The organism is Sphingomonas sp. SKA58 (assembly GCF_000153545.1).
GTDB classification, from domain to species: domain Bacteria; phylum Pseudomonadota; class Alphaproteobacteria; order Sphingomonadales; family Sphingomonadaceae; genus Sphingobium; species Sphingobium soli.
In genome coordinates this window covers 994935-1041273 of the sequence record NZ_CH959306.1, presented here as the reverse complement: position 1 = coordinate 1041273, position 46339 = coordinate 994935, and the positions used below count along the sequence as shown (strand labels likewise).

Genomic DNA, 46339 nt, shown 5'->3' with positions numbered 1-46339 from the left:
GACGCCGGCGGCGACCAGATTTTCATAGGTGTCGGTCGACGCGTTGAAGCCGAACGACGTGTCGGTCTGGTCGAGCAGCTTGCCCGAAACGACCGCGCCGTCATGGCCGGCGTTTGCCGCGATCTGGCGAACCAGGGCGGTCAGCGACTTGCGAACGATGTCGATGCCGCGGGTCTGGTCATCATTGACACCGGTCAGGCCTTCAATCGCCTTGGTCGCGTAGAGCAGCGCGGTGCCGCCACCGGGGACGATGCCTTCTTCAACGGCCGCACGGGTGGCGTGCAGCGCGTCGTCGACGCGGTCCTTGCGCTCCTTGACTTCCACTTCGGTCGCGCCGCCAACCTTGATGACGGCCACGCCGCCGGCCAGCTTGGCAAGACGCTCCTGCAGCTTTTCACGGTCATAGTCCGAGGTGGTGTTCTCGATCTGCGAACGGATTTGCTCGGTGCGGCCCTTGATCGATTCGGCATCGCCAGCACCGTCGACGATGGTGGTGTTGTCCTTGTCGATGGTGACGCGCTTGGCGGTGCCCAGCATGCCCAGCGTGACGTTTTCGAGCTTGATGCCGAGGTCCTCGCTGACGACTTCGCCCTTGGTGAGAACGGCGATGTCTTCCAGCATGGCCTTGCGGCGATCGCCGAAGCCCGGCGCCTTGACGGCCGCGACCTTCAGGCCACCGCGCAGCTTGTTGACGACCAGGGTCGCCAGCGCTTCGCCTTCAATGTCTTCCGCGATGATGAGGAGCGGACGACCCGACTGCACGACCGATTCCAGGATCGGCAGGATCGACTGAAGGTTGCTGAGCTTCTTTTCGTGGATCAGGATGTAGGGGTCAGCCAGTTCGACCTGCATCTTTTCCGGGTTGGTGATGAAATAGGGCGACAGGTAGCCGCGGTCGAACTGCATGCCTTCGACGACGTCCAGCTCGAATTCCAGGCCCTTGGCTTCCTCGACGGTGATGACGCCTTCCTTGCCGACCTTTTCCATCGCTTCGGCGATCTTCTGGCCGACTTCGACGTCGCCATTGGCCGAGATGATGCCGACCTGCGCCACTTCCGACGAACCCGAAACGGGCTTGGAACGGGCGCTGATGTCCTCCACGACCTTGCCGACGGCGAGGTCGATGCCGCGCTTGAGGTCCATCGGGTTCATGCCGGCGGCAACCGACTTCATGCCTTCGCGGACGATGGCCTGGGCCAGAACCGTAGCGGTGGTTGTGCCGTCACCGGCGATGTCGTTGGTCTTCGAAGCGACTTCGCGGACCATCTGGGCGCCCATATTCTCGAACTTGTCCTTCAGTTCGATTTCCTTGGCGACCGAAACACCGTCCTTGGTGATGCGGGGTGCGCCGAAGCTCTTGTCGATGACGACGTTGCGGCCCTTGGGGCCCAGGGTCACCTTGACCGCGTCGGCCAGGATGTCGACGCCACGCAGGATGCGCTCACGCGCGTCACGCGAAAACTTTACGTCCTTCGCTGCCATGATCTTCTACCTTTCGAATGAGTGGGAATATTAGGAAAAGCGGGATGCGATCAGGCGATGACGCCCAGAATGTCGCTTTCCTTCATGATGAGCAGGTCTTCGCCATCGACCTTGACTTCGGTGCCCGACCATTTGCCGAACAAGATGCGGTCGCCGGTCTTGACGTCCAGCGGCGTGACCTTGCCGTCTTCGGCCTTGGAACCGGTGCCGACGGACACGATTTCGCCTTCCTGCGGCTTTTCCTTGGCGGTGTCGGGGATGATGATGCCACCAGCAGTCTTCTCTTCCGCTTCTACGCGGCGAACGAGAACACGGTCGTGCAACGGACGAAATGCCATGTTAAGTGCCTTTCCCTTGGCGATGGGAGGGGATAGCGGCGGTGGCAAAGCCAAGAGGCCCGCTGATCCGTCGCGCCGGTCCTTCTCCCGATGAACTTTCCTGTGTTAGCACTCTTCGATGTCGAGTGCTAGCGACGCGAATATGGCCTGCGCGGGCCGAGCGTCAAGGGGCATTGCACAGCTTTTTTATGGCGCGCGGAACAAAATTTATCGACCGTCCTGCGCCAAGGCGACCATGGCGGCGGATGGACGCCTTGCCGCCTCCCCCGCCGCCTCTTACCTGTCGCCCATCTTTCGGCGTCAGAAGGAATTTTCGATGAGCGATACCCCCTATACCCCGCCCAAGGTCTGGACCTGGGACAAGGCCAGCGGCGGTCAATTTGCTAGTATCAACCGCCCGATCGCCGGTCCCACTCATGACAAGGACCTGCCGGTAGGTAAGCACAAGCTGCAACTCTATTCGCTCGCAACGCCCAATGGCCAGAAGGCCGCGATCATGCTGGAGGAGTTGCTGGAGGCCGGCGTCAGCGCGGCGGACTATGACGCCTGGCTTATCAAGATCGGCGATGGCGACCAGTTTTCCAGCGGCTTCGTCGCCGTCAATCCCAACAGCAAGATCCCGGCGCTCATGGACCATAGTGTCTCTCCGCCACGGCGGGTGTTCGAATCCGGCGCGATCCTGCTCTATCTCGCTGAAAAGTTCGGCAAGTTCCTGCCGACAGACCCCGCCGCGCGCACTGCCGCGCTCAGCTGGCTGTTCTGGCAGATGGGCGCCGGTCCGCTGCTGGGCGGCGGCTTTGGCCATTTTTACGCCTATGCGCCGGAAAAATACGAATATCCGATCAATCGCTACACGATGGAGGTGAAGCGCCAGCTGGACGTGCTTGACCGGCATCTGGCGGACAATGACTATATGGCGGGCGACGATTACAGCATTGCCGATATCGCCATCTGGCCGTGGTATGGCGGACTGGTGCTGGGCCGCGCCTATGACGCCGGGGAGTTTCTGGATGTCGCGAGCTACAAGAATGTGGTGCGCTGGGCCAAGCAGATTGACGCCCGCCCCGCCGTCAAGCGCGGCCGCATGGTGAATAAAGCCAACGGCCCGCTGGAAGAGCAATTGCACGAACGCCATGACGCCAGCGATTTCGACACGAAAACGCAGGATAAGGTTCAGGGCGCGGCCTGATCCCATTGAAATATAACGGACTGGACGGCGGGCCGTGCCATGGCGATAACACAGCCCTATCGACATTAGGGAGTCGCCCCATCATGGACCGCCGTCTTTTCCTTTCCACCGCCGGAGCCACCGCCCTCGCCGCTACCGCGCCGCGCGCCTTTGCGCAGGCGGCCATGCCGGGCAATGGCGACGATGCCCGCCTGTCCGCCGCCTTCGCCGCGATTTTCGAAGGCGTGCTCGATCGCTCGCCCATGTTCGTCACCAGCCTCGGCCTCGACAAAGGCGCGCGCGCCGACGCCAAGAGCCAGCTCGATGACAACAGCAAGTCGGGCATGATGAAGGACCTTGCCGCGACACAGGCGGCGATCAAGGAACTGGAGGGGTTCAAGGGCGCAAACCTGTCCGACGCGCAGCGCCTCAACCTCGACGTCATTCTCTATTCGCTGGGGCAGCAGACGGTCGCGCCGGGCACGTTCAGCCTCAACAGTGTGCAGCGGCCGTATCGCATCTTTCAGCAGGGCGGCAGCTATTTCCGGGTGCCCGATTTCCTCAACACCGCGCATACCATCAACGACAGCGCCGATTGCGATGCCTATGCCGCCCGGCTGGACGCCTTCGCGCGCAACCTGCGGACCGACACCGCGCTTCAGCGGGACGAAGCCGCGCGCGGCTATCTCGCTCCGGCATGGTCGCTGGACCTGACGCTCGGCCAGTTGAAGAAACTGCGCGGCCAGCCCGCTGCGCAAAGCTCGATGGTGCAGTCGCTGGTCAAGCGCGCGTCCGCCAAGGGCATCAGCGGCGACTGGCAGGCGCAGGCCACCGGAGTCGTGGAAAAAGCGATCTATCCCGCGCTCGATGAGCAGATCGCCGCGATCGAGGCGCTCAAGGGCAAGACCGCGGCGGGCGATGGCGTCTGGCGCACGCCGCGCGGCGATGAAATCTATGCCGCCGCGCTCAAGCAGGCCACGACGACCGATCTTAGCGCCGACCAGATTCACGCCATGGGTCTGGAGCAGGTCGCCGATATCAGCGCGCAACTGGACGGCATTCTGAAAGACGCTGGCTATAGCAGCGGCACCGTGGGCGAGCGGCTGGCGAAGCTCAACGTCGAACCGTCACAGCTTTATGCCGACAGCACGGATGGGCGCGCCGCCCTGCTGGCGCAGCTCAACCGCGACCTCGACGCGATGAAGGCGAAACTGCCGCAAGCCTTCACGACCATTCCCGACACGAAGCTGGAAATCCGCGCGGTGCCGGTGGAAATTCAGGATGGCGCCTCCAACGGCTATTATAACCGCGCGGCGCTCGACGGGTCGCGCCCGGCCATCTATTTCATCAACCTCAAGGATCTGGGCGACTGGCCCAAATATGGCCTGCCCGCGCTCACCTATCATGAAGGGGTGCCGGGGCATCATCTTCAGATTTCCACCGCGCAAACCGCCGGCGACATTCCGATGCTGCGCAAGACCGCCTTCATGAGCGCCTATACCGAAGGCTGGGCGCTCTATGCCGAACAGCTGGCCGATGAACTAGGCGGCTATGCTACGCCGCTCGATCGCGCCGGCTATCTTCAGTCCTTCCTGTTCCGCGCGGCGCGGCTGGTGGTCGACACCGGCATCCACGCCAAACGGTGGAGCCGGGAAAAGGCGACGGACTATATGGTGGAAAAGACCGGCTTTGCCCGCCCCCGCTGCCAGCGCGAAGTCGAACGTTATTGCACCCAGCCGGGCCAGGCGACCAGTTACAAGGTCGGCCATGGCGTGTGGACCAAGGCGCGCGCGGCCGCGCAGGCCGAACTGGGCGATGCCTTCGATATCAAGCAGTTCCACGCCATTCTTGAGGAAGGCGCGATGCCATTGTCGATGCTGGAACAGCGCGTGGCGGCACGGGCAAAGGCGGCGAAGGGGGCATAAGCCCGCTCCATTTGCTTGGAGCGAAGTCGAGAAGCGGCCATGCGTGTGCTTCAGGTTTCTCGACTTCGCTCGAAACGAACGGATCTACGGCAAGCCGGCGTCACTCATAGCTCATATCCTGATAGCCATCGTCGGCGACATCGGAAAAGCGGGTGATCTTCGCGTCGAACTTCATGCGGATACGGCCGGTGGAACCGTGGCGCTGCTTGGCGACGATCACCTCGGCAAGGCCATAGATGCGCTCCATATTCTCTTTCCACGCGGCATAGGCGGCCTCGTCGTCGGGCTTGGGCTCCTTGGCGGCCTCGTAATAATCCTCGCGGAACACGAACCACACCATGTCCGCATCCTGCTCGATCGATCCGGATTCGCGCAGGTCGGACAGCTGCGGCCGCTTGTCCTCGCGCTGTTCGACCGCGCGGCTGAGCTGGGAAAGCGCCAGCACCGGCACATGCAATTCCTTCGCCAATGTCTTCAATCCGCGCGAGATTTCCGAAATCTCGTTGACGCGGTTGCCGTCGCCCCGGCCCGTGCCCTGTAGCAGCTGAAGATAATCGACCACGATAAACCCGATGTCGTGCCGCCGCTTCAACCGCCGCGCGCGCGTGCGCAGCGCCGCGATGGTCAGGCCCGGCGTATCGTCGATGAACAACGGCAATTCCTGCAACTCGCGCGCCGCGCGGGACAGGTTCTGGAAATCCGCGCGGCTGATCTTGCCCATGCGCAGCGCTTCGCCCGAAATGCCCGACTGTTCGGCCAGAACGCGCGTCGCCAGCTGGTCGGCGGACATTTCAAGGCTGAAGAACGCGGTCTTGGCCCCCATATTCTTCTCGGGCGGAATGCCGTCGGCATTGTCGCGCACCCATCGCGACGCGGCATTATAGGCGATGTTGGTTGCCAGCGACGTCTTGCCCATGCCCGGTCGCCCGGCCAGGATCATGAGGTCGGAATTGTGCAGACCACCGATCTTGGCGTTGAGGCTGTTGATCCCGGTCGTGATCCCCGACACATGGCCGCCGCTGTTGAGCGCGCGCTCTGCCACCTGAACTGCCATGGTCGACGCCATCAGGAAGCTCTTGACCGATCCGGTCTCGCCCTCGCCTTCCGAAACCTTGTACAAAGCGACCTCGGCCGCTTCGATCTGCTCGCGCGGGTTGACGTCCTCGCTGGTATCCAGCGCGTTTTCAACCAGTTCGCGCCCGACGCTCACCAATTCCCGCAACAGCGCCAGGTCGTAAATCTGGCTGGCGAAGTCGCGCGCGCCGATCAGCGCCGCGCCATTGCCGGTCAGCTGCGCCAGATAGGCCGCGCCGCCCAGTTCCTTCAATGCCGGATCCTGTTCCAGCATGGGTTTGAGCGTTACCGGATTGGCGACCATATCCTTGTCCAGCAGGCGCATGATCGCGTCATAAATGCGCCCGTGCAGCGGCTCGAAAAAATGCTCGGCCTTGAGCTTGAGCTGCACATCCTCGGCAATGCGATTGTCGATCATGATGGCGCCCAGCAAGGCAGCCTCAGCCTCCACATTGCGCGGCAGTTCGGCGCCGCCATTGTCGGCGGGATTGATTTTCAGCAGTTCGACCATAGCCCCTCTTTCCTCCCACCGCGCGACGGGCGCAAGGGGCCATGGGGACGCAGTTGTGGATAAGTCCCGCTTGCATTTGAGCGCGCGCCGCCGCACTGACTATGCGCTCGCATATGGCCGATCCGCGCATCATAGACATCAAGCTCGACGAGCGCACGATCCTGTGGCGCAATGCCGATGTGGAGCAGGAACGGCGCATCGCGATCTTCGACCTGCTGGAGGATAATCATTTCGCGCCCCAGCGTGCCCATCCTGACGGCTATGCCGGTCCCTACAAGGTCGTGCTGCGGGTCGAGGAGGGGCGGCTGGTCATCGAAATCAACCGGCAGGACGACAGCCCGCTTGAGGCCATCATCCTGAGCCTCGGTCGGTTTCGCCGCCCGATCCGCGATTATTTCGCCATTTGCGACAGCTATTATCAGGCGATCAGCAACGCATCGCCCCAGCAGATCGAAACGGTCGACATGGCGCGCCGCGCCATCCACAATGATGCCGCCGACATGCTGATCGAGCGGCTGGAGGGCAAGATCAAGGTCGATTTCGACACAGCGCGGCGGCTGTTTACGCTGATTTGCGTGCTGCATATCAAGGGGTAGTGGGATCAGGGGTTTGACGTTCGGGGGCATGCTGGTCCGCATCGGGGCGGGACTGGCGCTGATCGCGATGCTGGCGCTGGCATTGTGGCTCTATGCCCGCGCCTGGGCGCCGGGTCGGGACGAATATCCGGTGCAGGGGGTGACGATCGGGTCGACCGATGGCCCGGTCGATTGGGGCACGCTCGCCGCGCAAGGGGCGGACTTCGCCTATATCCGCGCGGTGCGGGCACAGGACGGGCGTGATCCGGCCTTCGCCACCAACTGGCGCGGCGCGCGCGCGGCGGGCATGCGCTATGGCGCGGTGATCGAATATAGCGCCTGCCGCAGCCCGATCGACCAGGCGACCGGCTTCATGACTACAGTGCCGCGCGACAATGCCGCCCTGCCCCCGGTCATCCGCCTTGCCTTTGCGCCGGGATGCGCCGAGCGGCCGGGTCGCGACCTGCTGCTCTCCAACCTCAACACGCTCATCAACCTGGTGGAGGGGCAGGCGGGCAAGCCGGCGCTGCTCAACGTGACCGAAGATTTCGACGACGCCTATGATATTGGTTCGGGCATCAATCGCACCTTGTGGCTGGACGGCAATTTCTTCCCGCCCGATTATGCCAGCCGGCCTTGGGTGATGTGGACAGCCACCGACTTGCGGCATATCGACGGCGTCGATGGTCCGGTGCGATGGAATGTGGTGGCGCGATAATGGGTGATGATTCCGAAACGCAGGCTTTGATCGCCGCCGCACGCGGAGCGATGGCCCATGCCCATGCGCCCTATAGCCGCTTTGCCGTCGGAGCGGCAGTGCGCCTGACCGATGGCAGCATCGTCACCGGCTGCAATTTCGAAAATGCGAGCTACGGCCTGTCGCTCTGCGCCGAAACGGTCGCGCTCGCAACCGTCAACGCGCAGGGACGCTTTGCCGATGTCGCCGCCATCGCGGTGGTGGGCGGCGCGATGGACAGTGAACAGGAAGCGCTGGTCACCCCCTGCGGCCGCTGCCGGCAGGTGATGAACGAAGCCGAACAAATGGCCGGCCGCCCGCTCGTCATCCATTGCGCGACGCCCAGTGGCGACCGCGTGCTCGCGCTCTCCCTGCCCGACCTCCTTCCCCATGCCTTTGGTCCCATGGACCTGGGCATCGCCCCTGCCAAAAAGAGCTGACAGACATGGCCATTCTTTCCGACAAATGGATACGCGAACGGGCGCTTTCGACCGGCATGATCGAACCGTTCGTCGAAAGCCAGAAGCGCGAGGGCAGCATCAGCTACGGCCTGTCCTCCTACGGCTATGACGCGCGTGTGGCCGACGAATTCAAGATTTTCACCAATGTCGACAGCACGATCGTCGATCCCAAGGATTTCGACCCCAAGAATTTCGTCGATCGCAAGACCGACTGCTGCATCATCCCGCCCAACAGCTTCGCGCTCGCCCGCACGGTCGAATATTTCCGCGTGCCGCGCGACGTGCTGGTGATCTGCCTTGGCAAATCCACTTATGCGCGGTGCGGCATCATTGTGAACGTGACCCCGCTGGAACCCGGCTGGGAAGGGCATGTGACGCTGGAATTTTCCAATACGACGCCGCTGCCGGCCAAAATCTACGCCAATGAAGGCGCGTGCCAGTTCCTGTTCCTCCAGGGAAACGAACCGTGCGAAGTCAGCTATGCCGACCGCGCGGGCAAATATATGGGACAACAGGGCGTCACCCTGCCCCGCCTGTAAATATCGCACGGTGGTCTGCTCCGCCGTCATGGCGGGTCGGTCGGCGCAGTCCGTTTCTCCTTGATGACCGCGCGACGGGGCGGGCGACAAGGGGGATTGGCCATGCGCCTCGTTCAAGCCCTGGCCGGGCTTATGCTGCTATGCTGTTCGACGCTGCCGACACGGGCCAATCCGCCGCCGGACAGAATATTGGATCAGCGGCACCGCTTCGACATTCATGTCCAGCCGCTCAGCGGCGCGCTGCGTCAACTATCCTCGCAAACCGGCGTGCGCATCCTCTTCCCTTATGAGGAAGTATCGGCCATCCGCAGCCGCCGGATAGAAGGATGGATGACGACGGGGCAGGCGCTGCAAAAACTGCTCGCCGGCACGCAGTTGCGCATGATGCAGACGAGCGCAGGGGTGATCGCGCTTGCCGCGCCGTCTCGCGCCACCGCGCGGCAAAGCCCGCTATCCTTTCAGCTCGCCCAGGCCGCTTCTGCGCCAGCGTCCGGTCCGGTCACGGACGTCACACCGATCATCGTCACCGGCACGCGCCTTGTCACCCGAACCGTCGCCGACAGCATGGTGCCCATCGACATCCTTTCGGCGCGCGCCATGGAGGCGAATGGCCGGCAGTCGGTCCGCGACCTGCTCGGCGCGCTGGTCCCCGCCATATCCGTATCCAACAGCGGCGCGGGCGCGAGTTTCGCGATCAAGACATTGTCGCTGCGCGGGCTTGCCGGTGACCAGTTGCTCGTGCTGGTCAACGGCAAGCGGCGGCACAACAGCGCGACCCTGTTCATCAACGGCACGACCCAGAATGGCCAGTCGCCCCCCGACCTCGACCTCATCCCGTCCAACATGATCGAACGGATAGAGGTGCTGCGCGACGGCGCGTCGGCGCATTATGGATCGGACGCAATCGCCGGCGTCGTCAATATCCTGCTCAAGGACGACAGGCGGGGCGGCGCGTCGATCGTGGGCGGCGGAACTTGGAACGGCGGCGGCGAACAGGGCCGCTTTCAGGTCGACAAGGGCTTTGCGATCGGCCGCGGCACGATCCACCTCGCCGCCGACGGGGTTCTTCAGGGCCGCACCGTCCGGGGCGGCCCGATTACCTCCAGCCTCTATTTCCCCGGCGACCCCCGTGAAGCCACCGCCGACCGGATGCGCAACAAGCCGGGCCAGCCACAGGTGTCCGGCGTCAATCTGGCCTATCATGCCGTCATGCCGCTGGGCGCATCGGAACTGTACAGCCACGGCACCTGGTCGCGCCGCCGTGCCGACGCCTATCTGACCTACCGTCCACCCAACTCCATCCTCACCATCCCGGACATCTATCCAGAAGGCTATATCCCCCATCTTTCCATCCAGGATCGCGACAGCCAGGTGACCGGCGGCCTGCGCGGTGATGGCCCCGCCGGCTTCCGCTATGATCTCAGCACCAGCTATGCCCGCAATGAAGGACGCTATTCCGAACAGTCGCTCAACGTTTCATTCGGGCCGACCAGCCCGACCCGCTTCTTCCTTGGGGCCGTGACAGCCACCGAATGGACCAGCAATATCGACGTGCAACGCGACGTGCCGCTGGGCCTTGCCGAACCGCTGCTGCTCGCGATCGGTGCGGAATATCGCGAAAATCGCTATCGCATCGCGGCTGGCGACCCAGCTTCCCATGCCGATGGCGGCTATCGTTCGTCCCCCGGCGCGCCCTTCGCCGGCGCGACGCGCACGCCGGGCGCGCAGGGCGTCACCGGCTTCACCCCCGACAGCGCCGGCCGGTATCGCCGCCACAACTGGTCGGCCTATCTCAACCTGGAACAGAAGGTCGCGCAGGGTGTGGAGGTCGCGCTGGCCGCCCGGCATGAGGATTATTCCGACTTCGGCACCACCAACACATGGAAAATCTCGACCCGGATCGAACCCCTGCGCGGCATCGCCCTGCGCGGCACGGTCAGCACAGGCTTCCGCGCGCCAACGCTCCAGCAACGCTATTACGCCTCGTCCAGTACGATCGGCGTGCTGTTCCCCGGGGAAACCACCACCCGCCTCGCCCCGGTCCGTGCGCTTCAGGTCGATGATCCGGTCGCCATCGCCTGGGGCGCGCAACCGCTGCGGCCCGAGCGATCGACCAACCTCTCCGCCGGGCTGGTGCTTGCGCCCCTGCCCCGGCTCAGCATGACGATCGACGCCTATCAGATCCGCATTCGGGATCGTATCCTGCTGGGCGGCATCCTGTCGGGCCTTCCCGATGCGACGCGCGCCAGCGGCTATAATGTCCTTGGCGAGTTGTTGCTCACCCGGGGCCTCGATCCGGTGCAGAGCGGATTCTACTTTTCGAACGCAGCCAGCACACGCACGCGCGGAATCGATGTCGTCGCCAACTGGCGCGCGGACCTGGGCGCACTGGGCAGCGCGCTCGTGACCCTGTCTGGCAATATCAACAGGACGATCTTCACCCGTCTGGACGTGCCGCAGGTGCTGGCCGACTTGGGGGTAAATCTGATCGACCGCGCGCGTCAGGGCGATGTCACCAGGGGCACGCCGCGCAGCAAGATCATCGCCAACCTGAACTGGACGCAGGGAAACGCGACGCTCAACCTGCGCGCGACCCGCTATGGCGATGTGACGCAGGTCGCCACGCGGACCGTTACCGTGGACGGCGCGACCTTCTATCCCGATGAGCATATCGCGCCCAAGATATTATTCGACCTGGAATATAGCCAACAGCTGGCCGCTGGCGTCCGCCTCGCGGCCGGCGCCAACAACCTCTTCAACATCTATCCGACAAAGCTCAGCGCCGTGAACCAGGGCGCGTCAGGCTTTGCGCTGTACAACAGCTATGCCCCTTATGGCATCAGCGGCGGCTTTTATTATGGCAAGCTCTCGCTGGCCTTCTGACGCTTCTATCGCGCGGCCGTAACCATCGCCCGCGCCCGATCGGTAGCGCTGCGCGTGTCGCCGGCCAATTTCTTGACCTCAGCCGCAACGACGGCAAAGCCCTTGCCCGCCTCACCCGCCCGCGCAGCCTCGATGCTGGCGTTGAGCGCCAGCATGTTGGTCTGGTTGGCGATCAACCCGATGCTGTTGACGATATCGGACAGGCCATCGACGGTATTGCGCAATTCCGTCCGCAACTGGTGCGCCGCCGAATTGTCGGTTGCGATCTTGAGGATGCGGTCGATCGATCCGTCAGCGTGGAATACCGGATTATAGGTCGCCTGCAACCAGACGAGGCGCCCCCCCTTGCCCACGCGCCGATATTCGCCCGCGTCATATTCTCCCCGCCCCAGCTTGCGCCAGAATTCGGCATAGGCCGGCGTATCGCCATGGCCGGGCTCGCAGAAGATGCGATGATGCTGGCCCTGTATCTCCGCTAGCGCATAGCCCATGGTCGCCAGGAATCGGTCATTGGCCCATAGCACGATGCCGGACGGGTCGAACTCGATCACCGCTTGGGACCGGCAAATGGCATCCCATGCTGCTTCGGGACTATGCGTTGCCTGACCCATCAAACGGAAACTCCTTCACCGCCGCGCTACACGGCATAAGGTGACCAAGCCGTTAAGATTGCTGGCCCCCGCGCCCCAGACACGGAAAAGGCCGGCCTCCTGCTGGAGCCCGGCCTTTCCAACCCGTATTTAATGTTTGAACGTCAGGCGACCTTGGCCTGCGTTTCCTCGACCTCGTCCGGATCGCGCAGCACATAGCCGCGACCCCAGACGGTCTCGATATAATTGTCGCCGCCGCAGGCCAGCGCCAGCTTCTTGCGCAGCTTGCAGATGAAGACGTCGATGATCTTGAGTTCCGGCTCGTCCATCCCGCCATAGAGGTGATTGAGGAACATTTCCTTGGTCAGCGTCGTGCCCTTGCGCAGCGACAGCAGCTCCAGCATCGCATATTCCTTGCCGGTCAGGTGAACGCGATTGCCGTCCACTTCCACCGTCTTGGCGTCCAGATTGACCGACAGCTTGCCGGTGCGGATGACCGACTGGCTATGCCCCTTGGACCGACGGACGACCGCATGGATGCGCGCGATCAGTTCCTCGCGGTGGAAGGGCTTGGTCACATAATCGTCCGCGCCAAAGCCGAACGACCGCACCTTGCTGTCCATCTCGCTGATGCCCGACAGGATCAGCACCGGAGTCTGCACTTTCGCCGCGCGCAATTTCTTGAGCACGTCATAGCCATGCATATCCGGCAGGTTCAGGTCCAGGCAGATGATGTCGTAATCATAGAGCTTGCCGAGGTCCAAACCCTCTTCGCCCAGATCCGTGGTATAGACGTTGAAGCCTTCGGTCGTGAGCATCAGCTCGATCGCCTTGGCGGTGGTCGGTTCGTCCTCAATCAGCAGCACGCGCATATGAATGCCCCTTTGCGTCGCAGTCCCGTTCACCCCACCAGAACGGCTTCCGCTTCAAATCATTAACCAAAAAACTTCTGAAGGACAAAGGTTAATTTTTGACTAACCGGCGGAATCCGGCGAGTCGCATGGAAACGAATCTATTTACAAAGGGTTGAGCGCCGCTCCACCCACGCAAAGTCAAGGTAGATTCACATGCGAAACGACAGCATCGGGCCGCTGCGAGGCTAAGACATGCCATTTGCAGCAGAAAAAATTTACGAAGGTTGACGGTGATCCTTAACAGCCATGGTTGCTGGCAATGAAGTCGATGAGCGCGTCCACCCTGGCCGGACGAAGCCTTGAAGGCGGCGTCACCAGATGCAGCCCGACTGGCGGCGAACGCCAGTCGATCAATATCTCCTCCAATTCGCCCTTCGCCAGCGCCTCGCCCACGATGAAGTCGGGCAACCGCGCAATGCCGATCCCGTCGCGCAGCGCCGGCAACATCGCCTCCCCGCTGTTGATCGTCAGCCGCCCGCGCACCTGCACCGCCACGACCTGCTGGCCCGGCCCCGAAAATCGCCAGACGTCAGACGGCATCACATTGGAATAGCAGATGCAATCATGCACGCCCAGGTCGCTTGGATGCGCCGGTCGCCCCCGCGCATCAAGATAGGCGGGCGACGCGATCACATGCAGGTTGACGTCCGCCAGCCGCCGCGCCCGCAACGAACTGTCGGGCATGTCGGCAATGCGGATCGTCGCATCCAACCCCATCTCCACGATGTCGATCTTCGCGTCCGACAGATGTAGGTCTATATCGACCAGGGGATGCATTTTCGTGAACTGCGCCACCAGCGGAGCGATGCGCAGCAGGCCGAACGTCATCGGCGCGCCCAGCCGCACAACGCCCGACAATTCCGCCGTCTCGTCCCGCGCCGCCTCTTCGGCCGCCCGCCCCTCCGCCAGGATGCGCTGGGCATGATCGGCCAGCCGCTTGCCGCTTTCGGTCAACGCCAGGCGGCGGCTGGTGCGGTTGAACAGGCTGGTGTCGAGATGCTCCTCCAGCCGCGTCACAGCCTTGGACACCGTCGCCTTGGACACGCTCAGCGCCTTGGCCGCGTCGGTGAAGCTGCGATGCTCGACCACGGCGGCGAACATCGCCCAGGCTTCAAAATCGGGAAGGCGCATTGGAAACAATCCGTTTCAAAGCTGTTCGTTCAGGAAACGATCCTGATGGCTATATTGGCGGAAAGCAAGCCGGAAGCCCCGGCTTTTGAAATGAAAGGCATCTGCCATGACCACGACCACTGCGAGCCGTATCGAACGCCGCCCCTTCGCGTCGCTGGGCCATGCCGACCATGGCTGGCTCAATGCGCGCCATCATTTTTCCTTCGCCGATTATTATGACGACGAACGGATGCACTGGGGTGCGATCCGCGTCTGGAATGATGACGAGATCGGACCGCGCTCCGGCTTTCCGCCTCATCCGCACAACGACATGGAAATCATCACCTATGTCCGCACCGGCGCGATCACGCACCAGGACAGCCTGGGCAACAAGGGCCGCACGGCGGCCGGCGATGTTCAGGTGATGTCGGCCGGCACCGGCATCCGTCACGCCGAATATAATCTGGAGGATGAAACCACTACCCTGTTCCAGATCTGGATCATGCCGCGCAGCCGCGGCGGCCAGCCCAGCTGGGGCGCCAAGCCCTTCCCCAAGGGCGACCGTGCCGGCAAGCTGGTCGTGCTGGCGAGCGGCGATGATGCTGACACAGAAGCATTGCGCATCCGCGCCGACGCCCGCCTGCTGGGCGGCACGATCAAGGCGGGGACCAGCATCACCTATGACAGCGCGCCCGGTCGTCACCTCTATCTCGTGCCCGCCACCGGGCGGATCGAAATAGATGGCGAACCTTTCGAGGCGCGCGACGGCGCGGCAATCACCAGTGGCGGTCCGATCACCATCACCGCACTGGAAGATGCCGAAATCGTGCTGGTCGACAGCATCTAGAAACCCTTTGGCCCGTTCTTTCCCCTCTCCCTCATGAACGGGCCGGGCCGCCTGCGCCTTCCTCCCTCCCGCGCAGGCGGCCACCCTTCACGCAAACCATTTCAGCTAAGGAGACATGACGATGGCAAAGGTTCTGGTCCTTTATTATTCATCCTACGGCCATATCGAAACCATGGCGAAGGCCGTGGCCGAAGGCGCAGCATCCGCCGGCGCGCACGTCGATATCAAGCGCGTGCCCGAAACCGCGCCGCTCGACGTCGCGAAGAACGCCCATTTCAAACTGGATCAGGACGCGCCGGTCGCTACCGTCAACGAACTGGCTGACTATGACGCGATCATCGTGGGCACCGGTACACGCTTTGGCCGCATGTCGAGCCAGATGGCGGCCTTCCTCGACCAGGCCGGCGGCCTGTGGGCGCGCGGCGCGCTCAATGGCAAGGTCGGCGGCGCGTTCACTTCGACGGCCAGCCAGCATGGCGGACAGGAAGTCACACTCTTCTCGATCATCACCAACCTCATGCATTTCGGCATGACCATCGTCGGCCTCGACTATGGTTTCCAGGGCCAGATGGGCGTCGACAAGGTGCGCGGCGGATCGCCCTATGGCGCGACCACGCTGGCCGACAGCGACGGCAGCCGCCAGCCCAGCGAAGAAGAACTGGACGGCGCGCGCTATCAGGGCCGCCGCATCGCCGAAACCGCGATGAAGCTGCACGGCTGATCGCCCGGCGCGGTTTGTCGCGACCGCATCGCCTTCGGATCTCGCGAAGGAAAAACCACAGGGGCTGGCGCACCGGACATGCGCCAGCCCGTTTTTTGGTGCGCAAAGCGGGCCAGCTTTGCCCGCTCACATATCTCTTCCAAAATAGGATTTCGTCTGATCTACACTGGTTGATGACGCCGCTCTTCACCACCCGCACATGCCTGCCTGCGCGGCCCGGGGCGGGCAAAGCCCCCCGTCGCTCAGGTGTCGCCTTGTGGTCGCTTCGCGGTCGCTTCGTGGTCGCTTCCGGCCCAAAACAGGCGAAACCGTGTGAACTTCGCCTTGCTGTCCACATGGCCCATCGGGTGCAAAAAACACAGCAGCATGTCACATCCCTCGCCGCCGTCTCGTCATGATTGCACACCCCAAGCGAAAGGACTGCATCATGACTGCCAAGCTCGATCCCTTCACCGCCGCGCCCCAGCAAATGAAGGCCTGGTACGCCGCCAGCACCGCTATTGCCGAAGCGCTGGAACCCGCGCTTGTCGAACTGGTCAAGATCCGCGCGTCGCAGATTAACCAGTGCGCCAACTGCCTCAACATGCATAGCGCCGACGCCCGCGCGCAGGGGGAAAGCGAACAGCGGCTCTTTCTCCTCTCCGCCTGGCGCGACGCCCCTTGCTATACCGATCGGGAACGCGCCGCGCTGGGCTGGACTGAAGCGATGACGCGCCTGTCCGAAGCACCCGAGGTGCAGGCCGCCCATGAAGCGCTAAAATGGGAGTTCAGCGAGGAGGAACAGGTGCAATTGACACTGGCGATCAACGTCATCAACGGCTGGAACCGGCTCGCGGTCGGCTTTGGCATGTGGATCGAAACCCCCGCGACCAAGGCACGCGAAGCGGCGCACGTCAAGGCGGCGGCCTGATGGCGCAGGGGACGCAGACGGACGCGGCGGCGCGCTTCGCCCCGCTGCGTCCCCGCCTCACCCGCATCGCCTATCGCATGCTCGGTTCCGTGGCGGACGCCGAGGATGTGGTGCAGGACGCCTTCCTGCGTTGGATGGGCGCGGACCATGACGCGGTGCGCGAACCCGAAGCCTTTCTCCGCCGCATCGTCACCCGCCTGTGCCTCGATCATCTCAAATCCGCGCGGGTGCGGCGCGAAACCTATGTCGGCCCCTGGCTCCCCGAACCGCTGGTGGAGGACGGGGATGAGGACCCCGATGACATCACCCTGCCGCTGATGCTGGCGCTCGAGCGACTGTCTCCGCTGGAGCGCGCCGCCTTCCTGCTGCACGACGTTTTCGGCCAGGGCTTTGAGGAGGTCGCCGCCACGATTGGCCGGGATACCGCCGCCTGCCGGCAACTCGCTGCGCGGGCGCGAGGCCATGTCCGCGCCGCCCGCTCCCGCTATCGCATGGATGCGGCGCGTGGGCTGGAGATCGCCAACGCCTTCTTTACTGCTTCGCGCAGCGGCGACATGGGAGCGCTCGGCGCAATGCTGGCGCAGGACGTCAGCCTGCACAGCGACGGCGGCGGCAAGCGCCCGGCGACCGTCCGCCCCGCGCTGGGCTTCGCGCAGGTCATGCAGGTACACAAGGCGCTGGGCGTACTGTTCGGCAAATATGGGTCGACGCTTTTGCGCACCTGCCGGATCAACGGCCTGCCCGGCTTCGTCACGCGAGAGGCCGATGGCGAAATCCAGACCACCGCGCTCGCGATCGAGGATGGGCGGATCAGCGCCATCTATGTGATGCGCAACCCCGACAAGCTGCGCCATCTTCACTGAAGCGCTAGAGGAAAACGCGCCGCAGCGGCGTCAGCCGCACCAGGTGCCAGGCAAGAAGGGGCAGGACGAGAGCGAGAAGGAAAAGCCAGGCCTTGGACAGGGAAGGACCGCAATAATGGATCAGCGCGCCATGCAGATACATGATTACCAGCGAGGCGCGGCCGAACTGCCTCAGCGGCCAGGCAAGGCGCGCGATCCGCGCCGACAGGCGGAACAGCAGCAGGGATGTCGCCACCGCCGCGCCGATCGACAGCAGCGGCCAACCATAATCGGCGACCTTCATGTTGAGCGTCGGGAACAGGCCCGACAGCCCCGCCGTCGCCAGCAGCCCCAGGGGCAGGATCAGGCCATTGCGCCAGCGGACATGCGGCCATGCCGCGCCGGCCCAGAGCAACAATATGGCCATTGGCACGGTCAGCAGGCCCAACGGAGACACATCGAACAGCCAGCCCAGCCCATAGGCCAGCAGCGCCAGCGGCACGAGCAACAACCCCCATCGTCGGTCGAGCGGATCGGGCCAGCGGTTGAAGGCGACGTTGAATGCGATCCGCGCCGTCATCAGGCAGGGCACGAACCAGAAGATGATGAACGGCCCGCCCAGCCATGTTCCGCCCAGCAATATGGGACCCATATCCTGCGGCCAGTCGCGATAGATGGGCACATTGCCCTTCATCGGCTCGATGATCTGGTCGGCGAACAGCAGCACTGTCAGGAAGGCGGCATAGGGCCGCATCTGGCTGACGATCTGCCGCCGGGTGAAGGCACCGATGGGGCGTGGCCGCGACAACAGGCCCGACAGCAGGAAGAAAAGCGGCATGTGGAAGCTGTAGAGCGCATCGCGCACCGGGCCGCGCGTCCATATATGCCCCGCCACCACCGCGATGATGCCGATGCCGCGCGCCACATCGACCCAGTCCAGCCGAAATTGCGCGGTCGCCGCGTCATGCCCCCTGTTTTCCATCGCCGCCCCGCCCTATAGGATGGTGCGCGCGCGTCAATCGCCCCCTGTTCCCGTTAGGATGATACCCCTTGCCCCTGTTGACCGACCATGTCCTGTTTCTAGATGGCGAGGCGCTGATCCTCGACAAGCCGGCCGGCCTGCCGGTCGATGCGCCGCGCGACGGGTCGATGAGCCTGGAAAATCATCTGGCGTCCCTGACCTTCGGTTTCCAGCGCTGGCCGCTGGCCGTCCACCGGCTGGACCGGGATACCAGCGGCTGCCTGCTGCTCGCCCGCAATCCCAAGGCGCACAAGCGCTTCGCCGCCGCGTTCGAAGCAGGCACCGTGACGAAACGCTATATCGCCGTGCTCGATGGCGTCCCGGCGGAGACCGAAGGGACGATCGCCCTTTCGCTGAAGAAGGTCAGCACGCCGACGCAGGGCTGGCGCATGATCGCGGCCAAGGCGGGCAAGGCCGCCGTCACCCATTGGCGCAAGCTTGCCGAGCGCGACGGACGCGCGCTGGTTGCCTTCACCCCGGAAACCGGCCGCACCCACCAAATACGCGTCCATGCCCAGCACGGGCTTGGCTTTGGCATCATGGGCGATCCGGTCTATGGCAATGGCGAAGGGCCTATGCTGCTCCACAGCCGATTCCTCAGCGTCCCGCGCGGCGACAAGCCTGCTGCCGAGGCGACCGCGCCACTGCCGCAAACCTTTGCCGCCGCTGGCTTTGGCCCGGAACATCTGGACGATGCCGGACTTTGACGTGCCCGAAGAGGCGCTGGAGGAGCGCTTCGTCACCGGCGGGGGACCGGGCGGCCAGAATGTGAACAAGGTCGCGACGGCGGTGCAACTGCGCGTCAACCTCTTCCGCCTTGGCCTTCCCCCCCATGCCTATCGCAAAATCAAGGAACTGGCTGGATCGCGCCTCACCGCTGCCAACGAAATCCTGATCCAGGCCAACCGCTTCCGCACCCAGGAAGCCAACCGGCAGGACGCCCGCGACCGGCTCGCCGACCTGATCGCCAAAGCCCATCAACGCGACGCCCGCCGCATCGCCACCAAACCCGGCAAGGCCGCCAAGGCCCGCCGCGTTGACGCAAAGAAAGCGCGTAGTTCCGTCAAGCAAGGGCGCGGTAAGATACAAATGGACTGACGCGCTGTTATCCATATTAGGCCATCATCTGCGAAAGGGGGATCGCAATGACCGTGCGGGCCGGCATCGTGAAAGGCCACCAATCGGGCGAGCAATATGCTGCGCAAGCAATGCTACGGTGGTTCGCCATCGGTGCGTCGGTCTGGCTCCTTGCCGGCATGGCGACGATGATCTTCGCCAATGGTCTGCGGTTTGAGCAGTATGTCTTCCTGACTCAGGATGCTCCGGTCGCGGCGTTTCTGATCGGCTTCCTATCCTTACTGAAGGGGCAGGCTGGCAATCCCGGATCGCCGCCCGAGATAAGGAACTGGCAAATCGGCGTCGCCATCGTCGCCGTCATGGCCATCGCCTGGGCGGGCCATCACTGGCTGATGTCCGGCTATTCCCTGTCGCGTGACGAAGCCTTGGCGCGCATGAGCGCAGCAGCCCTGGCCCATGGTCAGCTTGCCATGCCGATCCCGCCGGAATGGCGCGCTTATGCTGACGCCATGTCACCCGACTTCCTCAACCCCATGGGCGGCGACCGATACTGGATTTCCCTATATCTACCCGGTTCAGCAGCGATTGAGGCGCTGGTATCACAATTTGCGGACCCCGCCGTGACCCAGCCGCTATTGTTGGGGCTTGGGCTGCTGATGCTGTGGGACGTGTCGCGCAATCTTTTTCCCGATCGGCCTGACATTCGCACTGTCGTCATGCTGCTCGCTTTCTCGTCCTGCCAGTTGTTGTTCACGGCGATGACCGCGTACGCAATGACCGCGCATTTTGCGCTGAACATGGTCTGGCTCGCGCTGTTCATTCGTGAAAGGACCTGCACGCATGGCGCTGCGCTTTTGGTTGGGTTCTTTGCCCTGTCCCTCCATAAGGTGCAGTTTCACGTCCTGTTCGCTGGCCCCATATTGGCGACACTGCTTTGGCGCAGACGGTGGGCGCTTTCTGCCCTCTATGCGGTGAGCTACGCCATTTTCCTGATTGTCTGGATGAAGCTATACCCCCTGCTGCTGGTCGATCGGCTAGACCTTTCCATCACCGCTGGCGCCGCCAAAGGCGTCTCCTTGTCCCCACGATTGGCCAGCCTTCAGCCGCTCCTCTATCTCACGCGGTTTTTCGCCTGGAATAATGCGCTGCTCGTCCCGCTCGCGCTCATCGGAATGAAAGGTGCGTGGCGAAGCCTCCGTCAGGACGCAAAAGGCCGACGGGCGCTGCTATTTATCGGACTGACTGGCGGGTGCGCCATTGGGATGCTGCTGACCGTGCATCAGGGACTGGGCTGGGGCTATCGCTATCTGCATGGCTATATCGGCCCCTTTTGCCTGCTCGCCGGATTGGGTTGGAACAAACTTTACCCGTCGCCAGCCAGCCTGCGCCCGATCTGGTTGGCGGTCATGGTGTCGATGGCCACAGTCGCGGCGCAAGGCGTGATGGTCGCGCGCTTCGTCACCCCCTACGCGCGCCTCCATGCCCATGCTGCTGCACTGCCTGTGGACATCCTGTTGCTGGACCCGCGGGGCGGCGTCTTTGCGCAGGACATTGTTCGCGTCCCCCCCAACATGGTGCACCGCCCCATATTCATGGATCTGTCCAAGCTGGACAAACAGCGCGTGGATACCCTTTGTCGGAAATATCGGATCGGCATTATCGATCGAACCGATTATCGCGCTGCGGGCATATTGGCCGACGATAGCAGGCCGGACGCGCGCCATATCGCGCGAATAAGGGCATATCTTGATTTGACCGGCTGCGCCAGACGGGCCCTCCCCTCTGGAACCGGCAGCCAGGCGTCCCTATAGAAGCGGCATGTTTGATTTTGCCCCAACCGCCCAGGCTGACAAAGCCACGCTCTACGCCGATCTCGTCTCCGCCGCGGACGCGCTCACGCGCGACGAGCCGGACGCTATGGCCAATATGGCCAATATATCCGCGCTCTTATGGCAGTTCCTGCCCGACCTCAACTGGGCGGGCTTCTATCGGCTGATCGGGGATGAGCTGGTGCTTGGTCCTTTTCAGGGCAAGCCGGCCTGCATCCGCATCCTGGTTGGTCGCGGGGTGTGCGGCGCGGCGGCAGCCACGCGCGAAACCCAGCTGGTCGAGGATGTTCACGCCTTTCCCGGACATATCGCCTGCGATGCGGCCAGCGAGTCGGAGGTCGTCGTGCCGGTCATCCATGATGGCGCGCTCGTGGGGGTGATTGATCTCGATAGCCCGCGCGCTGCCCGCTTCGACGCCGAGGACGCCGCAGGACTTGAAGGATTGGCGACGATGATTGCCGCGCGCATCGCCTGACCCTCTACATCTGCCCCGTTTCAGGACAGCGTATAACGCCATGATCCGTGGATTGCGGCGGATCATCATGCTAAACAGCGCGTTAGCATTTTCGCGGCGCGCCTCGTGCCCGCTCAAGACCATCGGGAGACTGATCCATGCGGATGTTGAACCTTGCCCTGATCGGCACGGCCCTGGCGATGACCGGGGTAGCGGCGCCTGCATCGGCGAACGGTCGTGGCGGGGCGCATGGCGTGCGTCCCGGCGTTGCGCATAGTAACATGCACCGCTGGGGTCCGCGCCAGCAAGGCCGGTGGTACGCTGGATGGGGCGCACCGGGCGGCTGGAACGGCTATCGGCGCCCCGTGCGCGGCTACATCCTGCCGCGCTACTGGGTCAGCCCCAACTATTATATCGCCAATTACCCCGCCTATGGGCTGCCTGCCCCCGCGCCCGGCTATGGTTGGTCGCGCTATTATGATGATGCGGTCATGACCGACCGGTACGGGCGGGTCCATGACTATCGGTCAGATATTGACTGGGACCGTTACGAGGGCGGTTATGGCGACTATGCCGATGATCGTCGCGACAATGGCCTGGGCGGCGCTGCGATCGGCGCGGTCGTGGGCGGCGTCGCGGGCAACCGCATCGCGGGACGCGGCAATCGCACGGCCGGCACGGTGATCGGCGCTGGCGTCGGGGCGGTGGCTGGTATGGCGATCGACAAGGCCGAAGACGATCGGCGGGATGCGCCCTCGCCTCGGCCCGGCGTCAGCTATGACGACGGCTATGGCTATGCCGATGATGCCGTGACCAGTTCCAACGAATATGAAGGCCGCTGGACCGGTACCTGGACAACTGACGACGGACGGACGGTTTCAGGAACCTATGATGGCCGGTTCGAAGGCGATGTACGGGGCGCAGGTGTCGATTATCCGCCGCCGCCTTATGAAGGCGCGCCGCATTGGGGTGGCGCACCGATGGCGGGTGGCTATGTGTCGGGCGGCTATTATTATCCTGCTCCCATCGTGACGACCGTCACGGTCCAGCCGGCAACGACAACCACGACGACCACCACCTATGTGACCGAAACGGTAGCGCCGCGCAAAAGCGTTCGCCGCAGTCGGCGTGCATGCCGCTGCAAATAGCTGCGGCATCTTGCGCACTCTGGCGGCTTCGTGGCACAGCGGCGCACACAATAAGCAGCGGAATGATCGTGCTCCGGCCGCCCTTGGGTGGCCAGAGCATGGATCCTATCGCGGGAGAGGATGACGAGGGCTTTTTTCCAATGAATGGACCCCTTGCATGCCGCCCGCCCTGCCTGCTCTTCACCCGCCGGCCCGTCCCCATAATCTTGCGGAAGATGGCTATGCCATAGCGATTGGCTGCGCTTTCATCGCCATGGGGCTCATGCTGCTGAAGCAAGCAGGTCTGGTGACGGGGGGCATGGCAGGCGTCGCATTGCTCATTTCCTATCTGATCCCCTGGTCGCCCGCGACATTGTTCATCCTGGTCAATATTCCTTTCTTCCTGTTTGGCGGCAGAGCGATGGGGCTTGCGTTCGGGCTCAAGACGTTGTTCGCCAACATCGCTATCATGGCGCTGGGCCTGACGATGCCCGCCGCGTTGCAGGTGGCGAAGATCAGCCCGGTCTTTGCAGCCCTGTTCGGCGGATCAATCATCGGTTTTGGCATATTGGCGATCGCCCGGCACGGCGCCGGCGTCGGCGGTATCGGAGTGGTGGCGCTGATCCTGCAAAAGTCGCGCGGCTGGAACGCCGGCCGCACGCAAATGGGGTGCGATGTGCTGATCCTGCTCGCATCCCTGCCGATCCTGAGCGCCGACCGGTTCGCCCTGTCCATATTATCCGCCGGAGCGATCAACGCCGTGCTGGTCGTCAATCATCGCCCTGGACGCTATATCGGCCACTAGGCGGTACAGAGCGGATCGCCAGACCGCTCGCGCGCACGGAGCGCGCTGGCCGCATCGCTGGCGATGCGCGGAAAGCTCACCCCTTCCAGCGAACCGCGCCCTTCGCACAAATCAGCACAAGCCAGATCGACAACGCCGGGGAGCGCCACCTGGTCGCCATCATATTGCGCGACGATGATACAGCGATCGCCACCCTTGAAACTGAGGATCAGCTTGTCGCCAGCCCGCCGCGCCGTCCCCTGCCCTCGACAGGCAGGTTCCTCACCGAAAATCGCTTCCAGGCCAAAATGCAGCTCGCCATTGCGTGCAGGTATGACGCACAATGCGTCTCGGCCAGCCTCGTGAGTGCGCTGGAAGAGGCCGACAGGCGATATCTTGGCGGGGTCGGCAATCGTCCCGCTGGCTATCGCCGCCTGTTCCAGCCGGGATGCCGCTCCGCCCGACACGACGGGCGGAGTATCCTGATTGGCAGGACTGCGCTGGCAACCGAGCAACAGGAGAAAGAGCGTCAGGCTAATCCGCCGCATCGACCGGGCTTAGGCCTTCGGACCCGACGCGACGGAAAAAACAGGAGCGTGCGCCTGTGTGGCATGTCGGCCCGGCTGGAATGGCCTTCACCCAGACAGCGTCCTGATCGCAATCGATTCGGATATCGCATACCTCCAGCATGTGACCGGATGTCTCGCCCTTCTTCCAGAGCGACTGCCGGCTGCGCGACCAGAAATGGGCGAGGCGCGTCTCCACGGTCAGCGCCAAAGCCTGCCCATTCATGTGCGCGACCATCAGCACCTCGCCGCTCCTTGCATCCGTCACGACGGCGGTGATCAGTCCATCGCGGTCATATTTGGGATCAAGGGTCAGGCCCGTGTCGCGCGCATCAGTCATCGCCGCCCTATAGGCGGGAACAGCGCGAAAGCGAAGCCCAAAGGCTGTAGAAATGAAGCCAAATGGGGCGATCGACGGGATCCGAACCCGCGACCTCCGGTACCACAAACCGGCGCTCTAACCAACTGAGCTACGATCGCCACAGGGGCCAGCGGCCCCGAGAGACAGGGCACATATGCGGCCCGCCCCTGCCCGTCAAGCCGACAAATCACCGCCAGAAGAATTCATTGGCCCATTCCCGCTGCTAGCTGCGCCCGCAAATTTGCGAGCGTGGTTTCAGATACACGGGGCCGCTCACGCGCCGGCTTTCCCTTGCGCAATTTCGCGCGGTCCTTTTCGGACGGGTTCACCAGTCGCACGCGCACAGCCGCGTGTCCTCGGGCACGAATACCCAGTTCATCGGCCGCGCGGCGTGACAGGTCGATGATCCGGCCGCGACCGGCGAACGGCCCGCGATCGTTGACCCGCACGACGATGGTGCGCCCGGTATCGAGGGACGTGACTTCAACATAGCTGGGCAGCGGCAGGGTGACATGCGCGGCCGTGATCCACTTGGCGCGGAAGCGTTCGCCATTGGCAGTGCGATTGCCCGATTCCGACCCATACCAGCTTGCATAGCCCAGCATGTCATACTGCGGATCGGCAGCGGGGACATAAGTAACGCCTCGCACCTTATAGGGCGGGCCGATCCGCACCGGATGGTCGCTGACCGGTCGGAAATTGCCTCCACCGCACGCTGCCAATGCCAAGGCAGGAGCGGTCCACACCATCCTAGTCCATACCGTCATGACGGCATCCCTAACGTCCGCATCAGCCCGCGTCGAGACACACGACAAGGAAAAGGGGTAAAGGCGTTTCCGCCTTTACCCCTTGCGCTTTCGGCTCTGGGCGAAGGACAGGTATGCCCTGCCAATCCGCCTCTCTCTCCTAATGGCTTTCCGACCGCGACGCCGGCAAAGTCAGCCAGAGCGGGCGTCCGCCAAAACGGACGCCCTTGCCCTTAGTTGACCGAATCCTTCAGGCCCTTGCCGGCCTTGAACTTCGGCTGGGCCGAGGCCTTGATGGTCATTGTTTCGCCAGTGCGCGGATTGCGACCGGTCGACGCCTTGCGCTGCGAAACCGAAAAGGTGCCGAAACCGACGAGACGGACTTCATCGCCCTTCTTCAACGCGCCAGTGATGGCGTCGAATACGCCTTCGACAGCCTTGGTCGCGTCATTCTTGCTGAGGCCGCTGCTTTCAGCAACCGTGCTGATCAGATCCTGCTTGTTCATGCCTTGGGAACCCCCTTGTGCTGTTGGTTAGTTAGGAATCGCGGCGTAGGCGGGGCAATAAGGCGCGGATTCCAGCCTCTGTCAAAGGGAAAGCGACGAAGACCCCGGCTTTGCTCCAAAATTGCATCCTGTTCCGCAATATGGAGTAAAATCTAGGAGTTCTGCCCATTGTTTCACTTTAGTGACTTTTCAGTGCCGAAGGCTGGGATCGCCATCGCGGCCAGTCAGACCGGATGGCTGCGCGGCCAGATCATCTGCCTCGGTCCAGGTGATCGCATCGGGCATGGAAACCAGTGCACGCGCCAGAACCTCATCGACGTGGGAAACCGGAATAATCTCCAGACCTTCACGAATATTGGCCGGAATTTCCGCTAGGTCTTTCTCGTTTTCCTGGGGAATCAGCACGGTCTTGATGCCGCCGCGCAGCGCCGCCAGCAGCTTTTCCTTGAGGCCGCCAATCGGCAGAACGCGTCCGCGCAAAGTCACCTCGCCCGTCATCGCGACATCTTTCAGAACCGGGATGCCGGTCAGCGTCGACACGATCGTCGTGACCATGCCGATGCCCGCCGAAGGTCCATCCTTGGGCACAGCGCCTTCGGGCAGGTGGATGTGGATATCCTTGCGATTGAACACGCTCGGCTTGATGCCATAGCCCGGTGAGCGTGCCTTCACATAGGAAAAGGCCGCCTGGACCGATTCGTTCATGACCTCGCCCAGCTTGCCGGTGGTCTTGATCTGTCCCTTTCCAGGCACGGTGACGGCCTCGATCGTGAGCAGTTCGCCGCCAACCTCTGTCCAGGCAAGCCCCGTCACAGCTCCAATCTGGTTTTCTTCTTCGCCTACGCCGTGGCGGAATTTCCGCACGCCAGCAAAATCGGCCAGATTGTCCGGCGTGATAACGATCTTGTCATATTCGCCTTCCAATATCTTGCGCAGCGCCTTGCGCGCCAGACGCGCCATTTCGCGCTCCAGCGTGCGAACCCCCGCCTCACGGGTATAATAGCGGATCAGATCGCGTACCGCCGGTTCGGTGACGACGACTTCGCCGTCCTTCAATCCATGCGCGTCAATCTGCTTGGGCAGCAGGTGCCGCTCCGCAATCTCGACCTTCTCGTCCTCGGTATAGCCTTCGAGCCGGATGATCTCCATGCGATCGAGCAACGGCTGGGGCAGGTTCAACGAGTTGGCGGTCGTGACGAACATCACGTCCGACAGATCAACGTCGATTTCCAGATAATGGTCCTGGAATTTGCTGTTCTGTTCCGGATCAAGCACCTCGAGCAAAGCGGACGCCGGGTCGCCGCGGAAGTCCTGGCCCAGCTTGTCGATTTCATCCAGCAGGAACAACGGGTTCATCGTGCCCGCCTTTTTGAGGTTCGACACGATCTTACCGGGCAGCGACCCGATATAGGTGCGCCGATGGCCGCGTATCTCGGCTTCGTCGCGCACCCCGCCCAGCGACTGGCGTACGAATTCACGGCCGGTCGCCTTGGCGATCGAGCGCCCAAGCGATGTCTTGCCGACACCGGGCGGCCCGACAAGGCACAAGATAGGTCCCTTAAGCTTGTTTGTGCGCGCCTGGACGGCGAGATATTCGATGATCCGGTCCTTGACCTTTTCGAGCGCGAAATGATCCTCGTCCAGGATATCCTGCGCCTTTTTAAGGTCGGTCTTGACCTTGCCCTTCTTGCCCCAGGGCAAGCCCAGCAGAACGTCTAGATAGTTGCGGACCACGGTCGCCTCGGCGGACATGGGCTGCATCGCCTTGAGCTTCTTGAGTTCCGCCGTCGCCTTGGATCGAGCTTCCTTGCTCAGTTTGGTCTTGGCGATCTTCTCGGTGAGTTCGGCGAGCTCGTCGCCCTCCTCGCCCTCGCCATTGCCCAACTCGCGCTGGATCGCCTTCAACTGCTCGTTCAGATAATATTCGCGCTGGGTCTTTTCCATCTGCCGCTTCACGCGACCACGAATTTTCTTTTCGACCTGCAGCACGCCAAGTTCGCCCTCCATGAAGGCGAAGACCATTTCAAGGCGCTTGACCGGATCTGCCTCGACCAGCAGCGACTGCTTATCCGACACTTTGACATTGATGTTGGCGGCGACGGCATCGGCCAGCCGGCCCGCATCCTCAATCTCGCGCAGTTGAACGGGCGTTTCGGCCGGCAGCTTCTTGTTAAGCTTGGCGTAGTTCTCGAACTGCTCGGCCACGGACCGCATCAGCGCGGCAGCTTCGGGGCCTTCGGCAGCCAGCTCCTCGACCGGCGCGATTTCCGCAACCAGATAATTATCCTTGGTTTCCATGGCCGACAGTTGCGCGCGGTGTTTGCCCTCCACCAGAACGCGCACGGTGCCATCGGGCAGTTTCAACAGCTGCAATACGACTGCGACGACGCCCGTATCATAAAGCGACTCGCGGCCCGGCTCATCCTCCGCCGGGTCCAGTTGCGACACGAGGAAAATCTCCTTGTCGCCTTCCATCGCAGCCTCGAGCGCAGCGACGCTCTTGTCGCGCCCGACGAAGAGCGGAACGATCATTTGCGGAAACACGACGATGTCACGCAGCGGCAGCAGGGGATAATGCGTAGTCATTCAATCTCCGGGGCCGAAACGCGACCCATCCAAACGGTCCATCGCCTTTATGGGGATGCCCGGCACGTCAATCAATCGGCCCTGTGATAACAGGGCCGTCATGAACCAGAAGTGATCATTCCGGCCAGGTCCCCCGGTCAGAAGGGCAGCTTGAACCCCGGGGGCAGCGGCAGGCCGGCAGTCATCTTGCCCATTTCGGTATTGCTGACCTCATCGGCCTTACTACGCGCGTCGTTGAACGCAGCCGTGATCAGGTCTTCGAGCATCTGCTTTTCCGACGGCGCTAGCAGGCTGTCGTCGATCGAGACACCCAATATGCGCCCTTTTGCCGAGGCGCGCACCTTGACCAGCCCGCCACCTGCCGCGCCCTCGACTTCCAACTTGTCCAGATTGTCCTGGGCGCGCTGCAATTCTTCCTGGACGCGGCTCGCCATGCCCAGAATTTCATTCAGGTCCTTCATGCTTCTGCACTCCATCGTTCGAGCCTGTCGTCCAGCTCGGCATCGGGGAAAGCGGCCATCGCCGCCTTGACCACCGGGGTTTCCAAAATCCGGGCGCGCGTATCCGCCGCCTGTCGTTGTTCCTGTTCCAGCAGGGTTGGTTCAGCCGGCCCCTCGCCCGCCGCAACCTGCCACGCCGTCCCCGTCACCTCCCGCAATGCGGGAAGCAGGCGAGCAAGAAAGTCCGCTGGCAATTGTGGCGTTGGGCGATAGTCGAATTGCGGCGGTGCATAACGGATCACGCCCACGCAATCGTGCAGTTCCTGCGCCAGTTGCCCCTTACCACCCTGCCAAAAAGCCTCGATCAGGTCCGCGTAGGTCGCGGGCAAACGCGCAGACGCCGGCGCTGAAGACGCGGCACCAGCGCTGGAGCCCTCCGTACTGGCTGATGACGACGCGCCACCTTCGCGCAACAGGCGCGCGACCTCGGCGGGGTCGGGCATGGTTGCCGCATGCATGACACGCAACAGCGCCATCTCGCAGCTTTCGATCGGCAGGACCGCATTGGCGACTTCATCATGCCCCTTGAGCAACAGCTGCCAGAGGCGATGCAGCGGCGCGAAACCGAGTTGCGCGGCCCAGTCGGCCAGCATCTCTCGCTCCTCCGCGGGTTGACCGGGACTGGCAATGTCACGCCCGGCCTTCATCAGCGTGACGGCATGCACCAGTTCCATCAGTCCACGCATCAGCGCCAACGGCTCGACGCCCAGCGCATATTGTTCCCGCACGGCGGCAATGAGGCTGGCCGTTTCCCCTTCGAGCAACAGCGCCAGCAACCGGCGCACCGACCCGCGATCGGACAGCCCAAGCATCTCGCGCACCTGCGCCGCCGTCACCAGGGACGGTCCGTCGTCCATTTCTGCATGCGCGATGGCCTGATCGAGAATGGACAACCCGTCGCGAGCCGATCCTTCCGCCGCCTGGGCGATCAGCGCCAAGGCCTCCGGCTCGGCGGCGACGCTTTCGGCTTCAACGACATGGGTGAAATGGGTCGCCAACAATTCGGCAGGAATGCGCCGCAGGTCGAAGCGCTGGCACCGGGACAGGACGGTGACGGGAACCTTGTTGACTTCCGTCGTCGCGAACAGGAATTTCACATGCGCCGGCGGCTCTTCCAACGTTTTCAACAGGGCGTTGAAGGCGTTTTTCGACAGCATGTGCACTTCGTCGATGATGTAGATTTTATAACGGGCCGAAACGGCCGCATAGCGCACTGCCTCGATGATTTCGCGCACATCATCGACGCCGGTATGGCTGGCAGCGTCCATTTCCACCACATCGATGTGACGGCCCTCCGCGATCGCCTTGCACGGTTCACATTGACCGCATGGATCGATCGTGGGACCGCCCTGGCCATCGGGCCCGACGCAATTAAGCGCCTTGGCGATCAGGCGCGCGGTCGACGTTTTGCCCACGCCGCGCACGCCGGTCATCAGGAAGGCATGGGCCAGCCGCCCGCGCCGGATCGCATTGCCCAGCGTCTGGACCATGGCGTCCTGGCCAATCAATTCGCTGAAGCTGCGCGGTCGATATTTGCGCGCCAGAACGCGATAGGGCTGGGGTGAATCGGACATGATAGGGTCCTACCCGTTCAGGCAGGGATTGTCGAAGCCGGATGCTGGAGGGTGGGAGCCGGGACGACCCGCGGCGGAATCACTGTGGCTGCTTCCGTCAGGACCTGACCAGGTTCGCGACGGCCTCGTCCGCCCGACTCCCGATCGCGCATATGACGGTTTGCCGATCGAATGGCAAGGCCCAACCACAAACAGGTTCGCCTCTCCCATGGTTCAGCGCTGGTCTTCACCTTCATCATCAGCTGCGAAGAAATGCTGGATGACATCGCGCGCCAACCGCACCGGTCGCAATGTCGATGCATCGACACAGCACCAGCTCGATCTGACTTCAGCCAAAACCTCTTCGCCACGGCGAATAACGGTTTCGTAAAAGGCGCGCGCGCCCTGAACCTTTTCCAGCAGGACGGTCGCAATCACCTCATCATCCAGAAAAGTCGGCTTGCGATAGGTGATTTCGTGCTTGAGCGCGACCCACAGATGCTCCGTCACGGCCTCCGCAGGGGCCAGCGCGCGCCAATGGTCGAGCACGGCGTTCTGCACCCATTTAAGGTAGCTGGCATTATTGACATGGCCCATGAAATCAATGTCGTCCGGGTCGATGCCTACGGGATAGCTATGGGGAATCGCGTTACTCACAAGGCTGTAAATACCATCTTCGCATGACGACAGATAGGGGGCTGGTGGAAAATTGCAGATCTGGATTGAGCCTGGCTTTCACCTGACACAGGATGGCTGCCATGCCCGGCCGAACATGCCGCAATGCAGCAATTTGGCTCGAACGCGATTGACTCTGGCCGGACATCCGTCATGCTGTGCCGCATCCGTAACGAAGCCGGAGATTGTCATGGCTATGAGCAAGGAAATAGCGGCTCAAGTGGCCGCTCAATTGACGCAAGCATGGGCAATTCGATCCGGCGTGAAAAAGCCTGATCCGTCCAAACCTATCGAAGAACAAGTGCTTACGATTTACAACCGGCTTCTGGTTGCGGTGCAGCAACTGGACCGCTGAACCGTAGGGGCGGAAGGCTACCCAACGGAAGACCGCGTCCGCGAATCATGTTTGCCAATGCCGGGAGGAAGGCTGGCCGCAAGCCAGCCTTCCCCCTTTATGGTCAGAACCGCCAGCCGACGCTTGCGACCACCTGATGCCGATCCGTATCGACATCAAAGTCGGCGCTGGTCGCCCCGTCCATGTAATCGATGTGAGCATCGGTATAGTTGGAATAGCGATATTCCAGCTTCGCGAACGTGTTGGTGTTGATGGCGCGCTCGACGCCTGCGCCGATGCGCCAGCCATCAAGCTTGAACGACCGATCGGTCGTCTCATCGGTGTTGCCGGCGAGGATGTTCAGTTTGCTATTGGTGTAGCCGCCCTTCACGTAAACCAACGTGGCGGGGTTAGCCAGAATACCGGCACGCGCGCCGATATAGAGGTCGCGGCCCTGGCTGACGCGTCCGAACCCGAACTGGTCGGTCAGGTCATACCGATCACTCTTGGCAGTCGAATCCGTCCATTCGCCTTCGACACCGACGACCGCGCTGCCCAGATTGACGTCATAGCCTGCACCAATGCCATAGAGCAGACCGTCGATCGACTGATCGTCGCGGCCATTATTGTTGTCCACGTCGCTACCGGCGCCGACATGGTCATAACCCAGGATCGCCTCAACGCGCGGTCCGGTGAACGTCGATCCTACATCCTGCGCCAATGCGGGGGTGGCGACGCCAACGCCTGCCAGAAGAGTTGCGACCATCAACTTGCGCATAACAGATACTCCATTCGTCATTCTTCTCCCCTGATGGGGACGAGACGCACAAGTATCGCGGCTGGCAAGAGTTTCATGAACGGCAGATAAACAGCTGATTCTGTTGCATTATTGACACGAAACTGGCTCAATTGAGCGCTAAGATGAGCGCTACAGGCGACAGGCTGTCAATTCGTTCAGCATTCCACGACGTTGACCGCCAGCCCGCCCAGCGACGTTTCCTTGTAGCGGCTCGCCATATCCTCGCCGGTCTGGCGCATAGTTTCGATCACCGCGTCCAGGCTCACGATATGCCGGCCATCGCCTTGCAAGGCGAGGTAGGCCGCATTGATCGCCTTGACCGCACCCATCGTATTGCGTTCGATACAGGGGATCTGGACAAGGCCGCCAATGGGATCGCAGGTCAGGCCCAGATTATGCTCCATGCCGATTTCGGCAGCATTTTCGATCTGGCTGTTGGTGCCGCCCAATACCGCGGCCAACCCGGCGGCCGCCATGGAACAGGCAACCCCAACTTCCCCTTGGCAGCCCATTTCCGCTGCGGATATGGACGCGCGCTTCTTGTAAAGAAATCCGATCGCAGCTGCGGTCAGGAGAAAGCGGCGCTCCCCTTCCCGATCCGCGCCGGGAACGAAGCGGCGATAATAATGCAGCACCGCCGGGATGACGCCCGCTGCGCCATTGGTCGGTGCGGTGACGACGCGGCCGCCCGCAGCATTTTCCTCGTTCACCGCCAAAGCGAACAGGCTGACCCATTCGAAAATCTGCGCCGGACCTAGCGCGTCCTGCTGAAGCCGTAGCCGTTGATGAATGGCGCGCGCCCGGCGCCGCACTTTAAGGCCGCCAGGCAGCAGCCCTTCCTGCGCAAGGCCGCGCTCGATGGACTGCGACATGGCGTCGATGACCCGGTCCAGAAACGCTTCCGTCTCAGCCTGCGATCGCCATGCGCCTTCATTGCGCAGGACCAGTGTCGCGATGGGAAAACCGTGCGTCTCCCCCTGCTCCAGCAACTCGACGCCGGATGAGAAGGGATAGGGCTGCACGACATTATGGCCCAACGCCACATCATCGCTGACCGGCACGGTGCCCGGCAACACGGCCCCGCCCCCGATCGAATAATATTCGCGCACGAACGGCGCATCATCGCCAGCAAACCAGGCAGAAAAGCGCATACCATTGCTGTGCGCTTCCAGAAACTCCCCCATGTGGAAAAGGAGGTCGCGTTCGGCATCGAAATCCAGCCATTGGCCCTTCGCGCTGCCGGACTGAATCCGGCCGTCCCGGCGAATGGCAGCCAAAATGTCGGGTATCGCGTCTGGATCGACGCTTTCCGGGCTATGGCCCGACAAGCCCAAAAGCACGGCCGTATCCGTCGCATGCCCCCGTCCAGTAAGCGCCAGCGATCCGAACAATTCGCACCGGACGCGCTGCGGCGCGGTGGGCAGGCAATCCATGAACTGCAACGCCGCGCGCATCGGCCCCACCGTATGCGAACTCGACGGCCCAATGCCGATGGTGAACAGGTCAGTGACGCTGATGGCGGTGCCAGCATCGATACGGCTGTTGGTCACGATCAATAATCCCTGGAAACACGGACGTTGGCGCTCTGCCGGCCAAGCGTGGAGATGGCGCCAAGCAGGGACAGCCAGCGCGTCACCTGATATTCGATGCGGGTGGCGGAATAGCCCTGACCATCGGTGATCAGTTCGACATAGGTTTTGCGCGTCAGATATTTGCCTGCGGCGATGGACGTGCCTTGCCCCTGCGTCGGATCAGCCGCGATGATCCGCAACCGGTCCAGCCCTGCCGCCTTGCGCACGGCGTTGATGGGATCAAGCCCTCCTTCGCCCTGCAGGGATCCGACGGCCGACGCCAGTTGCAATGCTTCGGGCGCGGACAAGTTGGTGATCGACGTGCCGAACAGGATTCGGGAAAGCAGTTCATCCTGCGGCAATGCCGGCACACTGTTGAAACTGATGTCGGGCTTCAAGCCGGTTCCTCCGACATGGATCGTCGCGCCGAGGTCGCTGACATCCGCCTCGGCGTCGATATCCAGCGTGGGATTGACGGGAGTCTTGCCGTCGAATTGGATCCGGCCTTCGCGCAGGTCGAACCGGCGGCCGGCAAATTCATAGCCGCCGCGCACCAGTTCCGCCCGCCCGGCAATGGTCGGGTTGGTCACGGTCCCGCCGATATCGAGGTCCGCGCGCCATTCACTGTCGAGCCCCAGGCCCGTCACCATCAGCCGATTGCGCGCGCGGGCATGCACCGCCAGGGCCCAGGGCACGCTGGTGCGCGGCCGCTCGATCTCGTCCCCGCGCCGGTTGATTTCCACCACGCGCAGTTCGGGGATTTGCGCCACCGCCGCGGCGCGGCCCATGGTGAAGCGGCTGCGGTTCAGGATCAGGTCGCCGCCGATCGTGCCGCCCGCGCCGTTGGATTTGAGCGTCAGGGGCCCCGTCACCGTGGCAGCGATGTCATCCCGCTCCAGCAATGCGGCATTGTCCGCCTGAAGCGCCAGATTCATGCCCACGCCGGCGATACCGTTGAAGGTAAAGCGCCCGCTGCCCGTGACAGACCCGCCATTCTGCGCGCTGGCGGCAAAATTGTTGATGACCAGTTGCGCACCCGAAAAGCGCCCCTGCGCTTTGACGTTGCGCAGACGCATACCGGTCACGGCGCTGTTGATCGTTGCGTTGTCAGTCGCCAGCTGTCCGCTGATCTGCGGATTGGCGAGCGTGCCGCGCATATCCGCCGACACGCTGACCGGCCCGCCAATATCCACGATTTCCACGCCCGTCAGCCGCCAGAGCGTGTCGGCTGTCCCTGCATAGCGCAACTGTGCAAAGAGCGGCGCCGCGTTGAGGCGTGAAACAAGGCCACCCTCCCTGCCCAACGGCGTCAGCAAGGCCTGCCCGCGACCAATCGTACGTCCGTCGGCGACAAACAGCATTCGGGTCGCCAGGCGGTCGGGCGTCAATGCAACATTGACACCGACATCGACAGGTCGCGAGCTAAGCGACAGGCCCGATCGCGACAGGCCGCGAATGCGCAACTCCGCCTTGCCGGTGGGCGGACCGCCCTGCGGCTGCGCGTAGCTGAGCGATCCCGTCGCCATGCCGCCCAGTCCCAGATTATCGTAGGCGATGTCCAGCAGCGACAGGGGAAGGGTCTGCATCCGCGCTTCTACATGCGTGGATTCCCCGCCCAGTTCGCCCGCCAGTTGCAACGAACCGCCGGCATAGCTGATCGTTGCGGGCGACAACCGCCAGCCTTCGGCCGTTCGCGTCACAAGCGCCGCGCGGGTCAGCCGAATGGGACGTTTGTCGATCGTCCCCTTGGCGGACAAACGAATGCTGTCGGGTTCGACCTGCGCTTCGCCTTGCAGGTCGAACAAGCGTCCCCGCTGGCCGGACAGGCTGCCGCTGACCTTGCCCCGGCCATCCACCAGATTGGCGGTAAGCGCCATGCGCCCCACCAGAATGCCGCCCAGCCGCAAGCCCCGTGCCTGCGCCGTGGCCGTAACATTGGTGCCGTCCGGATCAAGCAGGACGGTGGCGTCCAGCGATCCCCGCCGGACCTCGATCACGGTCGGCCCGGCAAAGCTTGCGCCACTGGCGGTCAGCTTGACCTGCACTTGCTGGATAGCGTTGACGGGCCTGAAGCCGACATATCCGGTGACTGGCCCAGTGACGCTCAACTGCCCCTCCAGGCCGCCGGGCAAGGGGCGGATGTCTCCGCTTGCATTGACGCCGGAAACCGACAGCTGCGCCACGCGGACCACCGCTTGCCCGCCCTGCGGCAGGAGGATCACACCGCGCCCGTCGAACGGCCCCAATATCGACCCACCCTGCGCGGTATAGCTGTAGCCTTCGCTGTCGGGAACCAGATGCGCCTTGACGTCGCGCAGGCCCAGGGCATCGAGGGGCCGTTGCAATATCAGGTCGATCGTCGGCCGTTCTATGCGGCCATCGAGGACGAGTTGCAACGGGCCGTAGCGGTCATGATCGCCGCTGCCCTCGAAATGAAAACTGCCGTCACGCCGCCTGATTCCGTCCGCCCTGAGCGAGAGCAAGGGCGATTGGAGCGTGAGGCCGTTGAACGCCAATTGTCCGTCTGGCCGCAATGCCAGGGCGCTGCGCGCGATGGGCAGTCCGCCTCCCAAACCGTTGAGGAAAGCATTATCCAGCCGCCGCATCTGCGCCAAGGCATTGCCGCTAAGGCCGAACCCCCCATCGGGACGCGGCGTCGCGCGGAGCTTGGACGTCAGGTCAACGATACCCAGACCCCGAATGAACAGACTGCGAATCTGGCCGTCCAGGCCGAAATCATAGCGGCCGCTTTTCAGGTCGAGCCGCATCACCAGCTTGCCCTGAAGTTTGTCCGACCTGACCTCCATGGGATTGCTGACGAGCTGCTGGCCCCTGAATTGGAGAACGCCATCCAGCGCAAAATTGCGGACGATATTACCGACAAGGTCGCCATGACCATCGAGCCTTTTTGCCCGCAATTTGACCGGGATCAGCAAGGGACCGTCGCCCACGCCCCGTCCGCTGCCTTCCGCCCGGACATCGGCGATCACCGTCTTGTCGAATGTGAGCTGGCGCGCTGTCAGCAAATAATCGAAGCCCAACCGGTCGAGCGGCCCATCAAGCCGCACCTTGGCCCGGATATCGTGCCCGCCCATGGTGCGCAGCAAAGCCTGAGGACGGGCCAGCGTCACTTGCAAAAGCATGTTGTCGAGCGCGTTGTTGCGCAGGTCGATCGCGCCATCCGCTGTAAGGTCAAATGCCGCCGAGCGCAGCATCAACTTGCCATCGATGATACGGTTCTCGAACCGCCCATCGGCGCGCACGGACAGGCGCGGGTCGGCCATGCGCCGGATGAGACCGCCGCCAGCGATCGCCCGACCCTCGATCGAACCGCGAGCCGAATAAGCGCCACTGCGCGCCGCCAGAACAAGATCGGCGGCGGGTGCGCCGTCCAGCGTCGCGTCCAACTGGCCATCCCACTGGCTCCAGCTGCCCTTGCCGGTGATGCGCAGATTGGCGTCTTGTCGCAATCCGGCCATCGTCGCCAAAAGTCCTTTGTTCGGGGCGTTGACCGTCACGTCGAGCTTGAAGCGATCATCGTCTGGTCGACTGTCCAGCGCGATGGTCAGGACATCGCTGCCATCAAGCGTACGGGCGGACAGGTCGATGATCGCGCGTCCGCCGCGAATGTCGGCGTCCCCCGCCATCGTCGCAATCTGCGCCCGCCCGGTTATGGCCGGCGCGATTGACAGGCGGCCAACCGAAAATTGCATCAGGCGGATGTCGAACCCCGGAAGGATCGGGCCGCGCCGCTGCGTGGGGTTGAGCTTGGGCAGCTTGCTGAGGGACGCTTGCGGAATGGACAGACGGTCAATGTCCAGACGATTGGACAGCCAGGCGAAGGGCCACCAGTCCAGTTCCACCCTGGGTGCCTTGAAGAAGGGCCCAGCCGGATCCGACAAGGTCAGGTCGCGCAACACCGCCTTGCGATAGATGCTGCCTTCGATGGCGCCGACCTGGATGCGCAGCCCCGAAGAGGTTTGTATCGCGGCGATCCGGCTGGCGAGGAAACGGTGCCCCCCATCGGTATCAAGCCACGTCAGTGCGCCCGCCATGATCAGGAACAGCGCGGCGAGCAGGCCCGCCACCCACCGTTGCCATCTCCCATCCCAGGCGCGGCGCGGCGTGGTCGCGGCAGGCGGCGGAATGACAGGTGGCGACGGACTTTCCTCGGGCATCAGAAGGCCTGACCCAGCGAGACATAGACCGCGATCTTGGGGTCACCAGATTGCGGGTTGATCGGCGTGCCGACATCCACGCGGATCGGCCCGAAATTGCTGTAATAACGCACGCCCAAGCCCGCACCGACCCGCAAGTCCCGGAACCGGGGCAGGAAACTGGTGGAGATATTGCCCGCGTCCACAAAAGGCACGACGCCAAAATTGCCAAAGCGGATGCGACCCTCCAGCGAAAATTCAGCCAGGCTCTTGCCGCCGACGGGATCGTCATCCTCACCATAGCGCGGGCCGATCGCCTGATAGCCATAGCCGCGCACCGACGCGCCGCCACCGGCATAGAAGCGGCGGGACGGCGCGATCTGATCGACCGTGGAGCCAAGGATGGTGCCAAAGCGCGCGCGCGCCGCCACGACGACGCGCTCGCCCACCGGTTGGTAGGCACTGCCGTCCAGTTGCACTTTGGTGTATCCGAATGTCTTGTTCTGGAATGACAATTCCGGGCTGATCCGCCCGCCGAGGCGAAAGCCTTTGGTCGGATTGAGCAGATCATCGCTCCCGTCATAGGTCAGGCTGAGCGGAACGGCGCCAATCAGGAAGGTGCGCCGCGCGCCCCCGGAAAAGGCGTCCGCTTCATCCGACGCGATCAGCTCCGCGCCAATGCGCCAGACCCAGTTTTTCTGAAACAGGATGTTGGTCTGCCGCTCGAGCGCACCGGCCAGGGTGATGGTGCGGGCGTCATAGGCATCGCGGCGAATATTGCTGACGGACACCAGCCCGGTCAGCACATTGTCACGCCGGTGAAAATTGTTGCGGCGATAGGTGAAGGACGCGGTCTGCTCCTGCGTGCCGACCACTCCGCGCACGGTAACGGCACCTTCGGGCGGAAAAAGATTGCGGTGTTGCCAGCTGACTTCCGCGCGATAGCCTTCGCCGGTGCCATAACCCAGTTCGCCGGCGATCGTCCGCAGCGGCGCCGGGCGCACATCGACATCCAGGTCGACATGCTCGCCATCGCCCGCATCGCGCGGCGTCAGCGACACGGACGACGCCAGACCGGTTGCCACGATCGCCCGGCGGAGATCCTCGACATCCGACGCCATATAGGTGTCGTCGGGATCGAAACGTGCGATTTCCTGCACATGATGGGCATCGAACAGACGGTCATCGTCCATGCGGATGGCCCCAAAGCGCCGATATCCCCCCGGCGCGATAATGATGTCCAGGTCGCCCTTGCGCTCTTCATGGTCGATTCGCACTTCAGGCTCGTCGACCCTGGCGAAGGGAAAGCCATTTTCCGACAATGCCGTTTCCAACTGGGCCTGACCCGCGATGATCGCGTCGGCATCCACCGGATCGCCAACCTTGGGCGGAAAGGCCGCGCGCAGCGTCGCCTCTCGCTCGCCCGTTTCGGCAAGACCCGTCACGTCCACGGATGACAGAAGATAGCGCGTGCCAGGCGTAATCGTGAAGCTCACCAGCAGCCGGTCGCTGCCCGGCACAGGGGCCGCGACATTGCCCCGTACGCGCGCCGCATAATAGCCTTTTGCACGCAAAAGCCGGTCAAGCAGGTCTCTATCCTCTGCGATACGGCGGTTGATCTGGGCAAGGTTCGCGGCCTTGTCCTCGCCCTGATGCAGCACCGACAGCTCATCGAAACGCTGACGAAATGTCGTGTCGGCAACGCCATCGAGTCCCGTTAATGCCACGGTATAGCGCCGCTCTTCGCCCGCGTCGGCGAACGTCGCGGCGGCTTCGGCCGGTTCGGTCGTCGTGACGTCGAACGCTTCGATCGGCGCGCCAACCTGATCGGCCGGATCAGGGGCCAAGGGCGCGACGCTGTCAGGTTGATCCATGTCGGGCCAGTCCAGACCGATATCAGGCATAGCGTCCAACGAAGCGTCGGTATCAGGCAGCGTAGGCGCGGCGGTATCCTGTGCTAGCGCCGGATAGGGAGCGAGCAGCAGCAACGGCGCAAATGCGAGCCGGGAATGCGGTCGGCCAGAAGCGCGGCGTCGGATCCGCAAACCATGGGTCATGGCGCCGGTCTAGACCAAGAATGACGGAAAACACCAGCGCCGAACATCATCTCAAACAGCTGCGATCCGCCCAAGCGTCAGAAAGCGGTGTTCAAGCGATCCAGCAGGGCGCGGGCGGGACCAGCGTCCTGGGCTTTCGGATCGTCGTTCATATGACCGATCCGATCCTCCAGTCGCGCCACCCGATCGTAGAGGTCCTGACTGCCCTCGATCAGGGCGCGCGCTTCGAAGGGGAAGCCTTCCGTCAGTGTCGGGTCGGTCAAACTGGCGCGGCCAAGCCGATATTTTTCATCGACGAGGTCTGCATCGCTGATTTCTCCGCGTTGCCAGGCGCGCTGGCTCAAGAGCCAGGCAATGACATGCATCAGCCGCGTCGTCACCTTCAGCGATTCGCATGCGAAGGACACACGCCGCAGCGGGTCGACCGTTTCACCTCTTCCAAGAGGGTCCCCATCGAAATAGGCGCGCGCCTCATCCGCCATCATCATGGCTTCGAGATAAAGGCCGTCAACCAATCGGCGATGGAGGCCAGGATCCAAAGACGCAACGTTCCGCATCACGGCTAAGTGACACAGATGGACGCCTTTGTCAGCGGGCCAAGGCGAGAGCAACGCGCCTTCCCTGTCCCATTAGGGGTCGATCTGGTAACGTCAGGCTGGGGCGACAGCCTTAGGCTCAGGCGATAATGTCAGGCACCAGTTCATCTTCCAGCGCGCAAATCTCGTCCTTCAGGCGCAGTTTACGCTTCTTCAGCCGGGCGATCTGCATCTGATCGCTGCTGCCTGCATCGACCAGAGCCGCGATCGCGCTATCGAGATCGCGATGTTCGACGCGAAGCAACTCCAGACGGCGCATGATATCTTCCCGGCTCACCGTCGTTGCTCGCATCCCCAGTGCATGGTGCGACCCGTGGTAGCGTGCGATCCCGGTGCGGGCCACCGCAAATTTATGGGCGGCCCATCGCAAAGGCGCAAACGCCGCGAGACAATCAGAAGGTTTCGTGATTTAATCGGAAATCCATCGCCCTCGTAAGGAGAATGTCATGGAAAACAGCCACATCTCAGCTCTTTCAGCCAAGCACGCAGGACTCGACGCCCGGATCAAGGCGGAATCGAGTCGTCCCATGCCGGACACCACCCTCGTTGCCTCGCTTAAAAAGCAGAAATTGCGGCTGAAGGAAGAAATGGCTGCGCAGCATTAAGCGCAGACTAGTCCATACAGGGCGGGACCGGCAGACAGTCGGTCCCGCCCGTCCTGTAGCGATCCTCTTTTTATGATGTCATGCCTCGGCGCAAGGGTTACGCTGTCAACGCAGGCGACCGGCTGGCTGGCTTCTCAGATAATCCGGCAATTGTTGCGCAGGCCCTGACGACACCGGCTTTCTTGCCAACTGCGGATCGATGACATCGTCAAATGCCAAGCCAACCTTATTGTCGCGCGACCAGGCGATATTGCCAGTGATGCGCCCCACACCGCGGAGATCCAGGACGACCTTCTGCCCAGCCGCGAGCGGCATCTCGCAATCCGCCATCAAGCCAGTCGCCGAAAGGTTCCGAATGCGGGCACGACCCAAGGATCGACCGTCCGGGGCAAAAAAACTTGTCATCAGGAACAGGCTGTCGCGCGGCGACGATCGCGCCGGTCCCCGATCAGAAATGCCCTGCTCTTCGTTCATTCCGTACCCGCAAAATCTAATGTGTTCCGGTAACGATCACTAGGCACAGGCAGTGGAAAAACCGTTAATCGTCGCGTGAGATTTTTTCCTGCCGTTCGTGGCGTTCCTGCGCCTCGACCGTCATGGTGGCGATGGGACGCGCTTCCAGGCGACCAAGCGAAATGGGCTCGCCCGTGACTTCGCAATATCCATATTCGCCATCGTCGATCCGCCGCAGGGCCGCATCGATTTTCGAGATGAGCTTGCGCTGGCGGTCGCGCGTGCGCAACTCGATCGACCAGTCGGTCTCGCTCGACGCGCGGTCGTTGAGATCGGGTTCGCGTAGAGGCTCATTCTGAAGAACGGCCAGCGTCCCCTCCGCTTCGGCGAGAATCTGCTTCTTCCAGTCCCACAGCCGCTGACGGAAATATTCCTGTTGCAGCGGATTCATGAATTCCTCGTCGGCCGAGGGGCGATACTCTGCAGGGAGGGTTACGGACGATTTGGGCGGCTTTACGCCGTCTTTATCGGAATTCAGCACCGACGCCATCTGGCTCTCCGACTCGTTGGCCCGGCGCTTGAAGTTCCGGGGCACCCATGACTTTTCATTGAGGGCGCCTCATAGCCATCGGCGCGGGACGACACAAGCGCACATTCGACTGGCCCAAACGGCTTTTCCTTCAAAACCCTATGCGCCCGCAGGGATGAAAGGGAGCGACTCATCATCCGGCGGAAGGCTGATGCCGACGGCGGCCCCCTTCATATGCGGGCCAGTGGCCGTATCATAGTGGGACGTTAACCATGATTGCTGACGCTGCCCCCTGAATTCAGTGGACTTGTCGACAGGATTCAGAGTTAACGACCTTGCGGTTAACCTTTTCTTCTGCGCTTTTATGAAAAGGCAGCCTGACCCGTTCCGACCTGGATCGGTGGGCGATAAGACAAGAGTGGATTCCTATGTCGGTTCGGATGGCCTTGGCTAAATTATGCGCTTGCACTTGCGGAGGCGCGATCATTGGCGGCGGCGCGGTGCATGTCGCTGAAAGCGCACGTCCTGCTGTGGTCCATAGCAGCAAGAGCACGAAGGCCGCGCCCAAGAAGCGCTATGCCGTTCGGACCGTGAAGAGGAAGGTCGTCAAGACGGCCGTAGCCTGCGCGCCACAGACGGTGACAGTCACCAGCCAACCGGCGCCTGTCCCCCTGCCCGCCCCCTTGCCGCCGGCTGAGATGCCGATGATGTCGGGCGGCGGTGGCGCCGTGCCGATCGTCATGGGTGGCGGCGGCGGTTTTGGCGGCGGCGGCTTTATTGGCGGGTTCTTCGGCGGTGGCGGCAGCGGCGGCGGTTCCGTCGTCATTTCCTCGACCAGCAGCTCAACGGGCGGAATCAGCACATCGACGTCATCGGGCGCCACCAGCAGTTCTTCCTCGTCCAGTTCCAGTTCGTCCTCGTCGTCTTCGTCCTCAAGCTCTTCGTCCAGCAGTTCAAGCGGCGGCAAGCCGGGTAAACCCGACAAGCCCGATCACCCTGGTTCGACCGGAGGATCGTCTGGCAGCAGTTCTTCGTCCTCGTCGGGCTCATCCGGTTCGTCGTCGAGCAGTTCGTCCAGCTTCGGCAGCACCGGCAGTTCATCGACTTCATCATCGACCAGCAGTTCGTCATCGACAAGTTCTTCAACGAGCAGTTCGACGGGCGGATCGAGCACAAGCACGGGCGGCACGGACGTACCCGCACCGCCTATGGTTCTGCTCTTCGGCGCAGCAGCCGTGGCGCTGGTGGCGCGCCGACGTTTCGCCGAACGCAAGGCGCAGGCGGCAGCCTGATCCGTTTCCCTCAGGGGCATGTAAGGGGTGGCTCCGGGGGGCCACCCCTTTTTTTGCGGCTTCAGCTTGCCGAGATGACCTTTTCGATTTCCGGCACGGGGTGATTCGTCAGATCCTTGGCAATTTCGCCGACGATCCGGTCCTGCACCTCCTTATGCAAATGCTTGCGCATTTCGCCCAATGCCGTTGGCGGGGCGACGATGATCAGCTTTTCAAATTCCTGCGCAAGAGCGCGACGCTTCAGCATATCGGCGGCATCGGCCGCGAAGCGCGCCTCCTCCAGATCATGGAAGTTCACTTCGTCCATGGCGCTGCGATGGCTGCCGACCGAATTGTGCGATCGACCCGGCGCATCGGTTGCCTGATCACGGTCGGCGGGATTGTCCTGCTCCTTAACGGTCTCCGCCTCCAGATTGGGATAGGCCGCATCGCCCTTGTTCCGGAAGAACAACATCTTGCGACCATCGGCCACCAGCACCATCGTATCATGTTCGATCTGCATCGCCTGTCTCCTTTGTTCTTGGCTGACGCTAAGCTAACGGATGACGGGCCGTGGGGTTGCGCCACGGGCTGGGCAGCGGCATAGGCTTGCGCCATGCACGACATCCGCTTCATCCGCGAAAACCCCGCCGCTTTCGACGCCGCGCTTGGCCGCAGGGGCCTGTCCCCCATGTCCGCCGAGATCATCACGCTCGACGAGAAAAGCCGCGCGCTCAAGACGGAATGGCAGCAGGCGCAGGCGCGTCGCAACGAAGCGAGCAAGGCGATCGGGCAAGCCATGGCCGCAAAGGACAGTGCTACGGCCGATGCGCTAAAGGCCGAAGTCGCAGAGTTGAAGGATCGCATGCCTGCGCTGGAGGGTGAGGAGCGCGCGGCTGGCGAGCAACTGACGGCGCTACTCTCCGCCATCCCCAATTTGCCGGCGCAGGATGTGCCCGATGGCACAGACGAGGTCGATAATGTCGAGGTGGCCCGTTGGGGCACGCCGCGCGCCTTTGCCTTTCCGCCGCAGGATCATGCCGATTTCGGTCCCGCACTCGGCCTTGATTTCGAAGGAGGCGCCGCCTTGTCGGGCGCGCGCTTCACGGCGCTTCGCGGACAGATGGCGCGGCTTCATCGCGCGCTCGCCCAGTTCATGCTGGATCAGCAGACCGTGGCGAATGGCTATGAGGAAACGATCGTCCCGCTGCTCGTCAAGGATGCGGCGCTGTTCGGAACGGGCCAGTTGCCCAAATTTGCCGAAGACCTGTTCAAGACCACGGATGGTCGGTGGCTTATTCCCACCGCCGAGGTGTCGCTCACCAATCTGGTTGCGGACCAGATCGTGCCGGAAGAGCGCCTGCCGCTGCGCCTGACGGCTTTGACGCCCTGCTTCCGGTCCGAAGCCGGATCGGCCGGCCGGGATACGCGCGGCTTCATTCGCCAGCACCAGTTCGAAAAGGTGGAACTGGTGACGATTTGCCGGCCCGAAGAGTCGGAGGCCGAACATGAACGCATGGTCGCCGCCGCGGAGGGCATTCTCCAGGCGCTCGCCCTGCCCTATCGCAAGATGCTGTTGTGCACGGGGGACATGGGGTTTGGCGCACGCAAGACCTATGATCTTGAGGTTTGGCTGCCCAGCCAGGACACTTATCGGGAAATCAGTTCGGTCTCCAATTGCGGTGACTTCCAGGCGCGGCGCATGAACGCGCGTATGCGGCCGGACGGCGGCAAGCAGACGGTGTTCCTGCATACATTGAACGGCTCGGGCCTTGCCGTTGGGCGCACACTGGTCGCGGTACTGGAAAATTGTCAACAAGCCGACGGCAGCGTCGTCATCCCTGACGCGCTGGCACCCTATATGGGCGGGGTCACGAAGCTGGAGCCGCGGTAAGAGCAGCCCTCCCTGTCCTCCCGCGTGAATATCTGCGCTGCTTGAGGGCTGGCAAGCGCGCTCTGATGCGATACACAGACATAGATGCCTGTTTCCCCCCGTCCGCTCCTTTGCGCCATCGGCCCGCTGTTGCTCACAGGCTGCATCCCGCAGCGGGCCGAGCGGGATGCCGCGGCCATTGCTGTGCCGACGCCGCCGCCCGATCTTGGCGCCGACGCGACCACGGTGCGATTGGCTGAACCAGAGCCGGTCTGGACCGCGCAGCAAGTCGTCGCCAATGCCCGGACTGTCCCCGCTTCCAACTATGTGGTGCGCGCGGGGGACACGTTGCGTGGCGTCGGCAATCGCACCGGGGCTGGATCGGAAATCATCGCCAAGGCCAATGGGCTGTCGCCGCCCTATGCCCTGCGGGTCGGGCAGACACTCCGCATACCCGGCGGCCGCTATCACCTCGTCGCTGAAGGCGAAACAGGCATCGCGATCGCCGCCGCCTACGCCGTTCCCTGGCGCCGCATCGTGGAAGCGAACGGCCTGGAGGAGCCCTATGTCCTGCGGCGCGGCCAACGTCTGTTGCTGCCTGATGCTCCAACGGGCGATGCCCGATCGCTGGAGCAGCGGGCAGCCGCGTTCCGCATCGACATTGACGATGTATTGACCGGCGG

47 protein-coding genes, 1 tRNA gene and 1 other RNA gene (1 of these 49 running past the window's edge) are annotated in these 46339 nt (G+C 62.9%); 21 read left to right on the top strand and 28 right to left on the bottom strand.

Annotated features, from left to right (window positions below):
• Together groL and groES are read right to left on the bottom strand one after the other, a co-directional pair.
• On the bottom strand, positions 1-1482 hold a 1482-nt coding region (groL, locus tag SKA58_RS05580; RefSeq protein ID WP_009821401.1), incomplete at its 3' end, for a chaperonin GroEL.
• A 50-nt stretch (positions 1483-1532) separates the two neighbouring features.
• Positions 1533-1820 carry a co-chaperone GroES gene (groES, locus tag SKA58_RS05575; RefSeq protein ID WP_009821400.1) on the bottom strand — a complete coding sequence of 96 codons (288 nt, stop codon included), beginning with the start codon at positions 1818-1820 and terminating at the stop codon, positions 1533-1535.
• A 316-nt stretch (positions 1821-2136) separates the two neighbouring features.
• Between groES and yghU the strand changes: the two genes are divergently transcribed.
• Both yghU and SKA58_RS05565 read left to right on the top strand, forming a co-directional pair.
• The gene (gene yghU, locus SKA58_RS05570; RefSeq protein ID WP_009821399.1) at positions 2137-3009 is read left to right on the top strand and encodes a glutathione-dependent disulfide-bond oxidoreductase; all 873 of its coding nucleotides are present in this window, start codon (positions 2137-2139) and stop codon (positions 3007-3009) included.
• 83 nt (positions 3010-3092) lie between these two features.
• Positions 3093-4913, top strand: coding sequence for a DUF885 domain-containing protein (locus tag SKA58_RS05565; RefSeq protein ID WP_009821398.1), 1821 nt, complete (start codon positions 3093-3095; stop codon positions 4911-4913).
• Positions 4914-5013: 100 nt separating this feature from the next.
• Here the strand turns inward: SKA58_RS05565 and SKA58_RS05560 are convergent, their stop codons facing one another.
• Positions 5014-6498 carry a replicative DNA helicase gene (locus SKA58_RS05560; RefSeq protein ID WP_009821397.1) on the bottom strand — a complete coding sequence of 495 codons (1485 nt, stop codon included), beginning with the start codon at positions 6496-6498 and terminating at the stop codon, positions 5014-5016.
• Between the two features lie 113 nt (positions 6499-6611).
• Between SKA58_RS05560 and SKA58_RS05555 the strand changes: the two genes are divergently transcribed.
• From SKA58_RS05555 to SKA58_RS05535, 5 genes are all read left to right on the top strand, one after another.
• Positions 6612-7094, top strand: a complete 483-nt coding sequence (locus SKA58_RS05555) for a UPF0262 family protein (protein ID WP_009821396.1) — start codon at positions 6612-6614, stop codon at positions 7092-7094.
• Positions 7095-7122: 28 nt separating this feature from the next.
• Positions 7123-7791 (top strand): GH25 family lysozyme, encoded by a 669-nt coding sequence (locus tag SKA58_RS05550; RefSeq protein ID WP_037542159.1) that lies wholly within the window; start codon positions 7123-7125, stop codon positions 7789-7791.
• Entirely contained in the window at positions 7791-8249 is a 459-nt protein-coding gene (locus tag SKA58_RS05545; protein ID WP_009821394.1) for a cytidine deaminase, read from the top strand. Before SKA58_RS05550 ends, SKA58_RS05545 begins: the two co-directional genes overlap by 1 nt.
• Positions 8250-8254: 5 nt before the next feature.
• The gene (gene dcd, locus SKA58_RS05540) at positions 8255-8809 is read left to right on the top strand and encodes a dCTP deaminase (RefSeq protein ID WP_009821393.1); all 555 of its coding nucleotides are present in this window, start codon (positions 8255-8257) and stop codon (positions 8807-8809) included.
• A 102-nt stretch (positions 8810-8911) separates the two neighbouring features.
• Positions 8912-11692 (top strand): TonB-dependent receptor plug domain-containing protein, encoded by a 2781-nt coding sequence (locus tag SKA58_RS05535; RefSeq protein ID WP_009821392.1) that lies wholly within the window; start codon positions 8912-8914, stop codon positions 11690-11692.
• 5 nt (positions 11693-11697) lie between these two features.
• On the opposite strand, the gene SKA58_RS20475 is transcribed toward SKA58_RS05535, so the two are convergent.
• The 3 genes from SKA58_RS20475 to SKA58_RS05520 form a co-directional block, all read right to left on the bottom strand.
• Positions 11698-12303, bottom strand: a complete 606-nt coding sequence (locus SKA58_RS20475; protein ID WP_009821391.1) for a methyl-accepting chemotaxis protein — start codon at positions 12301-12303, stop codon at positions 11698-11700.
• A 143-nt stretch (positions 12304-12446) separates the two neighbouring features.
• Positions 12447-13154, bottom strand: coding sequence for a response regulator transcription factor CtrA (gene ctrA, locus SKA58_RS05525; protein ID WP_009821390.1), 708 nt, complete (start codon positions 13152-13154; stop codon positions 12447-12449).
• A gap of 279 nt (positions 13155-13433) precedes the next feature.
• Complete coding sequence (locus SKA58_RS05520) at positions 13434-14327, bottom strand: LysR family transcriptional regulator (protein ID WP_009821389.1); 894 nt, start codon at positions 14325-14327, stop codon at positions 13434-13436.
• A 106-nt stretch (positions 14328-14433) separates the two neighbouring features.
• Between SKA58_RS05520 and SKA58_RS05515 the strand changes: the two genes are divergently transcribed.
• From SKA58_RS05515 to SKA58_RS05500, 4 genes are all read left to right on the top strand, one after another.
• The gene (locus SKA58_RS05515; protein WP_009821387.1) at positions 14434-15153 is read left to right on the top strand and encodes a pirin family protein; all 720 of its coding nucleotides are present in this window, start codon (positions 14434-14436) and stop codon (positions 15151-15153) included.
• A 121-nt stretch (positions 15154-15274) separates the two neighbouring features.
• Positions 15275-15874, top strand: coding sequence for an NAD(P)H:quinone oxidoreductase (gene wrbA, locus SKA58_RS05510; protein WP_037542632.1), 600 nt, complete (start codon positions 15275-15277; stop codon positions 15872-15874).
• Positions 15875-16301: 427 nt separating this feature from the next.
• Positions 16302-16784 carry a carboxymuconolactone decarboxylase family protein gene (locus SKA58_RS05505; protein ID WP_009821384.1) on the top strand — a complete coding sequence of 161 codons (483 nt, stop codon included), beginning with the start codon at positions 16302-16304 and terminating at the stop codon, positions 16782-16784.
• A complete protein-coding gene (locus SKA58_RS05500) occupies positions 16784-17647 on the top strand; it encodes a sigma-70 family RNA polymerase sigma factor (protein WP_009821383.1) in 864 nt (287 codons plus the stop codon). Before SKA58_RS05505 ends, SKA58_RS05500 begins: the two co-directional genes overlap by 1 nt.
• A gap of 4 nt (positions 17648-17651) precedes the next feature.
• On the opposite strand, the gene SKA58_RS05495 is transcribed toward SKA58_RS05500, so the two are convergent.
• Positions 17652-18608: an acyltransferase family protein gene (locus SKA58_RS05495; protein WP_009821382.1), complete on the bottom strand. Its 957-nt coding sequence runs from the start codon at positions 18606-18608 to the stop codon at positions 17652-17654.
• 68 nt (positions 18609-18676) lie between these two features.
• On the opposite strand from SKA58_RS05495, the gene SKA58_RS05490 reads away from it, so the two are divergent.
• From SKA58_RS05490 to SKA58_RS05465, 6 genes are all read left to right on the top strand, one after another.
• Positions 18677-19354 carry an RluA family pseudouridine synthase gene (locus tag SKA58_RS05490; protein ID WP_009821381.1) on the top strand — a complete coding sequence of 226 codons (678 nt, stop codon included), beginning with the start codon at positions 18677-18679 and terminating at the stop codon, positions 19352-19354.
• Entirely contained in the window at positions 19341-19745 is a 405-nt protein-coding gene (arfB, locus tag SKA58_RS05485) for an alternative ribosome rescue aminoacyl-tRNA hydrolase ArfB (RefSeq protein WP_009821380.1), read from the top strand. Before SKA58_RS05490 ends, arfB begins: the two co-directional genes overlap by 14 nt.
• A 47-nt stretch (positions 19746-19792) precedes the next feature.
• The gene (locus SKA58_RS05480; RefSeq protein WP_009821379.1) at positions 19793-21535 is read left to right on the top strand and encodes a hypothetical protein; all 1743 of its coding nucleotides are present in this window, start codon (positions 19793-19795) and stop codon (positions 21533-21535) included.
• 7 nt (positions 21536-21542) lie between these two features.
• Complete coding sequence (locus SKA58_RS05475) at positions 21543-22028, top strand: GAF domain-containing protein (protein ID WP_009821378.1); 486 nt, start codon at positions 21543-21545, stop codon at positions 22026-22028.
• Between the two features lie 137 nt (positions 22029-22165).
• A complete protein-coding gene (locus tag SKA58_RS05470; RefSeq protein WP_009821377.1) occupies positions 22166-23155 on the top strand; it encodes an RcnB family protein in 990 nt (329 codons plus the stop codon).
• A 157-nt stretch (positions 23156-23312) separates the two neighbouring features.
• Complete coding sequence (locus SKA58_RS05465) at positions 23313-23939, top strand: YitT family protein (RefSeq protein ID WP_009821376.1); 627 nt, start codon at positions 23313-23315, stop codon at positions 23937-23939.
• Here the strand turns inward: SKA58_RS05465 and SKA58_RS05460 are convergent.
• The 10 genes from SKA58_RS05460 to SKA58_RS05420 all read right to left on the bottom strand — a co-directional run bounded on the left by SKA58_RS05460 (position 23936) and on the right by SKA58_RS05420 (position 31393).
• Positions 23936-24466 carry a hypothetical protein gene (locus tag SKA58_RS05460; RefSeq protein ID WP_009821375.1) on the bottom strand — a complete coding sequence of 177 codons (531 nt, stop codon included), beginning with the start codon at positions 24464-24466 and terminating at the stop codon, positions 23936-23938. The genes SKA58_RS05465 and SKA58_RS05460 overlap by 4 nt on opposite strands.
• The gene (hisI, locus tag SKA58_RS05455) at positions 24453-24824 is read right to left on the bottom strand and encodes a phosphoribosyl-AMP cyclohydrolase (RefSeq protein ID WP_009821374.1); all 372 of its coding nucleotides are present in this window, start codon (positions 24822-24824) and stop codon (positions 24453-24455) included. Before hisI ends, SKA58_RS05460 begins: the two co-directional genes overlap by 14 nt.
• A gap of 63 nt (positions 24825-24887) precedes the next feature.
• Positions 24888-24964 (bottom strand) — tRNA-His (locus tag SKA58_RS05450).
• 84 nt (positions 24965-25048) lie between these two features.
• Positions 25049-25612, bottom strand: coding sequence for a septal ring lytic transglycosylase RlpA family protein (locus SKA58_RS05445; protein WP_037542157.1), 564 nt, complete (start codon positions 25610-25612; stop codon positions 25049-25051).
• Positions 25613-25824: 212 nt separating this feature from the next.
• Positions 25825-26097, bottom strand: a complete 273-nt coding sequence (locus SKA58_RS05440; RefSeq protein ID WP_009821372.1) for an HU family DNA-binding protein — start codon at positions 26095-26097, stop codon at positions 25825-25827.
• 189 nt (positions 26098-26286) lie between these two features.
• The gene (gene lon, locus SKA58_RS05435) at positions 26287-28683 is read right to left on the bottom strand and encodes an endopeptidase La (protein ID WP_009821370.1); all 2397 of its coding nucleotides are present in this window, start codon (positions 28681-28683) and stop codon (positions 26287-26289) included.
• Between the two features lie 137 nt (positions 28684-28820).
• A complete protein-coding gene (locus SKA58_RS05430; protein WP_009821369.1) occupies positions 28821-29144 on the bottom strand; it encodes a YbaB/EbfC family nucleoid-associated protein in 324 nt (107 codons plus the stop codon).
• Entirely contained in the window at positions 29141-30757 is a 1617-nt protein-coding gene (locus SKA58_RS05425) for a DNA polymerase III subunit gamma/tau (RefSeq protein ID WP_009821368.1), read from the bottom strand. The genes SKA58_RS05430 and SKA58_RS05425 overlap by 4 nt, the downstream gene beginning before the upstream one ends.
• A 47-nt stretch (positions 30758-30804) precedes the next feature.
• Positions 30805-30902: signal recognition particle sRNA small type (gene ffs / locus SKA58_RS19370), an RNA gene on the bottom strand.
• A gap of 68 nt (positions 30903-30970) precedes the next feature.
• On the bottom strand, positions 30971-31393 hold the full coding sequence (locus tag SKA58_RS05420; protein WP_009821367.1) for an acyl-CoA thioesterase: 423 nt from the start codon (positions 31391-31393) through the stop codon (positions 30971-30973).
• Between the two features lie 208 nt (positions 31394-31601).
• Between SKA58_RS05420 and SKA58_RS19810 the strand changes: the two genes are divergently transcribed.
• Complete coding sequence (locus tag SKA58_RS19810) at positions 31602-31766, top strand: hypothetical protein (RefSeq protein ID WP_156784140.1); 165 nt, start codon at positions 31602-31604, stop codon at positions 31764-31766.
• A 103-nt stretch (positions 31767-31869) separates the two neighbouring features.
• On the opposite strand, the gene SKA58_RS05415 is transcribed toward SKA58_RS19810, so the two are convergent.
• From SKA58_RS05415 to SKA58_RS05390, 6 genes are all read right to left on the bottom strand, one after another.
• Positions 31870-32523 carry an outer membrane protein gene (locus SKA58_RS05415; protein ID WP_009821366.1) on the bottom strand — a complete coding sequence of 218 codons (654 nt, stop codon included), beginning with the start codon at positions 32521-32523 and terminating at the stop codon, positions 31870-31872.
• A 176-nt stretch (positions 32524-32699) separates the two neighbouring features.
• Positions 32700-34094 carry an L-serine ammonia-lyase gene (locus SKA58_RS05410; RefSeq protein ID WP_037542628.1) on the bottom strand — a complete coding sequence of 465 codons (1395 nt, stop codon included), beginning with the start codon at positions 34092-34094 and terminating at the stop codon, positions 32700-32702.
• A 2-nt stretch (positions 34095-34096) separates the two neighbouring features.
• Positions 34097-38293: a translocation/assembly module TamB domain-containing protein gene (locus tag SKA58_RS05405; protein WP_009821364.1), complete on the bottom strand. Its 4197-nt coding sequence runs from the start codon at positions 38291-38293 to the stop codon at positions 34097-34099.
• Positions 38293-40329 (bottom strand): autotransporter assembly complex protein TamA, encoded by a 2037-nt coding sequence (locus tag SKA58_RS05400; protein WP_009821363.1) that lies wholly within the window; start codon positions 40327-40329, stop codon positions 38293-38295. Before SKA58_RS05400 ends, SKA58_RS05405 begins: the two co-directional genes overlap by 1 nt.
• A gap of 77 nt (positions 40330-40406) precedes the next feature.
• The gene (locus SKA58_RS05395; RefSeq protein ID WP_037542155.1) at positions 40407-40886 is read right to left on the bottom strand and encodes a DUF1465 family protein; all 480 of its coding nucleotides are present in this window, start codon (positions 40884-40886) and stop codon (positions 40407-40409) included.
• Between the two features lie 118 nt (positions 40887-41004).
• Positions 41005-41184, bottom strand: a complete 180-nt coding sequence (locus SKA58_RS05390) for a YdcH family protein (protein WP_037542624.1) — start codon at positions 41182-41184, stop codon at positions 41005-41007.
• Positions 41185-41371: 187 nt separating this feature from the next.
• On the opposite strand from SKA58_RS05390, the gene SKA58_RS19365 reads away from it, so the two are divergent.
• Complete coding sequence (locus tag SKA58_RS19365; RefSeq protein ID WP_009821360.1) at positions 41372-41530, top strand: YdcH family protein; 159 nt, start codon at positions 41372-41374, stop codon at positions 41528-41530.
• Between the two features lie 105 nt (positions 41531-41635).
• Here the strand turns inward: SKA58_RS19365 and SKA58_RS05385 are convergent, their stop codons facing one another.
• From SKA58_RS05385 to SKA58_RS05365, 5 genes are all read right to left on the bottom strand, one after another.
• A complete protein-coding gene (locus tag SKA58_RS05385; protein WP_009821359.1) occupies positions 41636-42004 on the bottom strand; it encodes a PilZ domain-containing protein in 369 nt (122 codons plus the stop codon).
• 64 nt (positions 42005-42068) lie between these two features.
• Positions 42069-42533 carry an RNA polymerase-binding protein DksA gene (gene dksA, locus SKA58_RS05380; protein WP_009821358.1) on the bottom strand — a complete coding sequence of 155 codons (465 nt, stop codon included), beginning with the start codon at positions 42531-42533 and terminating at the stop codon, positions 42069-42071.
• Between the two features lie 553 nt (positions 42534-43086).
• Positions 43087-43479 (bottom strand): hypothetical protein, encoded by a 393-nt coding sequence (locus SKA58_RS05375; protein WP_009821357.1) that lies wholly within the window; start codon positions 43477-43479, stop codon positions 43087-43089.
• 24 nt (positions 43480-43503) lie between these two features.
• Positions 43504-43824, bottom strand: coding sequence for a hypothetical protein (locus tag SKA58_RS20270; RefSeq protein WP_083784852.1), 321 nt, complete (start codon positions 43822-43824; stop codon positions 43504-43506).
• Positions 43825-43865: 41 nt separating this feature from the next.
• A complete protein-coding gene (locus SKA58_RS05365) occupies positions 43866-44306 on the bottom strand; it encodes a host attachment family protein (protein WP_009821354.1) in 441 nt (146 codons plus the stop codon).
• Between the two features lie 93 nt (positions 44307-44399).
• Between SKA58_RS05365 and serS the strand changes: the two genes are divergently transcribed.
• Together serS and SKA58_RS05355 are read left to right on the top strand one after the other, a co-directional pair.
• Entirely contained in the window at positions 44400-45677 is a 1278-nt protein-coding gene (serS, locus tag SKA58_RS05360) for a serine--tRNA ligase (protein WP_009821353.1), read from the top strand.
• A gap of 84 nt (positions 45678-45761) precedes the next feature.
• Positions 45762-46339: the 5' portion of a M23 family metallopeptidase gene (locus SKA58_RS05355; protein WP_037542153.1), read on the top strand. Its footprint extends 478 nt past the window's final position; only the first 578 of its 1056 coding nucleotides appear in the window; the start codon lies at positions 45762-45764; its stop codon lies beyond the right edge, outside the window.

Coding starts and splice junctions, on each gene's coding strand:
- SKA58_RS05365 (WP_009821354.1), bottom strand. CDS start 44,306: ATGCAGATCGAACATGATACGATGGTGCTGGTGGCCGATGGTCGCAAG.
- SKA58_RS05480 (WP_009821379.1), top strand. CDS start 19,793: ATGACCGTGCGGGCCGGCATCGTGAAAGGCCACCAATCGGGCGAGCAA.
- SKA58_RS05415 (WP_009821366.1), bottom strand. CDS start 32,523: ATGCGCAAGTTGATGGTCGCAACTCTTCTGGCAGGCGTTGGCGTCGCC.
- SKA58_RS05395 (WP_037542155.1), bottom strand. CDS start 40,886: ATGCGGAACGTTGCGTCTTTGGATCCTGGCCTCCATCGCCGATTGGTT.
- SKA58_RS05425 (WP_009821368.1), bottom strand. CDS start 30,757: ATGTCCGATTCACCCCAGCCCTATCGCGTTCTGGCGCGCAAATATCGA.
- SKA58_RS05430 (WP_009821369.1), bottom strand. CDS start 29,144: ATGAAGGACCTGAATGAAATTCTGGGCATGGCGAGCCGCGTCCAGGAA.
- hisI (WP_009821374.1), bottom strand. CDS start 24,824: ATGACTGATGCGCGCGACACGGGCCTGACCCTTGATCCCAAATATGAC.
- dcd (WP_009821393.1), top strand. CDS start 8,255: ATGGCCATTCTTTCCGACAAATGGATACGCGAACGGGCGCTTTCGACC.
- SKA58_RS05535 (WP_009821392.1), top strand. CDS start 8,912: ATGCGCCTCGTTCAAGCCCTGGCCGGGCTTATGCTGCTATGCTGTTCG.
- SKA58_RS05495 (WP_009821382.1), bottom strand. CDS start 18,608: ATGGAAAACAGGGGGCATGACGCGGCGACCGCGCAATTTCGGCTGGAC.
- yghU (WP_009821399.1), top strand. CDS start 2,137: ATGAGCGATACCCCCTATACCCCGCCCAAGGTCTGGACCTGGGACAAG.
- SKA58_RS05400 (WP_009821363.1), bottom strand. CDS start 40,329: ATGACCCATGGTTTGCGGATCCGACGCCGCGCTTCTGGCCGACCGCAT.
- SKA58_RS05550 (WP_037542159.1), top strand. CDS start 7,123: ATGCTGGTCCGCATCGGGGCGGGACTGGCGCTGATCGCGATGCTGGCG.
- SKA58_RS20270 (WP_083784852.1), bottom strand. CDS start 43,824: ATGCCCCTGAGGGAAACGGATCAGGCTGCCGCCTGCGCCTTGCGTTCG.
- SKA58_RS05445 (WP_037542157.1), bottom strand. CDS start 25,612: ATGACGGTATGGACTAGGATGGTGTGGACCGCTCCTGCCTTGGCATTG.
- groES (WP_009821400.1), bottom strand. CDS start 1,820: ATGGCATTTCGTCCGTTGCACGACCGTGTTCTCGTTCGCCGCGTAGAA.
- wrbA (WP_037542632.1), top strand. CDS start 15,275: ATGGCAAAGGTTCTGGTCCTTTATTATTCATCCTACGGCCATATCGAA.
- SKA58_RS20475 (WP_009821391.1), bottom strand. CDS start 12,303: ATGGGTCAGGCAACGCATAGTCCCGAAGCAGCATGGGATGCCATTTGC.
- lon (WP_009821370.1), bottom strand. CDS start 28,683: ATGACTACGCATTATCCCCTGCTGCCGCTGCGTGACATCGTCGTGTTT.
- SKA58_RS05470 (WP_009821377.1), top strand. CDS start 22,166: ATGCGGATGTTGAACCTTGCCCTGATCGGCACGGCCCTGGCGATGACC.
- dksA (WP_009821358.1), bottom strand. CDS start 42,533: ATGGCGTCGGTGCTGAATTCCGATAAAGACGGCGTAAAGCCGCCCAAA.
- SKA58_RS05405 (WP_009821364.1), bottom strand. CDS start 38,293: ATGCCCGAGGAAAGTCCGTCGCCACCTGTCATTCCGCCGCCTGCCGCG.
- SKA58_RS05500 (WP_009821383.1), top strand. CDS start 16,784: ATGGCGCAGGGGACGCAGACGGACGCGGCGGCGCGCTTCGCCCCGCTG.
- SKA58_RS05565 (WP_009821398.1), top strand. CDS start 3,093: ATGGACCGCCGTCTTTTCCTTTCCACCGCCGGAGCCACCGCCCTCGCC.
- SKA58_RS19365 (WP_009821360.1), top strand. CDS start 41,372: ATGGAAAACAGCCACATCTCAGCTCTTTCAGCCAAGCACGCAGGACTC.
- SKA58_RS05560 (WP_009821397.1), bottom strand. CDS start 6,498: ATGGTCGAACTGCTGAAAATCAATCCCGCCGACAATGGCGGCGCCGAA.
- SKA58_RS05555 (WP_009821396.1), top strand. CDS start 6,612: ATGGCCGATCCGCGCATCATAGACATCAAGCTCGACGAGCGCACGATC.
- SKA58_RS05440 (WP_009821372.1), bottom strand. CDS start 26,097: ATGAACAAGCAGGATCTGATCAGCACGGTTGCTGAAAGCAGCGGCCTC.
- serS (WP_009821353.1), top strand. CDS start 44,400: ATGCACGACATCCGCTTCATCCGCGAAAACCCCGCCGCTTTCGACGCC.
- SKA58_RS05385 (WP_009821359.1), bottom strand. CDS start 42,004: ATGAACGAAGAGCAGGGCATTTCTGATCGGGGACCGGCGCGATCGTCG.
- SKA58_RS05460 (WP_009821375.1), bottom strand. CDS start 24,466: ATGCGGCGGATTAGCCTGACGCTCTTTCTCCTGTTGCTCGGTTGCCAG.
- SKA58_RS05520 (WP_009821389.1), bottom strand. CDS start 14,327: ATGCGCCTTCCCGATTTTGAAGCCTGGGCGATGTTCGCCGCCGTGGTC.
- SKA58_RS05390 (WP_037542624.1), bottom strand. CDS start 41,184: ATGCGCCGTCTGGAGTTGCTTCGCGTCGAACATCGCGATCTCGATAGC.
- ctrA (WP_009821390.1), bottom strand. CDS start 13,154: ATGCGCGTGCTGCTGATTGAGGACGAACCGACCACCGCCAAGGCGATC.
- SKA58_RS19810 (WP_156784140.1), top strand. CDS start 31,602: ATGGCTATGAGCAAGGAAATAGCGGCTCAAGTGGCCGCTCAATTGACG.
- SKA58_RS05505 (WP_009821384.1), top strand. CDS start 16,302: ATGACTGCCAAGCTCGATCCCTTCACCGCCGCGCCCCAGCAAATGAAG.
- SKA58_RS05515 (WP_009821387.1), top strand. CDS start 14,434: ATGACCACGACCACTGCGAGCCGTATCGAACGCCGCCCCTTCGCGTCG.
- SKA58_RS05465 (WP_009821376.1), top strand. CDS start 23,313: ATGCCGCCCGCCCTGCCTGCTCTTCACCCGCCGGCCCGTCCCCATAAT.
- SKA58_RS05545 (WP_009821394.1), top strand. CDS start 7,791: ATGGGTGATGATTCCGAAACGCAGGCTTTGATCGCCGCCGCACGCGGA.
- SKA58_RS05475 (WP_009821378.1), top strand. CDS start 21,543: ATGTTTGATTTTGCCCCAACCGCCCAGGCTGACAAAGCCACGCTCTAC.
- arfB (WP_009821380.1), top strand. CDS start 19,341: ATGCCGGACTTTGACGTGCCCGAAGAGGCGCTGGAGGAGCGCTTCGTC.